38 protein-coding genes, 3 pseudogenes and 2 riboswitches are annotated in these 47,658 nt (G+C 38.2%); of the genes and pseudogenes, 32 read left to right on the forward strand and 9 right to left on the reverse strand.

The genetic code is table 11. The features are described from left to right. Window positions 1–136: 136 nt before the first annotated feature. Entirely contained in the window at window positions 137–424 is a 288-nt protein-coding gene (locus JCM9140_RS11850; protein ID WP_235715331.1) for a hypothetical protein, read from the reverse strand. A gap of 187 nt (window positions 425–611) precedes the next feature. Here JCM9140_RS11850 and JCM9140_RS11855 point away from each other — a divergent pair, with 187 nt between their 5' ends. The 5 genes from JCM9140_RS11855 (at window position 612) to betA (ending at window position 7,065) form a co-directional block, all read left to right on the forward strand. Beyond that, window positions 612–2,963: a TOTE conflict system archaeo-eukaryotic primase domain-containing protein gene (locus tag JCM9140_RS11855; RefSeq protein WP_034746529.1), complete on the forward strand. Its 2,352-nt coding sequence runs from the start codon at window positions 612–614 to the stop codon at window positions 2,961–2,963. A 168-nt stretch (window positions 2,964–3,131) separates the two neighbouring features. Next, complete coding sequence (locus tag JCM9140_RS24485) at window positions 3,132–3,329, forward strand: hypothetical protein (RefSeq protein WP_235715332.1); 198 nt, start codon at window positions 3,132–3,134, stop codon at window positions 3,327–3,329. A 67-nt stretch (window positions 3,330–3,396) separates the two neighbouring features. Beyond that, complete coding sequence (locus JCM9140_RS24490) at window positions 3,397–3,687, forward strand: DUF8451 domain-containing protein (protein WP_235715333.1); 291 nt, start codon at window positions 3,397–3,399, stop codon at window positions 3,685–3,687. A 78-nt stretch (window positions 3,688–3,765) separates the two neighbouring features. Beyond that, on the forward strand, window positions 3,766–4,632 hold the full coding sequence (locus JCM9140_RS24495; RefSeq protein WP_235715334.1) for an ATP-binding protein: 867 nt from the start codon (window positions 3,766–3,768) through the stop codon (window positions 4,630–4,632). Between the two features lie 735 nt (window positions 4,633–5,367). Next, entirely contained in the window at window positions 5,368–7,065 is a 1,698-nt protein-coding gene (gene betA, locus JCM9140_RS11865) for a choline dehydrogenase (protein ID WP_034746533.1), read from the forward strand. 346 nt (window positions 7,066–7,411) lie between these two features. On the opposite strand, the pseudogene JCM9140_RS11870 reads toward betA, so the two are convergent. Next, window positions 7,412–8,333 (reverse strand): annotated as a pseudogene (locus JCM9140_RS11870) (SDR family oxidoreductase). Between the two features lie 227 nt (window positions 8,334–8,560). On the opposite strand from JCM9140_RS11870, the gene JCM9140_RS23740 reads away from it, so the two are divergent. After that, window positions 8,561–8,725, forward strand: coding sequence for a hypothetical protein (locus JCM9140_RS23740; protein WP_166485462.1), 165 nt, complete (start codon window positions 8,561–8,563; stop codon window positions 8,723–8,725). 216 nt (window positions 8,726–8,941) lie between these two features. On the opposite strand, the gene JCM9140_RS11875 is transcribed toward JCM9140_RS23740, so the two are convergent. Next, a complete protein-coding gene (locus JCM9140_RS11875; RefSeq protein ID WP_034746536.1) occupies window positions 8,942–9,847 on the reverse strand; it encodes a glycine betaine ABC transporter substrate-binding protein in 906 nt (301 codons plus the stop codon). Between the two features lie 193 nt (window positions 9,848–10,040). Further along, a complete protein-coding gene (gene cudC, locus JCM9140_RS11880; protein ID WP_034746539.1) occupies window positions 10,041–10,589 on the reverse strand; it encodes a choline uptake/conversion transcriptional regulator CudC in 549 nt (182 codons plus the stop codon). A gap of 298 nt (window positions 10,590–10,887) precedes the next feature. Between cudC and JCM9140_RS11885 the strand changes: the two genes are divergently transcribed. The 10 genes and pseudogenes from JCM9140_RS11885 (at window position 10,888) to JCM9140_RS11930 (ending at window position 20,780) form a co-directional block, all read left to right on the forward strand. Then, window positions 10,888–11,886, forward strand: coding sequence for a sugar-binding protein (locus JCM9140_RS11885; RefSeq protein WP_034746542.1), 999 nt, complete (start codon window positions 10,888–10,890; stop codon window positions 11,884–11,886). Continuing rightward, the gene (locus JCM9140_RS11890) at window positions 11,883–13,307 is read left to right on the forward strand and encodes a sensor histidine kinase (RefSeq protein ID WP_034746545.1); all 1,425 of its coding nucleotides are present in this window, start codon (window positions 11,883–11,885) and stop codon (window positions 13,305–13,307) included. Before JCM9140_RS11885 ends, JCM9140_RS11890 begins: the two co-directional genes overlap by 4 nt. A gap of 11 nt (window positions 13,308–13,318) precedes the next feature. Beyond that, window positions 13,319–14,893 carry a response regulator gene (locus JCM9140_RS11895; protein ID WP_034746548.1) on the forward strand — a complete coding sequence of 525 codons (1,575 nt, stop codon included), beginning with the start codon at window positions 13,319–13,321 and terminating at the stop codon, window positions 14,891–14,893. A gap of 303 nt (window positions 14,894–15,196) precedes the next feature. After that, window positions 15,197–16,590: pseudogene (gene xylE / locus JCM9140_RS11900) on the forward strand (D-xylose transporter XylE). 210 nt (window positions 16,591–16,800) lie between these two features. Continuing rightward, entirely contained in the window at window positions 16,801–17,061 is a 261-nt protein-coding gene (locus JCM9140_RS11905; RefSeq protein WP_034746551.1) for a metal-sensitive transcriptional regulator, read from the forward strand. Between the two features lie 222 nt (window positions 17,062–17,283). Further along, a complete protein-coding gene (locus JCM9140_RS11910) occupies window positions 17,284–17,763 on the forward strand; it encodes a DsrE/DsrF/DrsH-like family protein (RefSeq protein WP_034746554.1) in 480 nt (159 codons plus the stop codon). 156 nt (window positions 17,764–17,919) lie between these two features. Beyond that, window positions 17,920–18,495 (forward strand): sulfurtransferase TusA family protein, encoded by a 576-nt coding sequence (locus tag JCM9140_RS11915; RefSeq protein WP_034746556.1) that lies wholly within the window; start codon window positions 17,920–17,922, stop codon window positions 18,493–18,495. A gap of 70 nt (window positions 18,496–18,565) precedes the next feature. Further along, window positions 18,566–19,693, forward strand: a complete 1,128-nt coding sequence (locus tag JCM9140_RS11920) for an MBL fold metallo-hydrolase (RefSeq protein ID WP_034746559.1) — start codon at window positions 18,566–18,568, stop codon at window positions 19,691–19,693. Window positions 19,694–19,719: 26 nt separating this feature from the next. Next, the gene (locus JCM9140_RS11925) at window positions 19,720–19,947 is read left to right on the forward strand and encodes a sulfurtransferase TusA family protein (RefSeq protein WP_034746562.1); all 228 of its coding nucleotides are present in this window, start codon (window positions 19,720–19,722) and stop codon (window positions 19,945–19,947) included. Between the two features lie 56 nt (window positions 19,948–20,003). Beyond that, window positions 20,004–20,780, forward strand: coding sequence for a sulfite exporter TauE/SafE family protein (locus tag JCM9140_RS11930; RefSeq protein WP_034746565.1), 777 nt, complete (start codon window positions 20,004–20,006; stop codon window positions 20,778–20,780). A gap of 51 nt (window positions 20,781–20,831) precedes the next feature. On the opposite strand, the gene gdhA is transcribed toward JCM9140_RS11930, so the two are convergent. Next, window positions 20,832–22,214 carry an NADP-specific glutamate dehydrogenase gene (gene gdhA, locus JCM9140_RS11935; RefSeq protein ID WP_052002231.1) on the reverse strand — a complete coding sequence of 461 codons (1,383 nt, stop codon included), beginning with the start codon at window positions 22,212–22,214 and terminating at the stop codon, window positions 20,832–20,834. Between the two features lie 184 nt (window positions 22,215–22,398). Here gdhA and gltC point away from each other — a divergent pair, with 184 nt between their 5' ends. The 8 genes and pseudogenes from gltC to JCM9140_RS11975 all read left to right on the forward strand — a co-directional run bounded on the left by gltC (window position 22,399) and on the right by JCM9140_RS11975 (window position 32,821). Beyond that, window positions 22,399–23,304 carry a glutamate biosynthesis transcriptional regulator GltC gene (gltC, locus tag JCM9140_RS11940; RefSeq protein ID WP_034746568.1) on the forward strand — a complete coding sequence of 302 codons (906 nt, stop codon included), beginning with the start codon at window positions 22,399–22,401 and terminating at the stop codon, window positions 23,302–23,304. 369 nt (window positions 23,305–23,673) lie between these two features. Next, complete coding sequence (locus JCM9140_RS23745) at window positions 23,674–23,841, forward strand: hypothetical protein (RefSeq protein ID WP_156314863.1); 168 nt, start codon at window positions 23,674–23,676, stop codon at window positions 23,839–23,841. 399 nt (window positions 23,842–24,240) lie between these two features. Then, on the forward strand, window positions 24,241–25,323 hold the full coding sequence (locus JCM9140_RS11945; RefSeq protein ID WP_034746571.1) for a D-alanine--D-alanine ligase: 1,083 nt from the start codon (window positions 24,241–24,243) through the stop codon (window positions 25,321–25,323). Window positions 25,324–25,429: 106 nt separating this feature from the next. Beyond that, window positions 25,430–26,800, forward strand: coding sequence for a UDP-N-acetylmuramoyl-tripeptide--D-alanyl-D-alanine ligase (locus JCM9140_RS11950; protein WP_034746574.1), 1,371 nt, complete (start codon window positions 25,430–25,432; stop codon window positions 26,798–26,800). A gap of 177 nt (window positions 26,801–26,977) precedes the next feature. Then, on the forward strand, window positions 26,978–28,612 hold the full coding sequence (locus tag JCM9140_RS11955) for an ATP-binding protein (RefSeq protein WP_034746577.1): 1,635 nt from the start codon (window positions 26,978–26,980) through the stop codon (window positions 28,610–28,612). 18 nt (window positions 28,613–28,630) lie between these two features. Next, a complete protein-coding gene (locus tag JCM9140_RS11960; RefSeq protein WP_034746580.1) occupies window positions 28,631–29,341 on the forward strand; it encodes a response regulator in 711 nt (236 codons plus the stop codon). A gap of 292 nt (window positions 29,342–29,633) precedes the next feature. Then, window positions 29,634–30,952 (forward strand): annotated as a pseudogene (locus JCM9140_RS11970) (CitMHS family transporter). A gap of 159 nt (window positions 30,953–31,111) precedes the next feature. Then, window positions 31,112–32,821, forward strand: a complete 1,710-nt coding sequence (locus tag JCM9140_RS11975; protein WP_034746586.1) for an ABC transporter ATP-binding protein — start codon at window positions 31,112–31,114, stop codon at window positions 32,819–32,821. A 102-nt stretch (window positions 32,822–32,923) separates the two neighbouring features. Here the strand turns inward: JCM9140_RS11975 and JCM9140_RS11980 are convergent, their stop codons facing one another. Next, window positions 32,924–33,802: an SMP-30/gluconolactonase/LRE family protein gene (locus JCM9140_RS11980; protein WP_034746589.1), complete on the reverse strand. Its 879-nt coding sequence runs from the start codon at window positions 33,800–33,802 to the stop codon at window positions 32,924–32,926. A gap of 154 nt (window positions 33,803–33,956) precedes the next feature. Here JCM9140_RS11980 and mqnB point away from each other — a divergent pair, with 154 nt between their 5' ends. Genes mqnB through JCM9140_RS11990 form a run of 3 tightly spaced genes read left to right on the forward strand, consistent with a single transcriptional unit; the run spans window position 33,957 to window position 35,463 of the window. Beyond that, complete coding sequence (gene mqnB, locus JCM9140_RS11985; RefSeq protein ID WP_369384417.1) at window positions 33,957–34,481, forward strand: futalosine hydrolase; 525 nt, start codon at window positions 33,957–33,959, stop codon at window positions 34,479–34,481. Beyond that, window positions 34,463–34,639 (forward strand): nucleoside phosphorylase-I family protein, encoded by a 177-nt coding sequence (locus tag JCM9140_RS25195; protein WP_369384418.1) that lies wholly within the window; start codon window positions 34,463–34,465, stop codon window positions 34,637–34,639. Before mqnB ends, JCM9140_RS25195 begins: the two co-directional genes overlap by 19 nt. Beyond that, entirely contained in the window at window positions 34,630–35,463 is an 834-nt protein-coding gene (locus JCM9140_RS11990) for a 1,4-dihydroxy-6-naphtoate synthase (RefSeq protein ID WP_034746592.1), read from the forward strand. Before JCM9140_RS25195 ends, JCM9140_RS11990 begins: the two co-directional genes overlap by 10 nt. Window positions 35,464–35,485: 22 nt before the next feature. Here JCM9140_RS11990 and JCM9140_RS11995 read toward each other — a convergent pair whose 3' ends face one another. Both JCM9140_RS11995 and JCM9140_RS23750 read right to left on the reverse strand, forming a co-directional pair. After that, a complete protein-coding gene (locus JCM9140_RS11995; RefSeq protein WP_034746595.1) occupies window positions 35,486–36,685 on the reverse strand; it encodes a DHH family phosphoesterase in 1,200 nt (399 codons plus the stop codon). A gap of 85 nt (window positions 36,686–36,770) precedes the next feature. Beyond that, window positions 36,771–36,947, reverse strand: a complete 177-nt coding sequence (locus JCM9140_RS23750) for a hypothetical protein (protein WP_156314864.1) — start codon at window positions 36,945–36,947, stop codon at window positions 36,771–36,773. A gap of 222 nt (window positions 36,948–37,169) precedes the next feature. Between JCM9140_RS23750 and JCM9140_RS12000 the strand changes: the two genes are divergently transcribed. The 5 genes from JCM9140_RS12000 to JCM9140_RS12020 all read left to right on the forward strand — a co-directional run bounded on the left by JCM9140_RS12000 (window position 37,170) and on the right by JCM9140_RS12020 (window position 44,871). Beyond that, the gene (locus JCM9140_RS12000) at window positions 37,170–38,129 is read left to right on the forward strand and encodes an AAA family ATPase (RefSeq protein ID WP_034746599.1); all 960 of its coding nucleotides are present in this window, start codon (window positions 37,170–37,172) and stop codon (window positions 38,127–38,129) included. Beyond that, a complete protein-coding gene (locus JCM9140_RS12005) occupies window positions 38,126–39,277 on the forward strand; it encodes a DUF58 domain-containing protein (protein WP_052002232.1) in 1,152 nt (383 codons plus the stop codon). Before JCM9140_RS12000 ends, JCM9140_RS12005 begins: the two co-directional genes overlap by 4 nt. 17 nt (window positions 39,278–39,294) lie before the next feature. Next, on the forward strand, window positions 39,295–41,475 hold the full coding sequence (locus JCM9140_RS12010) for a DUF4129 domain-containing transglutaminase family protein (protein WP_052002233.1): 2,181 nt from the start codon (window positions 39,295–39,297) through the stop codon (window positions 41,473–41,475). Between the two features lie 41 nt (window positions 41,476–41,516). Further along, window positions 41,517–41,618, forward strand: a riboswitch (purine riboswitch). A 103-nt stretch (window positions 41,619–41,721) separates the two neighbouring features. Next, on the forward strand, window positions 41,722–43,263 hold the full coding sequence (gene guaA, locus JCM9140_RS12015; protein WP_034746602.1) for a glutamine-hydrolyzing GMP synthase: 1,542 nt from the start codon (window positions 41,722–41,724) through the stop codon (window positions 43,261–43,263). Between the two features lie 92 nt (window positions 43,264–43,355). Then, window positions 43,356–43,457: riboswitch (purine riboswitch) on the forward strand. 112 nt (window positions 43,458–43,569) lie between these two features. Beyond that, window positions 43,570–44,871 (forward strand): NCS2 family permease, encoded by a 1,302-nt coding sequence (locus JCM9140_RS12020; RefSeq protein WP_034746605.1) that lies wholly within the window; start codon window positions 43,570–43,572, stop codon window positions 44,869–44,871. 45 nt (window positions 44,872–44,916) lie between these two features. On the opposite strand, the gene amt is transcribed toward JCM9140_RS12020, so the two are convergent. Next, complete coding sequence (amt, locus tag JCM9140_RS12025) at window positions 44,917–47,217, reverse strand: ammonium transporter (RefSeq protein WP_162232196.1); 2,301 nt, start codon at window positions 47,215–47,217, stop codon at window positions 44,917–44,919. Window positions 47,218–47,658 lie beyond the last annotated feature (441 nt).

Genomic DNA, 47,658 nt, shown 5'->3' on the forward strand with positions numbered 1-47,658 from the left:
TTTCAACTGGGATTTATAGAATGTTACTTGGATATCTTGACCAACTAAGTGAAAAGTTTAAGCTAATTGATGAATCATGTTGATGATGGTGATCCATATGGCTACATTTTTATACCAATTATTGTAGATGAACATTCTAAAAAGGAGACTCATTCTCTTCTATTGTTATATTTTGCTTTGGTTTTTTGGTGTCTGTTGTAAGATGAGGGTGGTCATCATTGGTACTATTTGAAATGAACTTATGACATTTAGGGCATTCAATCATTACATCATCTAGATGAAATCCTACATATCCATGAGTACATTCTTGTATTGTAAAAATTGTTTCCCAATCCATCTCAAATGTATAATTACAGTCATTACAATATAAAACACAAATGCCGAAGTTTTCTGTTTCCTCAATAATGCTCTTTTTCTTACCCACAATAAACATTCTCCCTTATAAAAATTTCAACTCTTTTAGTTTTAGTATACACTCGCTACTAAAATTACTCTATTGCTGCCTTTTGCACAAACTATACTTAGTAAAATTATTATGAAGGATTAGACTGTTAAATAAATGGTTTCTTGGCTAAACTAGAGTTAAAGATATTTACGATTGGAGTAGCCTTATGGATATGCACGAACAGCTCAGGTATGCTTTAAAAGAGATTGATAGACTTAAAAAAGAAAATATTCAATTAAAAAAGTATCTCTATAAAATACAAGATCGTAATACATTTTATAGCCTAACATCTAATATAAAGAAAACAGCGACGGATTTTACTCCTAAAGAAAAAGCAGCAATTTCACTATTTATGAACCTTTTTCGAGGAAGGTCTGATGTTTTTGCTCAAAGGTGGAAATCGAGTACTACAGGTAAATCTGGTTATTCACCTGCATGTAAAAATGAGTGGGATAAAGAGCTTTGTCGAAAACCTAAAATTAAATGTCAGGATTGTTCCCACCGCCTATTCAGTCCCTTAACTTCCCAAGTTATTTACGAACATTTAAGTGGCATAAAAACTATAGGAATTTATCCTTTACTAGAAAATAATACATGTCATTTTCTAGCTGTGGACTTTGATAAGAAGCAATGGAAAGATGATGTACGTGCATTTATTGAAACGTGTAAAAATTTAGGGTTACCATATCATATCGAACGTTCTCGCTCAGGAGAAGGCGCTCATATTTGGTTCTTTTTTGAAAAGGAAATAAGCGCTTCGTTAGCTAGAAAATTTGGAGTGATTCTATTATCAAAAACAAGTGAAAAGCGCTTTGAAGTTGGCATGGATTCCTTTGATAGAATGTTCCCTAACCAAGATCTATTACCTAAAGGTGGTTTTGGTAATTTGATAGCTCTCCCATTACAGAAGCAAGTAAAAATGAAAGGGAATAGTGTCTTTGTAAATGATTCATTTCAGGAATTTGAAGATCAATGGCAATATCTATCGTCGATAAAAAGGATATCTGAAAAAAATATTTTACAAATAGTAACAAACTTCTCCAAGGAAGAAAGCTCTATAAATGTAAATGAGAAAGTTGAGAATATTAACTTGCCAAAAGAAGTTACTATTGAACTAAATCATGGCATTCAAATTCTGAAGAATTTATTACCAAGTAAGATACTGAATGAATTACAAAAACTTGCGACATTCGGAAATCCAGAATTTTTCAAAGCACAAGCAAAGCGCTTTTCCACTCATCGAATTCCTAGAATGATTGATTGTACACAGATTGATGACAATATGCTCATATTACCAAGAGGTTTATTAGAAAAGGTGAAGGAAATCTTCTCTAAATATAAAATATCTCTAACAATACTAAACAATCAATTCGTAGGAAAGTCTATTGACGTTAAATTTTATGGTCAACTTACGATCCAACAAGAGGACGCTGTTACATCTATGGCTAATCATGACAATGGAGTATTAGCAGCAGATACTGGTTTTGGGAAAACAGTGACAGCTGCAGCGTTAATTAGTAGAAATGAAACAAATACACTCATAATTGTGCATCGAACACAACTAGTTGAACAATGGAAAGACAGATTATCATCTTTTTTAAACATCCCAGTAAAAGAGATTGGTCAAATTGGTGGTGGGAAAAATAAACCAACCTACAACATAGATATATCTACGATTCAATCGCTTAATCATAATGGTTTAATAAAACCTGAGTTACATCATTACGGGCAAATTATCGTAGATGAATGTCATCACATTTCTGCCGTAAGCTTTGAAAAGGTATTAAAAGCAGTCGCAGCGAAGAAAGTGTATGGTTTAACAGCAACCCCAGTTAGGAAAGATGGATTGCACCCAATTATATTTATGCAATGTGGGCCTATAAGATATAAAACCAATAATAAACAACAAGCCAATTTTCGACCGTTTAAACAAACCCTTGTTAAAAGAGAGACATTACTAAATACGAATGAAACTGATATACAAGCTATATATTCCTTGTTATCTACTAATAAAGAACGAAACGATATGATTTTTAACGATGTTCTACAAGCTCTAGATGAAAAACGCTCTCCTATAGTGTTAACGGAACGTTTAGACCATATAAATGAACTATATGAGCTTTTCAAGGGATTTGCTAAAAATATAATTATCCTATCAGGAGCTATGAAGAAGAAAGAACGGCAACAAGCGCTAGAAAAGTTAATTGAATTACCTGATAGTGAGGAGAGATTATTAATTGCAACAGGAAAATACGTGGGAGAAGGGTTTGATGATTCGAGATTAGATACCCTCTTTCTAACAATGCCAATCTCTTGGAAAGGTACATTGCAACAGTATGTAGGGCGGCTTCATCGTAATTATAGTAGCAAAAGTGAAGTGAAAGTGTTCGATTATGTAGATTCGAACGTTGATGTACTAGAGAAAATGTTTAAAAAACGATTAAAGGGATATAAAAATATAGGTTATAGTCTAGGTGAGAACAAAGAGAAAAGCCAACAAATTCAATTATTCCAGTAGTTTTAGAGAAATAAAAGATATAAATGATTTAACAGTAAATAATAATTCTAAATGATTACAAAGTGGAATGTTAATAGGTTCATATAAAATGTTAATGAAATAATAATGAGTTACTGTTTCTTTAAGTAATAGGAGTCAAATTTCATTTATTTATGGAGGTGAAGTTTTATGATATCTAAAGAAGAAGTACAGATACTGCTAGATAAGTTAGAAACAAGTATAGCTGATGAGCTTGAATCACAACAACTAGATTTTAAGCAATGGATAACAAGAAGTTTGATGACAACATTAAACGGTCCCAGAAGGCTCAACACGCTTACTGTTGATGAACGTATTTCCAGGTATGCCTCCTTACACTACCACTGATGGTTCTGCAACAATAAGACAGGGAAAGGATTGTATTCCTTATACAGGTTCTTTAAGGCGTAAAATGATGGATACTTCAACACAGATGGACTTTACTGATGAAATAATCCACGAGGACTGGCAAAGTCTATTTTCACATTCAGCAATGAAGCGCGTCCGGGAAATTATGTCTAGAGAAAGGGTTGATGAAAGCCTTTTGACGTTATCTGACGAAGATTTATTGAGGTCTATCGGAGCGTTAAAGGAAAACTTTCTTACTAAAGGCGCCCTACTACTTGTTGGAAAGCCTGAAGCTATTTTAAAATATATTCCACAATACAAATGGTCTTTTAGAAAGATGATTAGTGATACTGATTAATCTCATCGAGATGACGGAACTCATGCTATACCAGTAGCACTGTATGAATTGGAACGGTATATAGCTGTCGATAATCCAATGGTTACTGTAGAATCTGGACTTGTACATCCAGAGTTCAGTACATATCCAACAATTGCTTTAAGAGAAGCTTTGCTTAATGCGTTTGGTCATAGGGATTATCGAATGAATGGAACTATTATGTTAAAGCAATATAATGATAAGCTAATACTAACTAATCCAGGAGAGTTTGTTGGTGGTATTACACCTAAAAATATTCTCCACCATCCTCCAGTAGCGAGGAATAATCACTTAATGGATTTGTTAGATAGATTAAAATTAGTCAACCGTTCAAACCTTGGTGTTTCAAGGATATTCCGTTCGCTATTGATTGAGGGGAAAGAACCACCGATATATAGAGAAGTTGGTAGTAACATTGAGCTTACCTTTATATCTTCTCCATTAAACAAGGATTTTAAAAACTTAATTAATCATATGGCACAAGAAAAAAATCACATTGATGTTGACCATCTGCTTATATTGCAATATTTAATTAGACATGAAGAAATTGATACGTCAATAGCAGCAGAAGTTGCTCAAAGAAGTATGGAACAAGCACGTGAATTACTTAGTAAGATGCAAAATGATTTAAATTTATTAGAATCAATCGGACGTGGTAAAGGGAGGTACTTTACTCTTTCACGAAGTGCATATAAATTATTAAAAGGTGAATTGCAATATGAACGTCAGCAAATTTTGGATAAAGAAGCAGTCAAAATTCGCATATTATCTATACTAAAAACAGATCGAAGTTTAACTAATAAGGAAATAAGGCAATTAACGGGGATGAACCAAAAACAAGTACAACGTTTGGTAAAAGAAATGGAACCAGACGGTGTTAAGATTGTTGGAAAGGGAGCTGGAACCAAATATATTTATTCTCCTTAATAAAATAGGGACACAAAAGGGGACATTATTGGAGTTAACTCCTTAATGAACAAAGTACCATTAGGAAAAAAAAGGACAAAATAAGGACAAAATAAGGACAAAAAATTAATTACATAAAGAATATTAACATCTTTTACAGTTCTTTGACCAATAAGCGTTGCTAACATTTTGCTAACGCAATCCAGTGAAAAACAATATATCCCCGTTAAAAATGTTACATTAAGAATTTAACAAAGTCTTAATATACCGCACTTTTCGCAAACGATGTGCAAGATATTACACACTCTCACCTTAGGGCGGCATGATGTAATCTGCCCCTGAACCCCCTTGTTACAGGAGGTTTGTAGGAAAATAATTAATTGAGACTTCTCAAAGGTTTAATAATCTTTGAGGAGTCTCTTTTTTTGTACACCTTTGCATGCTGCAGCAATTTTTCTGAAGAAATTCCCTCCTTTCCTTTTAGGTATTGATGTACTTAGGAATAAAATTGATTGGATCAAAAACTTATAAAAGAAACCTGGTTTACAAAAAAAAATCACTGTGGTATATTAATTATATTAAGAATGTTAAATAAAAACTTAACAAAGTTAACAGTATTTAAATGCTCCTAAAGTAAATGAAAAAACTAGCAAACTTTTATACTTGTTTCATTTACTAAAGACGATCTTTTTATGAATGCTTTGCAAATAGCTTAATAACTAAATTCCATTTTCAACATCCAAGGAGGTCCGGAAGATGAAAGAAACATATGATATTGTAGTAGTAGGTGGAGGAAGTGCCGGTTCGGTACTCGGTGACCGTTTAAGTGCAGACGGAACACGTAGTGTACTTGTTTTAGAGGCAGGACGAAAGGATTTTGCATGGGACTTATTGATCCAAATGCCTGCAGCTTTGCCGTTTCCATCAGGAAACCCTTTATATGACTGGAGATACGAGTCTGACCCTGAACCACATATGAATGGACGTCGTATCAAGCATGCTCGTGGAAAGGTGCTTGGAGGTTCAGGTTCAATCAACGGTATGATTTATCAAAGAGGTAATCCGATGGATTATGAACGTTGGGGAGCAGACGAAGGTATGGAAACGTGGGATTTTGCACACTGTCTTCCGTATTTTAAACGCTTGGAAAGTGCGTTAGCTGCTGATCCAGATGACGTATATCGTGGCCATGATGGTCCTCTTAAACTAGAACGTGGTCCAGCTACGGGTCCACTATTTCAAGCCTTCTTTGACGCAGCGGTCGAGGCCGGGTACGCGAAGATTCCTGATGTGAACGGTTTTAGACAAGAGGGATTCGCTCCGTTTGATAAGCATGTGTACAAAGGACAACGTTTTTCACCTTCACGTGCCTATCTGCATCCAGCTATGGGGCGTGAGAACCTTACTGTGAAAACACGTGCGTTTGTGACAAGTATTGATTTTGAAGGTACTCGTGCAAAGGGTGTGACGTATCAAAGAGATGGGAAGACTCATCAGGTTATTGCAGGTGAAGTAGTACTTGCAGGTGGTGCAATCAATACACCGCAATTGCTTCAATTGTCAGGTGTGGGAAATGCTGAATACTTGCGCTCACTTGATATTGAACCGGTAGTTGATCTTCCTGGTGTTGGTGAAAACCTTCAGGATCATCTTGAAACCTACATTCAATACTCTTGTCCACAACCTGTTTCTGAACAGCCTAACTTAAATAAACTGAAAATGCCATGGATCGGTTTACAATGGTTAGTCGGACGTAAAGGTCCAGCAGCTACGAACCACTTCGAAGGTGGAGGTTTCGTTCGTTCCAATGAGGACGTTCAATATCCAAACTTGATGTTCCACTTCCTACCAGTCGCGGTTCGATACGATGGACAGAAAGCGGACACGGCTCACGGGTTCCAGGTACACGTCGGACCTATGTATTCTGATGCTAGGGGATCATTAAAGATTCGTTCTAAAAATCCTAAAGAGCATCCGAGCATGATTTACAACTATCTTTCAACTGAACAGGACCGCCGTGAGTGGATTGAAGCAGTAAGAATTTCACGTGAAATCCTAAACCAGCCAGCGATGGCACCTTATAATTCGGGTGAAATTTCACCAGGTCCTTCTGTTAGTACAGATGAGGAGATTTTGGAATGGGTGAGAAATGATGCAGAGACTGCCCTTCACCCAAGTTGTACCGCGAAGATGGGGCCCGCTTCAGATCCAATGGCCGTTGTAGACCCACTAACGATGAAGGTTCACGGTCTTGAAAATGTTCGAGTCGTTGATGCATCTGCTATGCCTTATGTAACAAATGGAAACATTCATGCGCCGGTATTGATGTTGGCGGAAAAAGCAGCAGATTTAATCCTTGACCGTAAACCTCTTGAGCCAATTCACCTTGACTTCTACCGTCATGGAGTGCACCCGCCTGAAGCAGGGACAATTAAAACACTAGTTAAATCATAATGAGTTTATAAGAAGGACTCTTTCAAAATGTATTGTGAGCCAAAGCATACATTTATGAGAGAGTCCTTCTTTTTTGATGTTTATTTTTTAATTGCTCCTTAGAGAGATATCCTGAAATGCTAGGTTTACATCACGAGATTGCTTAGTATGGATACAGAAGCGGGTTAGAATGGGTTTACACGTTATAGAAAGCAAATATCTATTTCGCAGCTTTCAATTAAGTAACTAATTCTCTTAATTTTCATTAATGTACTAGAGCCCGTGTGTGTAAAAAATAGAAAATATGAATATAGCAATCCAAATGTTCATTAGAAATAGTCTACCTTCGTCACCGAATTGCTATTATCTAACCGAACACTTCCCCACCATTCACATGATGAACCTGGCCTGTGATAAAGCGGGAATCATCGGAAGCCAAATGAACATAGGTTGGTGCTAATTCAAATGGTTGCGCAGGTCGTTTCATAGGATTGTCCGCGCCGAATACTGCGACGTCATCAGCTGTAAAACTAGCTGGGATGAGCGGGGTCCAAATTCTCCCTGGCGCGACCGCGTTGACACGAATGCCTTTATCGATCACATTGTTGGCAAGTGCCGTGTGAAGCCTATATTTGCAGCTTTTGTGGCAGTATAATCAATCATTTGTTCTTCGCCGGCAAAAGCAACGACGGAAGAAGTATTGATAATAGAGCTTCCTTCTTTCATGTGGGGAAGGGCTGCTCTTGTGGTGTAAAAGTGTGAATATATATTTACTTTAAACGTATCATCAAATTGCTCGTCGGTCACATCGGTTAAAGATAACTGTTGAAACTGGATTCCGACATGATTGCAAAGAACATCTAATTGTCCAAAAGTTTTGAGTGTCTTCTCGACAATTGCAATGCATTGATCCTTTTTGCGTAAGTCCCCTGGCATGAGTAAACAACGCTGGCCTAATTGTTCCACTCGCGTTTTCGTTCGATGGGCATCGTCATGCTCATCAAGGTAAGCGATGGCTACATCTGCTCCTTCTTTTGCAAAAGCAATCGCAATCGCAGCACCAATTCCACTATCTCCTCCTGTAATTAACGCCACTTTTCCTTTTAATTTTTCGCTTCCTTTATAATGGGGATTTTCTACGATTGGTTTCGGTACCATGAGTCTTCGACACCAGGATGACGCAATTGACGCTGTTCCGGAACATTGAGGGGAATCTCTTCATTGCGAACAATTTTCCCGTAGTTCGGATACAGAGGATACGGGTGCTCCTGTTTATTGTTCTCAAACATTTGTTGCACATGCTTAATTTGATCGAGTTTTTGATGATCATTTGACATATGTTGATGATGGGATTGGTGATCGTTATAGTTCGGCATAGGAACCTCCTAAGTAAGTAAATTCATCACACTCTATGCATAAACACCCAAAGAAGTGAATTGCCTTCCTACCCAAGGACATGCTCACATTCATAGTAAGCGAATACGATAAAAAGACAATAAGAAGGAGGGCTCAGGCAATGTTGTTTGAATATAATCCAGAAGCAACCGTTTTATTAAAGGACGCCTCAGATGAAAAGGTGAAAATGCAATACATGAATCACGCTTGGCCGATGCCTAAATCATCGGAACGACCGCCCTATTTCACGAATCCGAGATATGGATGGAATTACCCTGTTATTTAAAGAGATTTTAATGAACAGGAGACGAATAGAGTGCTAGAGAAGAGGCACTCTATTTTGTTTTGTGAATAAATGCGGCTCTAAGTCATTCGTCAAAAAAGAAGTACTTAAGCTTAGAAGAATTTTAAATGGATATAGAAAGAAAGTATCTCAATCTAAAAAAAGAAGTTAGTCCTAAAATATAAGGGACTAACTTCTCTCTTCAAGTCTACATATTACTTATTTTACCCATTGATCAATCAAATCTTGGTTCTCTTCAATCCATTTTTTAGCGCCATCAAGTGGATCTTCAGCACTTTCTACTTCATATATAAGGTCGCTTATTTGTTGGTCATCCATTTTCCAGTTGTTAAACCATTCAGTTACTTCTGGGTGGTCTTCTTCAAATCCATCTCTTGTAGCATGATGAATTTTTTCTACGCCACCAAATGTGTTTTGCGGGTCTTCTAAGAATTTCAAGTCATAGTTAGAAAATACCGAGTGTGGGCTCCAAAGTGGTGCCACAATTGGTGCTTCATTTCCTACAGCCGTTCCAATCTCAGCTAACATCGCTGGTTCAGAACTTGATAGTAAATTAAAATCGAGATTATAATCTTCAATTAGTTGCTGCGTCACTTCCATCGTACCTGCACCAGGATCAAATCCGACAATGACACCGTCAAACAGATCTTTATGTTCATTTAAATCTTCTACGCTATTGATGTCTTCTAAATAAGTTGGAACAACAAGTCCGACTTTTGCATTATCAAACCAAGTAGATTCTGAGAAATTAAAGGAATCTTGATATTCTTCTAGATAATGGGCATCTTGAACCGGTAACCATACTTCTAAACTAGCATCTAAATCACCACTTGCTAAAGCTCTCATCGTAACACCCATGTCCAATACAGGTAACTCGACTGTATAACCTTTTTCTTCTAAAATGGCTTTCCACATATTTGTGACGGCAATATTTTCGGCCCAGTTAATTTGACCAATAACTAAATGTTCATTACTTGTTTCTGTCTCTGTCTCTGTACCTGCTTCTTCACTGCTTGTTTCCTCGTTAGTGCTTCCGCATGCTGTCAGTAAAGCAACCATTAGCAGCAATAAGATAAAGCTAAGTTCTTTTTTCCAATTGTTCATGTAGAATAACACTCCTCTGTTTTTATATAATTAAGTTAAAAACATTCCGAACATTAACTGCGTTAAGAATATTTTTAACAAACATATTAGAATGAAACTTATCTCTTTGATTGTTGAGATAAGTAAAACATCTATAAGTTTGGTAGTTAGTAGCCTTTTTTCTATATTATATCAGATAAACTCTTTATTAATCTTATTCATTTTTCTTAGGGATCAACTCAAATATCTTGCCACTTCTTATGCTTTCAACTAAGTCATTTAACCAATGGTAATATGTTTTTGAATCCTCTAATTGCTCATAGTTTTCTTTGGCTTCAGCAACAATTTCTAATGTGCTTATAGGGTCTTCTATAATATCTAGTAAATCTTTTTGTGCTTCTTTAATGGCTTCCATGTTCATTTTTACTTCACGTTCCCACATCTGGCAATAAAACACCATAAATGAACGGAAGAAGTTTTTCTCAGCTTTATACGTGTGTTTTCTGGATCCACGCGTAAAAGTTTTTTTCACCATTTCTATTTCTTGGAGCTTACGGACACTAGTACTCATACTTGGTTTACTCATTCCGAGCTCGGTATGCATTTCATCAAGAGTCATCTGATTTTTAAAGTACATCGTCGCATATAAATTTGCGGCAGCTGGTGTTACGCCATATAGATCCATTGTTTCTGCAATAGATCCGATGACTTTCTCTTGAGCCTCTTCTATTTTACTTCTAGATTCTTTAATAGACGTACTCATAAAACTACTCCTTCGTCCAAAGTGAAGTTTGTAAAATTTTTTTAAAATATTCTTTATAAACTTAATGATAACGCGTTCGGCTCAAATGTCAAATGAAAAAAGCAATTTTTTTATATTGTGAAGTCCGTCCAGCTCAGTATTCATAGGCTTTTCGGCTAATTTGAATTATTTCTATTTATCTAAGTTTATGTGTTAAAACAGAAAAGTATATTTCTTAGCACTGAGTGATATTGGCTGTGTTAGAATTCTATAATATACATCCAATTTACACAGTTACTTCATCGTTTGGGGGAAAGGCATGAATCGAACTATTTTATATACAATATTGCTTTTAGCTTTTCTAACAGCTTCTGGATTCTCTCTATATTTTTATCATCAATCACAGGTAGACAATGAAAAAATTTCGGTCATGTTGACATCTCAGCAAGATCTTCCAAGATACCATTTTGTTTTAATTGGAGAGGAAATGAATCATGAATATTGGCGTTTAGTCGGACAAGGTGCGAAGGCAGCAGAGAAGGATTTTGATGTTTTTGTTGAATACGTTGGGCCTAAGCGTTCTAATCCTGATGAGCAACTTAAGCTGTTTGATATGGCGATCAAATCAAAGGTCGATGGAATTATTGTGCAAGCACTTAACGATCAATTTACTCCTTTAATTGATCAGGCGGTGGAACAGGGAATTCCGGTTATTACAATTGATACCGATTCTGAAGGTAGTATGCGTGGTGTCTATATTGGGACAGATAATTACGAAGCCGGTCAATTGGCAGGGAAATCATTGGTTGAGGATACAAAAGGCGAAGCAACGGTTGCAATCATTTCTGGCAGTTTCGATCATGATCTTCATCGACTGCGTGTAAAAGGATTTACAGATATTGTCGAGCAGATTAATGGAATAGAAATTGTGGCAATAGAAGAAGCGGCTATTTCAAGAGTTGATGCGGAGGAAAAGGCTTATAACATGTTAGCAGAGCATGATAACATTACTGCCTTTTACGGGACGAGTTCTTATAATGGCGTTGGAATTGTAGCTGCTGCAAAGTCTTTAAAAAAAGAAAGCGAGATGTATGTGATTACATTTGATGCGATTGATGAGAATCTACAATTGCTAAAAAATGGTGAGATCAATGCGATAGTTGAGCAACAGCCGTTTGAAATGGGTTATACAAGTGTTGAAAAGATGATTGATATGATTAAGGATAAACCGTTTGACGATGTTTATCATACAGAGTTATCGATTATCCGTGACGTAGATTTGCCGATTAGGAATCATCAAAAGGATGGGGATTCATGATTAAAATTCGTACAAAGTTACTCATTTATTTTGCTAGTATTCTGCTACTGCTAATTTTGTTATTTCTTGTTCGAGAACAGAGTAACGATAAAGTGATGGAGCTCTATAATGAAAATGTCGAATATTTCTTTCTCCTAAATGAGCTCACGAAAACAACAAATCAGACCTTTCAGTCCCTACAAATCTATGTTCATGAACCATTAATTGAAAACTTGCAACTCTATCAAGAAGAGAAAGAGCAACTGCTACAGCTCCAACAAGTCTTTAGTGAACAAGAAAAAGAAGGAATTTCTAAGAAAAACGTATTGAATATGATAACAAGTTTTCTTGAACAAACAGAACGGACTGTCGAAGGTGTAGCCAATAATGATATTCAAGCGTATTCCATATATGTACAAGAAGCTGAGAGAACATCCGGTTATATTCATGAGACAACACTGGACATCCTCAATATGGAGCTTGCCAATTATCAAGAAATTGCTGCTTTTATAGATAATAAGGTGATGAATACACAGAAGATGGGGTCAGCAATTATGATTGCCATCATCATTCTAAGTATTTTATTTGCTCTCTGGTTTTCAAATGGTATTACGAGAACGATTGAGCGATTAACAAAGGCCGCACAAGAAATATCATCGGGGCGTTACAATGGGAAAGATGTTGTTGTTTCACAGAAAGATGAGCTTTGGTTTTTGACAAAGACTTTTAATGAAATGAAAAGGAATATCTTACATTCGGTTAGTGAGATAGAGGAAAAGGCTAAGTTAGCGCAACTATTAAAAGAGATGGAATTGAAAAGCTTACAAAATCAAATCAATCCGCATTTTCTATTTAATACATTGAACACGATTTCAAAAACATCTTATATTGAAGGAGCGGAACGAACTAGTGACTTGATTTCCTCTGTTTCCACCTTACTTAGGTATAATATTGGTCATTTGGGTCGACAAACGACACTGAAAGATGAGGTCGAAATTATAAAAGAGTACTTTTTTATCCAAAAAGCGCGCTTTCGAGATCGTGTACAGTTTGTTGAAACCATAGATTCTAGTTGCCTATCAACTCCTATTCCATGTCTAACGCTTCAGCCAATTATTGAGAATGCATTTATACACGGAATTGAAAGCATGGCTGAGGGAGCTCAAATTGACATTCATATTTACCGTGAGGATGGAATGGTATGTATAGAGGTTATCGATAATGGGGCAGGGATGGATCAAGAGACGATTGATCGCTTGTTAAGCAAAGAGGAAGAATCTGAATTTTCTTTGTCGAAAAAAGGATCTGGTCATTCTACTGGGATCGGTATGAGAAATGTAATGGACCGGCTCGCATTGTTTGATAAAAATAGTTCTTTTTCAGTTTCTTCCTGTGTTGGAGAGGGGACAAAGGTTAGCATTCGGTTACAGCAATCAGGATAGGGGGATATGAATTGGTAAAAGTAATGCTTGTTGATGATGAACCGATTGAAAGAGAAGGGTTAAACTTAATTCTTAGTAGAAATCGCTCTAACTTTGAGGTGGTAGCTGAGGCTCAGAATGGTAAGGAAGCAGTGGAACGCGCTCTATCCTTTAAGCCTGATTTAATTTTCATGGATATCAAAATGCCTGAATTTGATGGGATTGAAGCAATAAGGAAAATTATACCTGAGCTTCCGGACACGAAATTTATTATGATCTCGGCTTTTGATACGTTTGAATATGCACGTGAGGCTATGAAGTTTGGAATAAAAGAGTATTTATTAAAACCTAGTAAAGTGATCGACGTATTAAAAGCCTTCGATCGTATGGTAGAAGAGATCAAGAATGAAAAAAAGCAAGTGACCGAAACCATGCAAATCAATCGACGGCTTGAAAGAGTCCACTCGTTAATAGAAAGAGATTTTATTGTTTCTCTGATTATGGAACATGTCCATGAGTTTGATCAGGGTGACTGGGATGAATGGTTTGGTTTGGAACTCGAACACAAGAAGGGATTTGCGACCGTATTTTCGTTTGAATCAGATAACCTTCATCCAGAACGTGAGGAGAAAAGTTGTTGGTATCGAATTCTAAAGCAAGTCTTACACGAACAAAGTCCATCTTGTTTTATCGGCCCGTTAACCGGGTTTCAGGTTGCTGTCTTGGTGTTAATTACAGATCATGAAAAAAGAGATGATGAGATAAAACAAAATTTTGTACGTACGATTCTTCATCAAGCTCAAAAACAGTTAAAGGGTTGCGAGCTTTATGCAGGAATTGGTATGAATGTGTCAAATGTGCATCATTTTTCTACCTCCTATAAAGAGGCCGTGTATGCCTTGGAATTAGTTCATAGTCATCCAAGCGCTAAGTATTTGGTTTATAACGAACGGTTAAAGCAAAGAAGAAAAGACCTCATCCCATTTGAAATAGAAAAAGAATTAGTAGAGGCAGTTAAAAAAGGGGATATACAAAAAGGACTACAAATGTTTGAATCTTATTTTCAATCCATTCAGCAAACAACTGACTTTCAAGTGAAACTTGTGCAAAAAGCGATTGAAGATTTCTTTATTGTATTAACTCGTTCAATGAAAGATCTAGGTTTTGATGGAGACATTCAAGTTGGATTAGGACAATTTGAAACAACAATGCAAATGAAAGAAGTTGCGAAATCTCAACTAATCAAAATTACTGAACAGTTAGGGGAGTGGCGAGCAAACGGCATGCGCGCCTTGCTTTTGCAAGCTAAGGAATATATTGACCACAATTATCAAAAATCCATTTCACTTGAAGAGGTTGCTGAAGAAATTGGAATTAGTTCCTATTATTTAAGTAAGCTGTTTAAAGATCGTTTTCAAGTTACATTTATGGAGTATTTGAAAAATGCGAGAATACAAAAAGCAGTGGAACTCCTTTTGGATGGAAATAAGCCATTAAAGGAAATAGCACTAAATGTTGGATACAAAGATCCGAATTACTTTAGTACGGCCTTTAAAAAGGAAATCGGTATGAGCCCACGTGAATATCGTCATAAATATCAACAGTAAAACAGCAATCAAGGATTGCTGTTTTTTTCTAATGTTTTCACAAGAATTTAGAGATATTAACAAAAAAGTAAAGACGAAAGCGCTATCTAGAATGCGTTTTCATGATATTTTAAATGTATTGAAAGGGTTTTAAAAGTTTAGTCATTCATGAAAGCGGGACCAAAAATGAAAAATTACTCGGTATGAGTAAAAAGCTTTCGTTCGGTCAATCCACAAGATTTTAATATGTAAGGGTTATCAAATGAGAATTGTGTAAGAGAGAGGAGGAAGAAAGAGAAAATTACATTTTCTCTTTTGCCGAGTATGAGACAGAAAAATAGTACGTTATACATTGTGTTAATCACACTTGTTGCTACACTTGGAGGACTTTTATTTGGATATGACACGGCTGTTATTTCAGGGGCAGAAGGGTCACTTCAAAGATATTTTGCTGATAGTTTAGGTCTTAGTTCCCTTGTACATGGGATTACTGTTTCAAGTGCTTTGATTGGTTGTATTATTGGAGGACTGCTGTCAGGGTATTTCGCCACTCGATTTGGAAGAAAAAATACGCTTATCTTAGCAGCATTTTTATTCTTAGTGTCAGCATTAGGATCTGCATTTCCCGAGTTTTTGTTTTTTACACAAGGGGAACCTTCTATTGCACTATTAATTACCTTTAATATTTACCGTATTATTGGAGGAATTGGTGTTGGGTTAGCATCGGCAGTCTCACCAATGTATATTGGTGAAATTGCACCAGCACGTATAAGAGGTACGCTCGTTTCGTTAAACCAATTTGCGATTATCTTTGGGATGTTAGTAGTTTATTTTGTTAACTGGGGGATTGGGCGAGGACAATCAATGGAATGGATTCATGACGTTGGTTGGCGCTATATGTTTTTATCAGAGGCCATTCCTGCATTGCTTTTCTTACTCTTGTTGTTTACCGTTCCAGAAACACCACGATATTTGATTTCCAAAAATCAGGATGAGAAGCAATGGCCGTTCTTTCTAAGATTTACGATCAAACAATGGCAAAGGCGACAATGTTTGAGATTAAAAAATCGTTTGATGTGAGCAAAGCAAAATTATTCTCATATGGGAAAGCGATTATTGTAATCGGGATTTTATTATCGGTATTCCAGCAATTTGTCGGGATCAATGTTGCGCTTTACTATGCTCCACGAATTTTTGAAAGCATGGGAGCGGCAAGAGATGCATCCATGTTCCAAACAATCGTAATGGGCTTGGTAAATGTATTGTTTACATTAATTGCAATTTTCACTGTTGATAAATTTGGTAGAAAGCCACTTTTGATTATTGGTTCAATTGGAATGACGATCGGTATGTTTGGGGTGGCTGGAATGGCATTCTCAAACATCATTGGAATCGGGACATTAATTTTCATTATTATCTACACAGCATCGTTCATGATGTCATGGGGTCCAGTTGTTTGGGTCTTGATCTCCGAAATCTTCCCTAATAAAATTAGAGGGCAAGCGGTGGCTATTGCTGTAGCAGCTCAATGGTCAGCTAACTATTTTATTTCGTCAACGTACCCAGCGATGATGGAGTTTAGCGGAGGCTTAACCTATTCATTCTATGGAGTTATGAGTCTGCTTTCAGCAATCTTCATCTGGAAGTTTGTACCTGAGACGAAGGGTAGATCATTGGAAGAGTTAGAAACAATTTTGGTTAATAAGAAGAGTGCATAGATAGAACTATTTAAGGATCTCACAACATAAGTGAGATCCTTATTATTGAGTTTAAGTGGGATAGTGATAAATTCCAGGCTTTTTATAAGAAGTACACCTCTGTCTCTTACAAAATATATAATGAAGTAAAAATTTAAGTTTGACAAAATACCTACATGGGTATATGTTGTGTATATAAACAACTTAAGCAAATTGAAAGGAGGCTACCCCATGGAGTACAATGACAAAATGAAAAACAGAGTGAAACGTGTTGAAGGACAGGTCAGAGCAATCCTTAGAATGATGGAAGAGGAGAAAGACTGTAAGGATCTTGTCGTTCAAATGTCAGCTGCAAGAAATGCATTGGACCGAACGATTGGTTTAATTGTTAGCACTAATTTAGAGCATTGTGTCCGTGAACAAATAGAAAAAGGAGAAGACACAGAATTGCTTATTCAAGAAGCTGTGAACTTATTAGTGAAGAGCAGATAATCATATATGGGGGTTCTTTTAAATGCAATACCCCTAAAGGTTTTAATAGAATGTTAGTAACTAATGTATTGACAATTTTTTATACTTCCTATAATACATATAGGGGTATATGTATTATTATTATTAAAAGTAACTATGATTTAAAAAAAGGCTAATAAATTATTTTTTTGAATTTTTAAATACCCTAACCGGTATAAAATACATGGAATTGGAGTGAACAACATGACAGAAAAAAAGAAGACAACAATCATATTGTTTAGTGGTGATTATGACAAAGCAATGGCAGCTTTTATTATTGCAAATGGTGCTGCAGCTTATGACCATGAAGTGACGATCTTCTCAACTTTTTGGGGGCTAAACGCTTTTAGAAAAGATCAGCACGTACAAGTGAAAAAGGGCTTCCTAGAAAAAATGTTTGCGAAAATGATGCCACGAGGTGTTGATAAAATGGGTCTTTCCAATATGAACTTTGCTGGTATGGGTCCGAAAATGATTAAGCATGTTATGAAGAAGCACAATGCGGTGCCATTACCTGATTTAGTAGAGATGGCACAAGAACAAGGGGTGAAGCTTGTTGCTTGTACAATGACAATGGATTTATTAGGACTACAAAAAGAAGAATTGATCGATGATTTAGAGTACGCTGGTGTTGGAGCTTATTTAGCTGATGCTGAAGAAGGAAATGTGAACTTATTTATTTAGTAGGCTTTATTAGTAGAAAATCTCATTAATCCCAATAGTAATAGTTTTCGTGATACGGAGGAGCTAAGCGAATTGATGAACTGGGAAGGCAACGTAAAATAAATTTTTTTGAAGATAAATATACCCATACAGGTACTAATATTAGGAGGAATCGTAATGGAAAGAATTAAATTTGACCAATTAGTGGATGCCAAAGGATTAGCATGTCCAATGCCAATTGTTCGTACAAAAAAAGCGATGAATGAGCTCGAACCAGGAAAAGTAGTAGAAATTCAAGCAACAGATAAAGGCTCAACTGCTGATATTAAAGCGTGGGCAAAGAGCACGGGACATCACTATTTAGGAACAGTTGAAGAAGGTGACGTGTTAAAGCATTACCTTCGTAAGGTGATGGGGGAAGAGAAAGAGGAGAAGAAGCACCCACATGTTGTAAACAACGAGGAACTTCAAGCAAAGTTAGCAAACAATGAAAATATTCTAGTGTTAGATGTTCGTGAATCAGCTGAATATGCCTTTAATCATATTCCTGGTGCAAAATCCATTCCACTTGGTGAGCTAGAGAGTCGTTTAAAAGAGGTAAGCTCAGATCAGGAAATCTATGTTGTATGTCGTACTGGAAATCGAAGTGATTTAGCTGCACAAAAATTAACAGAAGCTGGATTCAAACAAGTAATGAATGTCGTTCCTGGAATGAGTGAATGGAGTCACAAAACAGAAAGCCTAACTAAATAGGAGCAGACGTATCACTAACGTTTCACTTAAATTTTTTTAAAATTAAAGTATACTACGGGAGGTATATTCGATGTCAGTAAAAGCAATGAATTCAAAGGAAGTAGCTAGAAAAGTAATCAAAAAGAAGGAGTTATTTATTCTAGATGTTCGTAATGAAGGGGACTTCGCCGATTGGAAGATTGAAGGACACAACTTTGATTACGTTAATATTCCTTACTTTGAACTATTGGATGGCGTAGAAGAAATCATGGATAAAATCCCAACAGAAAAAGAAGTGTTGGTCGTGTGTGCAAAAGAAGGATCTTCTATGATGATAGCTGAGATGCTTTCTGATGAAGGTTTAGACGTAGCCTACCTAGAGGGAGGTATGAAGGCTTGGAGCGAATACTTGGAACCTGTGAAAGTAGGAGATTTAAAAGACGGTGGACAGTTGTATCAATTTGTCCGTCTAGGTAAAGGGTGTCTTTCTTACATGGTTGTTTCAAATGGAGAAGCGGCGATTATTGACGCAACACGGATGGCTGATGTGTTTGTGGATTTCGCAAAGGAAATTGGAGCAAACATTACACACGTATTTGATACACATTTGCATGCTGACCACATCTCAGGTGGAAGAAAAATTGCTGAACGGGCTGGTGCAACGTACTGGTTACCGCCAAAAGACGCAGGAGAAGTAGTGTTTGAATATGCGGCACTTGATGGTGGGAATGACGTACAAATCGGGAATTCAACGATCAACATTCATGCTCTTTACTCACCCGGTCACACAATCGGATCGACTTCATTTGTAATCGATGAAAAATATCTATTATCAGGAGACATTCTATTCATTGATTCAATTGGAAGACCTGACCTAGCAGGTCTTGCAGAAGATTGGGTAGGAGATTTACGTGAGTCCCTTTATAAACGTTATAGAGAACTATCAGAAGAGTTAGTTGTTTTACCGGCACACTTTATGATCATTGAAGAGCTAAATGAAGATGGAAGTGTTGCTCGAAAACTAGGGACACTGTTTGCTGAAAATCATGGACTCAATATTGAAGATGAAAATGCGTTTAGATCAATGGTAACAGAGAACCTACCGCCACAACCGAATGCGTATCAAGAAATTCGTGAAACCAATATGGGGAAAATTACGCCAGATGAAGAAAAGCAACGCGAAATGGAAATTGGACCAAATCGTTGTGCAGTAAGATAACAAATAAATAACTGGAGGTTTTATAAATGAAATCAGATGAAGTATTAGACGCAAAAGGATTAGCATGCCCAATGCCAATTGTAAGAACAAAGAAAGCTATGACTGAACTTGAGTCAGGTCAAATCTTAGAAATCCACGCAACAGATAAAGGGGCCAAAAATGACTTAGCAGCATGGGCAAAGTCTGGTGGGCATGAATTAGTAACAGATACAGAAGAAGATGGTGTATTTAAATTTTGGATTAAAAAAGGCTAATTGATAAGGGGAACCAGTGTGGTTCCCTCTTTTCCTTTATAAGGGAGGTAGTTTTTATGGATTTTGCTTTTATTAATACAATCTTTTTAATTGGATTCATAGGTTCATATATATCTGGAATGTTAGGAATTGGCGGATCAATTATTAAATATCCGATGCTTTTATATATTCCGCCATTGTTTGGGTTAGCTGCTTTTAGTGCTCATGAGGTTTCAGGTATTAGTGCCATTCAAGTGTTCTTTGCGACGATTGGTGGGGTATGGGCTTATCGCAAAGGTGGATACTTAAATAAGACGTTAATTATTTATATGGGACCATCGATTTTAATTGGTAGTTTTGTTGGTGGTTATGGATCAAAGCTGATGTCTGAAGGCGGAGTTAATCTTATTTACGGTATTTTAGCGTTAATTGCTGCTGTGATGATGTTTATTCCTAACAAGAAAATAGATAATATTCCACTTGAGCAAGTGACATTTAATAAATGGTTAGCGACTAGCTTTGCCTTAATCGTAGGAGTGGGCGCAGGGATTGTCGGTGCGGCAGGAGCGTTCTTATTGGTCCCAATCATGCTTGTTGTATTGAAAATTCCAACGCGCATGACGATCGCTTCTTCATTAGCGATTACCTTGATATCGTCCATTGGAGCAACCATAGGAAAGATTACAACAGGGCAAATTGATTACTACCCAGCTTTTATCATGATTGTGGCGAGTTTGATCGCTTCTCCGCTAGGTGCAATGGCAGGGAAGAAGATGAATACAAAGATTTTGCAAGTGATCTTAGCTGTATTAATAGCTGCAACAGCTCTGAAGATTTGGATGGATATCCTATAACTTTAAAAAAGTAGGGCTTACTATTAAAGTAAGCTCTACTTTTATTGAGAATTAAATTACTCCCTGCGAAATCATCGTGTCAGCAACTTTCTTGAATCCGGCTATATTTGCTCCGACTACAAGATTTCCAGGGGCATTATAGTCTTGCGCTGCTTGGATGCTATTTGTATAAATGTCTTTCATTATTTCTTGAAGTTTCAGATCGACTTCTTCAAGTGTCCACGAAAGCCTCATACTATTTTGAGCCATTTCTAGTGCAGAAACAGCGACTCCTCCGGCGTTAACCGCCTTAGCTGGACCAAAGAGCACTTTGTTTTCATGGAACACATTAACGGCTTCTAACGTTGAAGGCATGTTTGCTCCTTCTCCGATAGCAATGACACCATTCGATACTAGAAGCTTAGCGGCCGCGTCATCAATTTCATTTTGAGTTGCACAAGGTAATGCAATATCACAAGGAATGGACCAAATACCTGAGCAATCAGGATAATATTGAGCGTGTGGATGTTGGATTACATATTCACTAATTCTCTTACCCTCAACTTCTTTTAACCTTTTAACAGTATCAAGGTTAATACCTTGCTTATCATAAATGTAACCACTTGAATCACTACATGCGACAACCTTGGCGCCAAGTTGCTCAGCCTTTTCGATTGCATAGATCGAGACATTTCCAGAGCCAGAGACGACGACGGTGCTTCCTTTAAATCCAAGCCCTACGTCCTGTAACATTTCTTCAACGAAATAAACAGTACCATAGCCAGTAGCTTCTTTTCGTCCGAGGCTGCCTCCATAACTTAAGCCTTTACCTGTAAGCACACCGGCTTCGTATGCACCACGTATTTTTTTATATTGTCCAAACATATAACCAATTTCTCTTGCACCGACTCCAATATCTCCAGCAGGGACATCAATATCTGGACCAATATATTTTGAAAGTTCACTCATGAAACTTTGAGTAAAGCGCATAATTTCTGTGTCTGATTTCCCTTTTGGATCAAAGTCAGAGCCACCCTTGCCGCCACCAATTGGCTGCCCAGTTAATGAATTTTTGAAAATCTGTTCAAACCCAAGGAATTTAATAATGCTAGCATTTACGGAAGGATGAAAACGAAGTCCTCCTTTGTAAGGTCCAATAGCGGAGTTAAACTGAACACGAAATCCTCGGTTCACTTGAACTTTTCCATGGTCATCTATCCAAGGAACTTGAAAGCTTATGACTCGTTCAGGTTCAACCATTCTTTCAAGGATGCCATGTTTCATATAGTTTGGATTCGCTGCTAATACGGGAATGAGGGAATCAAAAACTTCCTTAACCGCTTGATGGAATTCACTTTCATTTGGATTACGTTTTTTTACTAATTCAAAAACCTCTGTAACGTAATTTTTTGCCGATCGTGTCTCCAAATCTTGATGTTGTAATAAAGTAGCCATGTTTACCTCCGTGCTTCCAAAAGTTAATTGAGAAAGAAGTGCGCTTTAATTTAATTGATCTAAATTTTCAGTCAATTGCTTTAGTTTTCTGTTATGGTATATCTTATTATTAATAATCTATCTGAACAATACAGAAAATAGATAAACATCATGCTGAATTGAGATGATTTTGAAGGGTGATCAAGTGGAATTAAGACAAATTAGATACTTTATGGAAGTTGCAAAAAGGGAGCATGTTACGGAGGCGGCTGATGCTCTTCATGTCGCCCAATCAGCGGTAAGTAGGCAAATTGCCAATTTGGAAGCAGAGTTAGGTGTTGATTTATTTATAAGAGAGGGCAGACGAGTCAAAGTAACACCAATAGGGAAAATGTTTCTGGAGCGGATGAAACAAGCAATGAATGTGATAGATAATGCACGTCTTGAAGTAGAGGAGTACTTAGATCCTGAGCAAGGAACGATTCGTATTGCTTTTCCAATCAGTATGGCGGCCTATACACTTCCGAGTGCAATTGTTGCCTTTCGCGCCAAGTACCCGAAGGCCAAGTTTCAACTTAAACAAGCGAAATATCAAGAACTAATTGATGGTGTGATTAATGGGGATTTCAATATGGCACTGATTGGTCCAGTACCAAAAGAGAGGAAAAAAGTCAAAAGTCAAAATCTGTTTACGGAAAATGTCGTTGCCTTATTGCCTTCCAATCATCCTTTAGCTGACAGAGAATCAATAACAATAAAAGAACTTGAAAATGAGCACTTTATTTTATTGCCCGACGGCTTTATTTTAAGAGACCTCATTGTTAAAGCTTGTCTTCAATCTGGATTCAAGCCAAAGGTTTCATTTGAAGGTGATGATATTGATGCGTTAAAGGGATTAGTATCAGCAGGACTTGGAATTACGTTAATACCTGAAATTACATTAGTTGAAAATCTTCCACATGCTACAGTCAAAATACCAGTGATCAGTCCAGCTGTAACTCGTACGGTAGGTGTTCTAATACCTAGTGAACGGCAATTACTTCCCACAGAAAAGTTATTTTATGATTTCCTAACAAGCTTTTACAAATATGGCAAATACAATTCACATTAGGGACCTAATTAACGATTAAAATAGAGCAAGGTCATCATCTGTTTATTCTAAACGGTACAAAAAAGCAAATATGAATAAGATCAAGCGTCTACAGAGATTCATCTTCGAGACGCTTTTTTGAATTCATTATGTGTGTGGAGCGTTATGAAACTAGCTTTGATACATCTATATCAAATTGATATGAATTCCATCTTTTATTCGTATTGATAAGATTGGTTATTGATCTTAGTATTACACATAGCAGCATAAGTTTTAAAAAAATAACTCTGATGTGAAACACAGTAAGGTTGTTAAAGAACCTTTTTATGTAAATGGAAGAAAGAATATTTAGAATAAATAATCTTTTAAATAATAGAGGTGACTGTAATCATGAATAACAAATGGACAGATTGGCAAAAGCAAGTAATCCAAGAGGAATATGTAGAGCCCGAACTAGATGAAGAAAAATTAAAGAAAAAAATGGATGAAATCAATAGGAAATATTATACTTTTCATAGCCATACGAACAGAAATACTAAAATGAAAATTCCAACCTAAAGTGGTTGATTGTGTAAATAAATAAATTAAAAAAGAAACAATCACATTATGAAACGTAGGGGACAAACAGCGCTAACCAAGATAAAGTCCTGTCTTAATCCACTTAATCTTACTATTGACGCTATGTCCCTAAAACTAACTAAAAATTTAAAGATGAAATAAAGCTGGTTAGTGTTGCCTTATTGTCCTTACTCACCTTCTCCCTTTAAACGTTTTATCTTCAAATCACCTTCTTACAAAAACTCTCAAAAAAACATGCCCAAAGATGAGACTCTCACATACAATGAAAAGAATTAGGCTTATGAGCCACTATAAGAGGTTAAACTAGTTAAAAATTCGTATTTGATTTAGGAGCGAAAGTGTTACAATAATAAGTGGAATTCGATTTGGAGGGTGACTATGAAGACTAAACTTGGATTATTGTATGGTGGAAAATCTGCTGAACATCAAGTATCACTGCAAACGGCAAAAGCTGTTATTAAAGCATTAGACTTAACAAAATATGAAATACATCCAATATATATATCAGAAAATGGTGAGTGGGTGAGGGGAGCACAGCTTCATGGCCCGGTGGAGGATGTGAAGGAGCTTCAACTAAAAGGCGGTGAAACGATCTCTCCTGTTGCATTAAACGGAGAAATCTTCCCGGCGACAAATCAAACGAATGCTGATAAAATTGATGTCGTTTTTCCATTGCTTCACGGCCCGAACGGTGAAGATGGAACGGTTCAAGGATTATTAGAACTTCTGAACATTCCTTATGTTGGGAATGGGGTATTGGCATCTTCTGCTGGTATGGATAAAGTGATGATGAAAAACATTTATGAGCAAGCTGGTATTAAGCAGGCTAACTATGTGTGGTATCTTCGTGGTGATTGGGAGAAGGATGCCGAAGCGGCATACACGAATGTGGAGGAAAAGCTTGGTTACCCTTGTTTTGTAAAACCGGCGAACTTAGGTTCAAGTGTTGGGATCAGCAAATGTAAGGACCGTGCTAGTTTAGAAAAAGCCTTTGAATTGGCTTTTGAGTATGACCGAAAAATCATTATCGAAGAAGGAATCGATGGTCGTGAAGTTGAAATTGGAGTGTTAGGAAACGATGACCCAGAATGTTCAGTTGTCGGTGAAATTGTTCCAGACACAGACTTTTATGATTATAAAGCAAAGTACGAGGATGGAAGTACAGGATTGGTTATTCCTGCTGAGATTACCAAAGAGGAATATGAAAACATTAAAACTGTAGCAATTCAATCGTTCAAAGCTCTTGATTGTTCTGGCTTAGTTCGTGCAGATTTCTTCTTAACAAAAGATGGAGAAGTTCTCATGAATGAGGTGAATACGATGCCAGGCTTCACTCCATTTAGTATGTTCCCAATGCTTTGGCAAGAATCAGGACTGTCGTATCCAGAGCTCATTGAAAAATTAGTGGACCTTGGAGTTGCGCGTCACGAGGAAAAACAAAAGATTAAACATACGTTTTAAGGTGAATAAATAGAATGAGGTTGGCTCTGTTGTGGGTCAGCCTCCTTTTACATAGACTAGAGTGAGTGAAAAGAATCAGGTTACGTTTTGAGAAGGAGTGATTGCAATGATCAAAAGAAAGTTGAACGATGTGGCTGCGTGGGTGAACGGGGAAGTTGTTGGGTTAGAAGGTGCTTCTATTAACGTAGCTGGCGTTTCTACAGATACGAGAACGATTCAAAATGGAAATCTCTATATACCGCTTGTGGGCGAGAATTTTAATGGGCATGATTTTGTAGGAGCTGCTATTGAAAATGGTGCTGTCGGAGCGCTATGGCAAAAAAATCAGCCGAATCCTCCATCTAACATTCCGCTTATTTATGTGGAGGATACATTATTGGCCTTGCAGGAGTTAGCAAAGAACTATTTAGGAAGTACTTCCGCAAAAGTTGTTGGTATTACTGGTAGCAACGGGAAAACAACGACAAAAGACATGGTAACGTCTGTCCTTGCAACAACGTATAAAGTTCAGAAAACAGAGGGTAATTATAATAATCACATTGGACTGCCGCTTACCATTCTTCGATTAGAAGAAGATACAGAGATAGCTGTGCTTGAAATGGGGATGAGTGGAAGGGGAGAAATTGAACTTCTGTCTACTATTGCCAAACCGGATGCTGCTATTATCACAAACATTGGCGAATCTCACTTGCAGGACTTGGGTTCGAGAGAGGGAATTTCCGAAGCCAAATTTGAGATCACGACAGGGTTACTTGAGGACGGGTCACTTGTCATTCACGGGGATGAGCCGCTCTTAACAGAAAAAGGTGGAAACGCCCCGTTTCGTGTAGTAACGTTTGGAAGCTCTACCGAAAATGATTACTACCCAGTGCAAATTGAGCAGAAGAGTGATGGCACATATTTTAAAATTAATGGAAAAGAAGATACAGAGTTTTTTATTCCTGTTTTAGGCAAACACAATATTAACAATGCTCTTTCCGCTGTTGCGATCGCTCAACTTTTTGATGTCTCGATTCCTAACATCAAAAAGGGATTAGAACAAATTAAACTGACTGGGATGAGAACAGAGTTAATTGAAGGAAAAGACGGAGTAGCCATTATTAATGATGCGTATAATGCGAGCCCAACTTCGATGCGAGCAGCGATTATATTGCTACAGGATTTGAAAGATTATAGTAGGAAAATGGTAGTCTTGGGGGATATGCTTGAGCTAGGTGAAAATGAAGAGACTTTTCATTATGAAGTTGGAAAAGGGATTGATAAAACCAAGATCGATTATGTGTTTACCTTTGGTGCGTTAGCGAAACAAATAGCAGAAGGGGCAAAGGTGAATTTTCCAGAAGATCAGGTTTTTGCTTTTGAAGATAAACAAGATTTAATCACGAAAGTAAAGGAAACCGTCCGGGGAGGCGACATTGTCTTAGTTAAAGGCTCGCGCGGGATGAAATTAGAAGAAGTCGTTACGGCTTTAACGTAATAGGAAGAGTTTACTTACTCGAAGTATGGATTTAGTCTTAGCTACCTACTTAGTTGTAATTGAATACTGAAAAAGCAGGGTTGTTCCAAAAGGTGAAAATCATACCTTTTGGAACAACCCCTTTTCAATTTACGTTATGTTAAACTAGTAAAGTCAAATGAGTAAGGAGAGTTAGCGATGATTTCATTTCAAAGTGGTGACAGTAAAAGGTATTTACAAAAGCCGAAAACGAAGCTTAACTTGAAATTGAAAATGACATTTTTGATGGCTTTGCTAATTATTGGAATGTTTTCGATTGTCGGAGTCTTTCTTCAGTATTTCCTTTCGGATACTGTGGAAACGCAACTAGGTGAAAGGGCGTTGAGTGTTGCTGAAAGTGTGGCCCAAATACCTGAGTTAAAGGATGCATTTCGTTTAGATGATCCTGCGGAAGTGATCCAACCCCTTATTCTTCCTATCAAGGAAGCATCTGGGGCGGAATTCATCGTTGTTGGAAATACTGATGAGATACGTTATGCCCATCCGAATCAAGAACAGATAGGAAAAAGGATGGTCGGAGAAGACAATGACCGTGCTCTTCTTTATGGTGAATCATACGTCTCAAAAGCTGTCGGTTCTTTAGGACAATCCATCCGAGGCAAAGTACCGGTACTTTCAGAGGATGGCGAAATCATTGGAGTAGTTTCAGTTGGGTTTTTAAATGAAGATGTTCAAAGTATTATAAGGAATTACAGTCAAGAACTGTGGTTTGTTCTTTTAATGATCGTTGGAGTAGGCATCATTGGTGCCGTATTGATAGCTAGATATATTAAAAAATTGCTATTTGGATTAGAGCCTGAAGAGATTTCGCACCTTCTCTTACAAAAAGAAACGATTTTGCAATCAACACACGAAGGAATTATTGCTGTCAACAAAGATGGTGCCATTACCATGCTAAATACGGCGGCAAAGCGCTTGTTATCGAGTGACGAAAATGAAACGTTTATTGGAAGGCCAATTTTGGAGGTTCTTCCCAATTCAAAACTGTATGAAGTCCTTGAACAAGGAAAGAGTCAGTACAACAAAGAATTGTTGATTGGAAATCATATTGTTCTTGTCAATCGTGTTCCTATTTTTTATGAAGGTACATTAATTGGAGCTGTGTCAACGTTTCGAAACAAAACAGAAATTGAGAAACTGACAAAAGAATTAACGAGGGTCAAGCAGTATGCCGATGCCTTGCGTGCACAAACGCATGAATTCTCTAACAAGATGTATACGATTCTGGGCCTCATTCAACTAGAGAGACACGAAGAAGCTGTTGATTTTATTCGTAGAGAAAGTAACATTCAACAAAAATGGATCCGCTTCTTAGTGGAAAAGGTACCAGATCCATTAATCAATGCGATTTTGTTAGGCAAGTTAAATCAAGCAAATGAGCAACGTGTTCAGCTTACAATTAATCCTGAAAGCAAAATGATGTGTCGCTTATCTGATCAGAAACGAGATGCGTTAGTAACGGTTCTTGGTAATCTTCTCAATAACGCAATCGAAGAAGTGAAGAGTCATCCTGAAACAGAGCGAGAAGTATCTCTTTTCTTCACTGATATTGGTGATGAAGTGTTATTTGAAATTGAAGATGCAGGTAAAGGAGTACCTAGAGAGCTTGAATTAGAAATTTTTAAAATGGGTTTCTCAACAAAAGAAGGCACACATCGTGGGGTCGGTTTGGCGTTAACAAAGCAAATCCTTGAGGAAATTGGGGGAGACATTTTCTTAGAAGAGAGTGAATTAGGCGGTGCTTGTTTTGTTGTAACCATTCCAAAAGAGTAGAAAAGGAGGATGAAAGAAATGGGGGAAGTTTTTCAAGTATTAATAGTAGAAGACGACTTTCGGGTTGCTGAAATTACGAGACAGTTTGTTGAGAAAGTCGATGGATTTAGAGTTATTGAAACAGTGAAAACAGGAGAAGAAGCACTTCAATCTTTGCATGACTCGAGGCGACTACCAGATCTTATCCTATTAGACGTATACATTCCTGATGTCCAAGGCTTAGAACTTTTTTGGAAGATTCGTCATGATTATCGAATGATTGACGTGATCATGATGACTGCGGCAAAAGAAGTTACAACGATTAAAGAAGCGCTAAGTGGTGGAATATTCGACTATATGGTAAAACCGGTAGACTTTTCACGTTTTAAACAAACGCTTGAACAATATTATGATCAGAGAATGATGACGCTAACTTCTAAGGAAACGATGGAACAGGAGGAAATTGACCTTCTAACAAGATTCTCCACTGAGCGTAGTCCTGCAGCTACAGTTGAATTACAACATGATTTGCCAAAAGGCATTGATCGTCTTACGTTAAATAAAATCAAAAATATTATGGGAAACCATCGTGAAGATGGGTTAACCGCTGTTCAGGTAGGAATCCAAATTGGAGCAAGCCGATCAACAGCAAGACGATATTTAGAGTACTTAGTCTCTGTTAAAGAATTACTAGCGGAGCAGAAATACGGAGACGTAGGACGGCCGGAGCGGCGTTACCTAGTAAAGTAACCTAGACAACCCTCTAGTGACCTCGTCACCTCCTGTTTGAAGATTCATAGCCCATTGGATACGAGGTTTTTAGGATAATGAAAAAATGAACAAAATGAACATAATTGATTTAATGATCATTATTTATATTATAATCAAAAACTTCATCTCTCTTTTCAAGCATGGTACATTTCTATTTATAGAAAAGTTTGAAAAGAGAGATATTTTAGTTTGCTTAGAATTAAAATGTATCCGCTTTCAAAAGGGCTATTTTTCAAGCAAACGTTTATTTAAAATGAAAGGGGAGATATAAATGCTGAGTATCATTGGTTTAGCTACGATTCTCACGATTGTCTTTTTATTATTAAGTGGAAGAATTACTCCGATTATCGGTCTTGTAATAGTCCCGATTATAGGAGCGTTATTAGCAGGATTTGGGTTTGCAGAAATTGGTGTGTTGTTTGGTGAAGGTATAGATCGAGTTATTAATGTTGTGATTATGTTCATCTTTGCGATTCTCTTCTTTGGAGTTATGCAAGATGCGGGATTGTTTGACCCTATTATTAATAAGATGATTGCCATTTCAAGAGGAGATGTTATTGCCGTTGCTGTTGGTACAGTGATTATTGGTGCGATCGCTCACCTTGATGGGTCTGGTGCATCGACATTTTTGATTACCATTCCTGCACTTCTACCGTTATATAAAAGGTTAAAAATGAATCCTTATTTGTTGCTTTTATTAGTCGGGTTGAGTGCAAGTATTATGAACATGGTTCCGTGGGGAGGTCCTCTTGGAAGAACGGCTGCCGTCCTTGGGGTTGATCCTACAGAGTTATGGAGACCACTTATTCCGGTACAAATTATCGCTCTTATTCTATTAGTTGCTTTGGCCGTGGTTTTAGGGATACGAGAAAAAAGAAAAATTGCAAAGCTGAATGAATCAGATCAGGCTAATCAAGAAGCGGCTGCCACTGTTGATATGGCTGAAAAAGATATGGGCAAGAGAGATGATTCACTTTTACGACCGAAGCTTTTATGGGCTAATTTATTGTTAACACTAGGTGTTATTACGATGTTAGTGTGGGGAATTATTCCTGCTGGTTTTGTTTTTATGATTAGTTTGAGCATTGCATTGATCATGAATTACCCTAAAGTAGATGAGCAGATGGAGCGCATCAAAGCACATGCACCTAATGCTCTGTTAATGGCTGCTATTATTCTAGCTGCTGGATCATTTCTAGGAATTTTGGACGGAACAGGAATGTTACAATCTCTGGCGACTGATCTTGTATTGTTTTTGCCAGCGTTTATTGTTCCTTACTTACATCTTGTTATAGGGTTCCTTGGTGTTCCTTTCGAGCTCGTTTTAAGTACGGATGCTTATTATTTTGCTCTTGTTCCTGTAGTCGAGCAAATCGTATCTGGTTACGGGGTGGAATCAACCTCTGCAGCTTATGCGATGGTCATTGGTAATATTATTGGGACGTTTATTAGCCGTTTTCACCTGCACTTTGGTTAGCATTGGGTCTTGCAGGGTTAGAAATGGGGAAACATATTCGCTACTCGTTTATGTGGGTGTGGGGCTTTAGTATTGTGCTCATTATAGCGGCTATGTTAATTGGAGTTATTTAAAGTAATTTAGTGGAAGGAGGTTGCTTAGGCAGCCTTCTTTTTTGTGTGGAGATGATCGCCGACATAGAGAGTATGATTCGAGGTTCAAAAACTTTAATTGAAAACAGGAAAGAACTGACATATAATGGGTTATCTTTATAGTGTGAAGGAGGTAATCGGTTGTTAGCCCGATTTTTTTCTTATTATAAACCTTATAAATTTTTATTTATATTAGACTTTTCTTGTGCTGTTTTAGTAGGTTTGTTAGAGCTGGCCTTTCCGCTCGCTGTCAATCAAGTCATTGACCGTCTATTACCGGAAGGGAACTGGACCGTTATTTTATGGGCTTGTATGGGCTTGTTAGCTATATATTTATTGAATACAGGATTGCACTATGTTGTGACGTATTGGGGGCATATGCTGGGGATTAACATTGAAACCGATATGCGCAGGAAGTTGTTTAAGCATATGCAGAAACTATCATTTGGCTATTATGATAACAACAAAACAGGGCATTCCATTTCAAGGTTGACGAAAGATTTAGAGGAGATTGGAGAAGTCGCTCACCACGGACCAGAGGATGTTTTCGTTGCGGTTATGACACTAGTAGGTTCGTTTGTCCTGATGCTGACAATCAACTGGAAGTTAGCGATTATATCGTTTATTGTTATCCCGCTTTTAACTTATCTAGCAATCTATTTTAATAAAAAAATGACAGGAACGTTTCGTAAGATGTTCAATGATGTTGCTGATATCAATGCAAGAGTGGAAGATAGCATTGGAGGCATTCGTGTTGTTCAAGCATTCGCCAATGAAAAACATGAGCAAAAACAGTTTGCGGTGAACAATGAACGTTATCGTACGACAAAATTGCAATCTTATAAGATTATGGCTCAAAATGTAACGGCAAACTATATGATGATGCGGATTATCACTTTATTTACTCTCCTTTTTGGGACGTTTTTTGTCATTCGAGGAGAGTTAACAAATGGGGAATTTGTAGCGTTTATTTTATTAGCAAATATTTTACTTGGTCCGATTCAAAAAATTAATGCTGTTATTGAAAGTTATCCAAAAGGGATAGCTGGATTTAAACGCTATTGTGAAATTTTGGATACCCATCCTGATATTACAGAATCATCTAATGCAAAACATGTAGAGTTATCCGGTGCCATCACGTACGACCATGTTTCGTTTGGATATGAAGGGCAGGAAAAGGTTTTAAACAATATTTCGTTATCGATTTGTGCGGGTGAAACGATCGCGTTTGTTGGTCCTTCTGGCGCTGGAAAAACTACGCTTTGTAGCTTGCTTCCTCGTTTCTATGAAGCAGATGAGGGGACCATAACAATCGATAGCGTTAATATACGAGATATGAAACTAGATTCGTTACGAAGTCAAATTGGGATCGTTCAACAAGATGTATTTCTTTTCTCTGGTACGATTCGAGAAAATATTATGTATGGAAAATTAGATGCAAGTGACGAGGAGATTTTGGATGCGGCTAAACGTGCACAACTTGAGGAGTTTATTCACACGCAGCCAGAGGGTCTAGACACCGTTATAGGGGAACGAGGGGTAAAGCTCTCCGGTGGGCAAAAGCAAAGGCTTGCGATTGCAAGAATGTTCTTGAAAAATCCGCCTATTCTTATTCTTGATGAAGCAACGTCTGCCCTTGATACAGAGACAGAAGTAGCGATTCAGCAGGCTTTAGCAGAACTATCTAAAGGGCGTACAACACTAGTGATTGCGCACAGGTTAGCAACGATTAAAAATGCAGACCGGATTATGGTTGTGACGAAAAAGGGAATTACCGAACAAGGAAAGCATGAAGAGTTAATTGAAGCAGGGGGCATTTACAGTAGATTGCATTATGCTCAGTTTGGATAAAAGAGACCTGTCTTTATATTGGTTAAAGAGGAACTCTTACATAAAAGTCGCAATGGTGTTGATACCATTGCGACTTTTCGTGGTAAACCTGGAAAGACTATTCTATGAATGAAACAAATATGGAGCAATCCCCTTAACGGGCAATTTACATTTAAAAAGACTGCCTGAAAGTGGGTATTCTTCAAGTTCGATCTCATTCATTCCAACTCTTGCCGTTGTAATATACAGTTCATCCAGATGCTTGCCGCCAAACGTACAAGACGTTACATTTTTCGCGGGAATTGGAATTTCGTCAAGCTGTTTCGCTGTCTGTGGATTCCAACGAGTGATTCGACTTCCGCCCCAATGGGCAATCCAAAGCATCCCTTCTTCATCAATCGTCATCCCATCAGGGTAGCCCATTTCTGGTGGGATTTTAATGACTTGATTCGTCGATGTAATATCGCCGGTTGTGGAATCGAAACGAAACACTTTTACTTCGCGTGTCGGTGTATCGATATAGTACATATATGTTTGATCAGGACTCCAAGCTAATCCGTTAGAGATGGTAACCGGGGATAGCATTTTTTTAATATTGCCCGTTGAATCAAGTCGGTACAAAGAACCTTGTTCTTTTTCTTCGTTAAGTGACATCGTACCTGCCCAAAAACGTCCTGCTGGATCACACTTTCCGTCATTAAAGCGATTGTTGGGGAGTGTATGCTCGGGATCGGCAAGTTTTGTTTTTTCTTCTGTAAGTAAGCTGTAATGGTATATACCATTTTTCATAGCGAGCAAAAGATTCCCTGATTCAGTGAGGACGCAGGCTCCAATATACTGGTCAAATACACGTGTAGTCATTTGATTGTCGTGGGGCTGATAAATATGTAATTGCTTCTCAAGAATATCCACCCAAAACAGCCGCTGATTTGCTTCATCCCAATGTGGCCCCTCACCTAAAGTCGCTTTCGCATCATATGCCACTTCTACCTTAAAAGACATTAAGACTCCTCCTTCACTTTCTTTATATTGATCTTATCATTTATTGATACGGTTATATATGTTTCCCCTTTGAGGCAGTCTGACTAGTAAAGAAAAAGAGAATTCGATACACTACATAGTAGGTGGAAAATGTTACAGATTGTGAGGAGAGATCATGAGCGAAACTATACAAGCTACACAGTCTAAAGAAGCAAAAGTGCTTATTGTCACTTCAGTTTCAGCAGAAAAAGAAGCTATTGAAAAAGGATTGAATGGAGCTTCTAGCTTTGATGTAGTCGTTTCAGGAGTAGGACAAGCTGCTGCGGCATCAGCAACCGCAACGGCACTTGCTACTAAAACGTATAAATATGTGATAAATGCGGGAATTGCTGGTGGTTTTGAAGGAAGGGCGGATCTTGGTGCAATCGTGCTTTCAAACAGGATTGTCGCGGCGGACTTAGGAGCAGAGTCTAAGGAAGGATTTCTTAGTATAGAAAGTTTGAAGCTAGGTGTATCCTCTATCGGTGCTGATCGTGATACTGTTCTTAACTTGGAAACAGCAGCTCAAAAGGTTGGATTATCTGTTAGCAAAGGGACTATTTTAACGTTATCAACTGTAACTGGAACAAGCGAGACCGCAGATGAGTTGCGAACAAGGATCCCTGATGCTATAGCTGAAGGATGGAGGGATTTGGTGTAGCAGAAGCGGCCAGACAGCACCAAGTACCAGTCATTGAAGTTCGTTCCATTTCGAATAAAGTTGGTCCGCGAGACCGTGATTCTTGGCGTATTAAAGAAGCGCTTGCAGCATTAGAAAGAATCAGTTCAATTTTTCCGGAGGTGTTTACATGGAAATAGCATTTTCTCCTTGTCCGAATGATACGTTTGTTTTTCATGCTTGGGTGCATGGGTTCGTCCCAGGAGCTCCGAAGCTTGATGTGACGTATGCAGATATTGATAAAACGAATAATTGGGCTGCAGATGGAAAGGGACCTCTTGTTCAAAAGATCTCTTATGCAGCACTTCCTTATGTATTATCTGATTATGCTTTAATCCCTTGTGGTGGAGCGCTTGGTAGAGGTTGTGGACCATTAGTTTTAACACAGCAAATAGAAGAAGGTCCGCAGGCGCTATCTGGGAAAAAGGTGGCTGTGCCGAGTGAACGTTCGACGGCTTATTTGTTGTTTCGGTTATGGGCAGCGCAAAATGTACCTGGAGGGGTTGGCGAAATTGTTGTAATGCCGTTTCATGAAATTATGCCAGCCGTTCAAGACGGGAAAATTGATGCTGGTTTGGTGATACATGAAGCTCGATTTACTTTTCAAAATTATGGACTTTCCCTGTTAACGGACTTAGGGGAATGGTGGGAGAAGGATACGGGTTTTCCGATTCCACTGGGAGCTATTATTGCTCATCGTTCTTTAGATAAGGAGGCCATTAGTAAATGGATTAGGGAGTCGGTTGACTATGCATGGTCAAATCCAGATGCTTCAAAGGCGTATATTATGGAACACGCCCAAGAGTTATCAAGTGATGTGGCAAAATCACATATTGAGCTTTATGTGAATCCATTTACGGCTAATCTTGGAGAAGAAGGGTTTGCCGCTGTTGAATCTCTTTTAGGGAGAGCGGCAAAGGAAGGACTCGTTCCACAATTTGACTTACGCATGCTAAGGGAATAGGGAATCCTTCCTTGCCTCCTATTTATTGTTCTGTTCCTTTTGACCGCTTTGCTGCTAGGACAGCTTGTGCCAAATATTGGACATACATCTCATCTCGAACGAGCCATGCGGCATATTGTCGCTTAATATGGCGTTCAGCTTCTTGGTAAGATGAAAAGTAACTTTCGGTTGATTGATTTTTTTCGAGAACCCACTTTTCGCTTTGTAGCAAATAAATGAAGAACCGGTTATCTTGGTGATCAACATACAAAGAGCCGGCTTCATTTGCTTTGTTGTTATGCTGGTTTCGAAAAGCATCCATTCGTAATGGTTCAATGGTAAATGGTTCGTCTATATATAATTTGTAAGCTTCTTCTGTTATTGTACAACCGGCTGCTTTCGCATGCCCGCCCCCGCCAAAATGATTGGCTACTTCGGAGACATCAATGTGATCATGAATCGTCCGAAAGCTTATTTTTTTACTTCCTAAATTTAGAATTGCAATATAATCAAGATGTGGACATTCTTTTCCTAATTCATTCCCTAATTCTGAATGATAGGATTCAGCATGGACAATTCCCGCGCAGTGCTCTCCGATAAATGTCTGAACAAGCTCACGTCGTTTTCGTCTAATGTAACGTTCAATTTTTGTTTCTTCCATATCAAGAATTTTTTCTTCGAATTCATCGAATGAAAATGATTCCTTTTCCTGAAGTCGTTTTACCATTCTCTCTTCAAATTCATCAATTGAAATCATAAAAAACAAATCGTTCAATCGTTTCGCTTTTAAGGCTTCGTTTTTCTCCCATTCCCATGTGTCCCATAGTCTAACTAACTCGACAAATTCATCAATGGGTTGCGTTCGTTCTAATTCATTATTTTGGAGCAAGTAGTCATACAAGAGAGAAGTGGCAGAGGCTAGGCGCCCGTCTTCGTATTTTACTGTAATAGTAGCCCAACTTGTTTCGTTAAGGTGAAGGGCTGTTTTATGGTGATCAAGTAAGGTCACGTTTCCACCTTTATCAACAAACTCGGTAAGCTTTTTCTCATTTTCACTATGTACGGATAGATCTGTAATGAGTAACACATCATCAAGCCTGTCTTTTTCTAAAAAGCGTTCAATTTGAAAGTCCAATCCTTGGACGGAATTATAGCGGACATCGACATTTGTTCCAAAAGCAAGCCGAGCTAAAATGCCACAGCCAACTCCATCTAAGTCATTATGAGAGTATAAACGATACATGGAAAATTCCCTCCTTTCTACGTAGTATGCCTCAGAAAGAAGGGAATATAGAGGAAAGATATGAAAAAGGAGAGTGTAACGATTATTAGAAACCTGCTAAATCTTCAGGCTCTTCCTCTTTTGGTTTCTGCTTGTGAAGAAAATGATTTACCATAGCACTCGCAATAAGGGCAACAATCAACCCAATTAACAGTCCGACATATTGGTACATTATAAAACCTAGAATGAGCCCGATTATTATAAGTGACAAACTAAGTCCCATATAATCCCTCCTTAGGTTTTTCTATCCTAACATATGTGAAAGATTTTTACATTTTTGTTGTTAGGTAATCTACAAGATAAAAATAGTTATAAGATCAGTCTATGCTAGAGACAAATCAGTTAGTACGTCTTATAAAATTGGTAATGCAATTGTAACGTTTTTTGTAGACTAAGATGTTATCATGGAAATACACTGGTTTTTTATTAGATTGGAGGCAGGTTCATGGTTGCAGCAGTTGAACGTATTGAGAAAGTAATAAATAATATCGAACGTGTCGTCGTAGGGAAGAGAAAAGAGGTGGAATTGAGTCTAGTTGCCTTATTTGCAGGGGGGCATGTTTTGCTTGAAGATGTACCTGGGGTAGGGAAAACCATGATGGTAAAAGCAATTGCTAGGTCTCTTGGTTCAGAGTTTAAACGGATTCAATTCACACCTGATCTTTTGCCTTCTGATGTAACGGGAGTTTCTATATACAATCAAAAAAATCAACAATTCGAATTTCGACCAGGACCCATAATGGCTAATATTGTGTTGGCGGATGAGATAAACCGAACGTCTCCTAAAACCCAATCGGCTTTGTTAGAGTCTTTGGAAGAGGGAAGTGTTACAGTTGATGGCCAAACACTGCAACTGGAAAAACCTTTTTATGTGATGGCGACACAAAATCCGATTGAATATGCGGGAACGTTTCCGTTACCAGAGGCTCAGCTTGATCGTTTTCTTATCAAGTTGAACTTAGGATATCCAACAGCGATGGAAGAACTAGAAGTATTAAATCGACTTCAGCATAAACATCCACTTGAAGAAATTAAGCCTATTATGACGACGGCTGAGGTCGTTGCGATCCAGAGAGAGATTATGAACGTGATTGTTAGTGAAGATGTGAAAATGTATATGATTCATTTGGTTCACGAAACCAGAAATCATCGTGCTGTCGAGCTAGGAGTCAGTCCGCGTGGGACAATTGCCTTAATGAGAGCATCACAAGCTTATGCATACATGCAAGGAAGAGACTATGTGTTGCCGGATGATGTAAAATATTTAGCTGTAAATGTATTGTCGCATCGATTAATTGTGACATCAGAAAGCAAAATGTCAAATAACAAAGCAGAAGATATTGTTTCGGACATTTTGGAGCATGTACAAATACCGATGAGTCAAAGAAGGCTGACACGCTCGTGAATAGGTACAAAGGAAAGATGCTTGCTATTTTGAAATATCTATTTCTCCTTTTCTTGGTACTTGTCGTTTTCTCCTATGCAATGTTCCAAGGTGGTTTCGTAAGTTGGTTTCTTTTTTATGGGGTTACCACGATTATCATCTCAACCGTACTCGTTGCGATGTACCCTTTTCGTATTGTTTCTGTTGAAAGAACTTTACAAAAAAATGTACTACAAGCAGGTGAATCCGTAGAGGTGACGGTCACCATCCATAAACGAGCTTTGCAGCCTTTCTTTTACGTTAAGATTCAAGATGTAGTACCGAAGGAAATCGGTACGCATGATGAGTCAGGCTCACTCTTTTTCTTCTCTTTTCAAAGTAAACTGGCTTTCTCCTATACAATTAGAGATGTAAAAAGAGGCAGTCATTCATTTGAGCATTTGACACTCGTTTTTGGCGATTTATTTGGAATCTTTGAAAGGAAGAAAACAATAGACTGTCAAACGGAGTTGGTTGTATTTCCTCCTTTTCAAAAGTTATCTGAGATTCCGCCTAATGGAAATCCAAAGCAACTTGATGGTCAAAAAATTCGTCGTTCATTTGAGGAAGATCGTTCTCTTGCGGGAGTTCGGCAATATGTACCTGGAGATCGTCTGACTTCAATTGATTGGAAACAATCGGCTAGATCTGCAAAGCTAATGACCAAAGAATTTGAGTCTTATCAAGGTGAAGGGATTTTGGTTGCGTTTGACTCAACAGTGGTAAGTCAAAACGACATATATTTTGAGAATTCTGTTGAGTTAGCGGCTTCACTCATGGTTACGTTTGCTGAGAAACAGCCTAGCCTCCAACTTGCTGTAAAGTTACATGATTGGATAGTTGTAGATGTCTCGCGGTTTGCTGTTTCAAAAGGGTTGACGGCATTAGCGAAAGTAAAGCCAAGTGACAAACTAACTCCAGTTGTGCATAAAGGCTATCAAGATTGGGTAGGCATGAATGTTTATTATGTATGTGTAGAACTGACAGAAAACCTTGTTTTGGTATGCAAAACGTTAGTAGAACAAAAGGTGAAGGTCACTCTATGTTTGGTTGCGATAACAGAAAAAGATCAACCTTTTATTTCTGAATTAGAGAAGGCTGGTATAACCATTTATGTTGAAAACAAGTAACAGAAAGGGAGGGAGTCATGTTGAATAAAAAGCAACTGGAGACAGGGAAAGACTTTTTGCTCTATGGTTTGAGCTTCATGCTCCTAATGGAATGGCTTTTACCGCTCCCGTACATTACAGATACTGGATATATCTTTGTCTTTGTCCTAATTACGGCTGTCTTCTTTTTCATTACTTTTTTACAATTACCCGTTATGGTTTCGATGTTGCTCAAGTCATTGCTCATTTGTTATGGCCTTTATCTAGTTTTCATAGAGGGTCCTTTTTTCTCGATGGAATGGGTGACAGTTTTACTCTCGGACTTATTCTTCAATGTTAGGTTAATGATAGCTGGTGAGTGGTACGCACTAACGGATATGTTTCGTAGTTTTTTGTTTTATGTATTGCTAGCTATTATGAGCTATCTACTATTCTATTGGACTGTTCATGCTAGGAGAGTTCTTTTTTTTCTAGTATTTACGGTTGCTTATATAACGGTTATAGATACGTTTACAATTTATGATGCTTCATTTGCGATTATCCGAATATTTATCATTGGTTTCTTGTTGTTAGGTTTGGTGACGATGTATCGGATGATTGAGCAACAGCCTATCTTTAAAGCACCTAAAATGTTGCCGGTTCGTTTGGCGACGTTGCTTGTCCTTTTGATTGGTGCGGGTGGTTTATTAGGTCTTCTTTCACCTAAGTTAGATCCACAATGGGAAGATCCTGTGCCTTTTGTTCGAGCGGCTGTTGGCATGGGGGAAAATGGAGCTGGAGAAGGTGTACAACGAATCGGTTATGGGGATCATGATGAACAGCTTGGTGGAGGGTTTATTGATGATGATACGCCGGTTTTTTATGCCACTTCGTCGAGAGAACATTACTGGCGTGGTGAAACAAAGGATTATTACACGGGCAAAGGTTGGGAAACGACAACACCCGTTGAGCGTAAAGAATTTTTGTATGCGGATCGAGCCAATGTGGCTGCGGACTATGAACAGTTGGAAGCTGTTATCGAACTAGCAGAACAGTCAAATGGGTTCAATCATTTGTTTTACCCAGGGGAGCTCGTTCTCGACCATCGAATTCAAGATTTTGAACTGTTTCAAGATGCTTATACAGGGAAAGCGAGTACGTATCAAGGAGCAAGGTCTATACGATTAGCCGAATACTATATCGAATATTTTTACCCTGTTTATCAAATAGATGGACTTAGGGCTATAAATAACGAAGATCCCGAGCCTATTCGAGATTATTATACGCAACTTCCCGATGAATTACCTGAACGTGTCAGAGATCTAGCGATAGAGATTACGGAAGAAGAAGATAATCGCTATGACAAGGCGAAAGCCATTGAACTGTATTTTGGTCGAGCAGACTTTCAGTATGAGACTCAAGACGTTCCTATACCAGGTGAAGGGGAAGACTATGTTGATCAATTTTTATTTGAGACAATGAGAGGCTATTGCGATAATTTTTCTACTGCGATGATTGTAATGCTTCGTTCGATTGATATTCCAGCTAGATGGGCGAAGGGATTTACCCAAGGGGAGCTAGTAGAGTCAGTTAGTGATACGCATAATTTGTATAAAGTCACAAATGGAAATGCTCACTCGTGGGTCGAGGTTTATTTTCCGGACGTTGGTTGGGTTGCGTTTGAACCAACACAAGGTTTTGACAACGCTTATGAATTCAATGAGCCAGAAGTGGAAGTTGATGAAACAGAAGAAGAAACAAGAATAGAAGAAGAGGAAGACACAGAAGAACAGGAAGTAGAAGATGTTTTTGCCGATTTAGAAGGAGATGATGAGGAAACTTCCGCAAGCTCGGGTGCTTTTCAAAATTGGACGATTCCTGGTGGTCCTTGGGTTCTAATGGTGTTGGTTGTTGCTGTTTTTGTTTTCGTTCTTTCAAAAAACAAGCGTCTAGTACAGTATTACTTGTTAAGAAAGTATGGAAGAAGACAAGATGAAGAGGCGTTCTTACAAGCGTATGATCGTTTGTTATGGTTGTTAAACTATTTTGGCTGGAAAAGAGAAAATGGTGAAACACTTAGAGAATATGCCATTCGACTTGATCAGGAGTTTGAAACGGTTGAAATGATGAGCTTGACGATGGAATACGAACGTATTATGTATGGTGGTCAATCACTAGAGACAAGTTGGCTAAATCAAAAGTCTAATTGGCTCTCCTTTGTTCGTAAAATCGAATCTTGACCGTCTCAGAACTCATTGATAAAATGAATCAGTGTTTAAAAAGTGTATAAAGAAAGAACCTTCGTATATCCTTAGGAATATGGCCTAAGAGTTTCTACCGGATTACCGTAAAAAATCTGACTATGAAGGCAGAAGAACTAACTAGAATTCTGCCTTCATTGTTCACGTTTTCTTGGACAAGCAGGTGAGTTCTAGTTTTTTTATTTGGTAGATGTACGAATGAAATCATAAAAAGGGTGGGAAAGCATGACTGAATTAAACCAAGAAATGATTGTTGTACTTGATTTTGGTGGACAATACAATCAACTTATTGCAAGACGTATTCGTGATTTAGGTGTGTACAGTGAATTGCATTCGAATAAGTTAACGGCGGAAGAAATTAAAGCAATGAACCCAAAAGGAATTATTTTCTCTGGTGGTCCTAACAGTGCTTATGTGGAAGGTGCTCCTAAATGTGATCCGGCCATTTATGACTTAGGTGTGCCGATTTTAGGGATTTGTTACGGAATGCAGTTAATGACGCAGCACTTCGGAGGAAAAGTCGATGCTGCTGACCACCGTGAATACGGAAAAGCTGTGATCAAAGTTGAAAACCAATCAAAGATTTTTAAAGGATTACCAATTGAACAATCTACTTGGATGAGTCATGGTGATTTAATTACTGCTCCTCCAGAAGGGTTTGTTGTTGATGCATTCAATCCTTCTACTCCTGTAGCAGCTATGAGTAACGAAGAGCGTAATTTATACGGTGTGCAATTCCACCCTGAGGTACGTCATTCTGAATTTGGTAATGACATGCTGAAAAATTTTGCCTTTGAAGTATGTGGTTGCGAAGGCGATTGGTCAATGGAAAATTTCGTTGAAGTTGAAATTGAAAAAATTCGTGAACAAGTTGGCGATAAGCAAGTTCTTTGTGCGTTAAGTGGTGGGGTTGACTCATCTGTTGTAGCTGTCTTAATTCATAAAGCAATTGGTGATCAACTGACGTGTATGTTTATTGATCATGGTCTCCTTCGTAAAGGAGAAGCGGAGAGCGTAATGGAGACATTTAGCGAAGGCTTCAACATGAAGGTGATTAAAATTGATGCGCAAGACCGTTTCCTAGGAAAATTAAAAGGTGTTACGGACCCTGAACAAAAACGCAAAATTATCGGAAATGAATTTATTTACGTCTTTGATGAGGAAGCAGCTAAATTAACAGATATGGATTTCCTTGCACAAGGGACTTTATATACAGATATCATTGAGAGTGGTACAGATACTGCGCAAACAATTAAGTCGCATCACAATGTAGGTGGTCTTCCAGAAGATATGCGTTTTGAATTAATTGAGCCACTTAATACATTGTTTAAAGATGAGGTTCGTAAACTTGGTTCAGAGTTAGGGATTTCGGATGAGATCGTTTGGCGTCAACCTTTCCCTGGCCCTGGTCTTGGAATTCGTGTCCTTGGAGAAATTACAGACGAGAAATTAGAGATTGTTCGTGAATCGGATGCGATTTTACGTGAGGAGATAAAAAAAGCAGGTCTTGAACGCGAAATTTGGCAATATTTCACTGCTCTGCCGGGCATGCGTAGTGTTGGTGTCATGGGTGATGCGAGAACGTATGATTATACAGTTGGAATTCGAGCAGTTACTTCCATTGACGGAATGACTTCTGATTGGGCACGTATCCCGTGGGATGTTCTTGAAATCATCTCAACCAGAATAGTGAATGAAGTTAAGCACGTGAACCGTGTTGTGTATGATATCACTTCCAAACCACCAGCGACGATCGAGTGGGAATAATTAGGTAAAACCGAATTATTTTTAATAAATAAGATAAAAACGTTCGTATTTTTATTGACAAGGCAAAGTGTGATTGGTACAATTCTCTGGTGAAGAGTTGTTCTAATTCTTTTCGTATAATTGCAGGGATATGGCCTGCGAGTCTCTACCAAGCTCCCGTAAATAGCTTGACTACGAAAAATCACTTGCAGCCTTGTTACATAAAGGTATACATGATTTTTTGTGAGTTAAGCTTCCATACGAGATGTATTGGAAGCTTTTTTTAGTTTATATTACGAGTAAGTCGAAAAAATGGAGGAATACAGAATGGATCGTTATTTTGGTTTTAAAGAACATGGTACGACATACAGAAAAGAAACAATTGCTGGGTTAACAACGTTCTTATCGATGGCTTATATTTTATTCGTTAATCCAATGATCTTAGCGGATGCTGGAATGGATGTTGGAGCTGTGTTTACAGCTACGGCTTTAGCTGCGGCTATTGGAACGTTAATTATGGGTGTGCTTGCGAAGTACCCGATTGCTTTAGCTCCAGGTATGGGACTTAATGCATTCTTTGCTTATTCCGTTGTTTTAGGGATGGGAATTGATTGGCAAGTTGCGTTGTTTGGTGTATTTCTCTCAGGTATCATTTTTATTCTTATTACGGTATTGAGAATTCGTGAAGTGATCATTAATGCCATTCCAGCTGAATTAAAGTATGCTGCTGGTGCTGGTATCGGGTTGTTTATTGCTTTTATTGGGTTAAAAGGGGCGGGGATTGTCGTTCCTTATGAAGCAACAGGGGTTACGCTTGGTAACTTGCATGCGCCACCGACCATTTTAGCTATATTTGGGGTTGTTGTTACAGTTATATTCATGGTTAAAGGCGTTAAAGGTGGAATCTTTTACGGGATGATCTTAACGGCAATCGCTGGGGTTATTACGGGAGTTATTGCGCCTCCAAATTCAATTGTTGGGGCTGTCCCAAGTTTGGCGCCTACTTTCGGTCAAGCATTTGCTCTTGATTGGTCTACTGTCTTTACGTGGCAATTGCTTGTTGTTGTATTAACGTTCTTGTTCGTAGACTTCTTTGATACAGCAGGTACACTTTATGCGGTTGCAAACCAAGCTGGATTTGTTAAAGATAATAAATTACCTCGTGCTGGAAAAGCGCTACTAGCGGATTCTAGTGCTACGTCGATCGGTGCCATCCTTGGTACGTCAACAACGACGGCGTACATTGAATCAGCTTCAGGTGTTGCGGCTGGAGGTCGTACAGGTTTCACATCTGTTGTAACGGCAGGTTTGTTCTTAGTAGCTCTATTTTTCTCTCCGTTATTAGCAGTTGTAACAGAGCAAGTAACGGCAGCGGCTTTAATCATTGTCGGTGTTCTAATGGCTTCTTCGCTAGGCTTAATTGATTGGAGAAAGTTTGAGATTGCGGTCCCTGCGTTCGTTACGGTTGTTGCGATGCCACTGACATATAGTATCGCGACTGGTATTGCGATGGGCTTTATTTTATACCCGATTACTATGGTGGCTAAAGGCAAAGCGAAAGAAATGCACCCGCTTATGTACGTGTTATTCTTTGTTTTCCTAGCTTACTTTATTTTCTTGTCAGAATAAAACAGCTTAAACAACAGCACCCCTTAGGTTGCTGTTGTTTTTTTGTTACAAAACAAGTGAAGGTTTTGTTTTGAATTGTTTAACGCTCTCTCTTAATTCTTTACTTTGGTTTCTCATATCAACGGAACTTTTTTGAATGCTTTGGGACAAAGCGTTTGTTTCGGCTGCGATTGAGTGTATTTCATCAATTGTGCTTACTAACTCATTGAGTTCTTCTTGTTGACGTAAACGGTTTTCTCCCATTTGAGAAGTTTCTTTGCTAATACGATCTAGTTTACTAATGAATGTGTTCGATTCTTTATTGACACTATCGATACTATCGTCAATGATCCTGAAACTTTCTGGCATTGTTTCTAATTGGTCTTGTAAAAAACCAAACTTCGTCATAAATTCATTTAAATGTTCCTGTCCGCTATTAATAATGTCGGCATTGTCTTGTAGGATCTGAGATATTTTATGTGTAGATTCTTTTGATTGATCGGCTAAGTGTCGAATTTCCTCTGCGACAACAGAAAACCCTTTTCCGTGAGCGCCAGCACGTGCTGCTTCGATGCGAGCGTTTAATGAGAGTAAGTTGATCTTCTCGGTAATCGAACCAATAGTTGAAATGATATCCTTGATCTCTATAGAAAATGTTGAGATTTGGTCCATTTGAGAATACATATTGCTCATTGACTTGCTCGTTTCTTTTGTTGAAGAAGTAACTCTGTTTAGTAAAGTAGACATTTGTTTGATTTCTCTTTGAATGAGATCAAATTTGTTGCCTAACTGTTCCATATTACTGAACGATTCTTGGATGGTGGCAAGAACTTGTTCATCTGTTTCGCTATCTTTTATCGATCGTTCCTGGCTCGCTTTAAAGATTTCTTGGGATCTTTGGATGAAATCTTGTTGTTTATTCGAACTAGTTGCCAATTGTTCGCTGAGAGAGATCATGTTGTTAGAAGTGCTATAGACAAAATTTGATTCTTCTTTTACTTCTTCTATTAGCGTGTTTAATTTGGTTAGTAACGTATTAAAAGCCAGGTGCAATTCAGCGGTGTCTTCTCCTGGTTCAACTGGGAGGACTGTAGTGAGATCACCTTTTGCTGCAGCGATTTCCCTCATTGCTTGAATCGACTCTACCATGGCGATGTGTTCTCCGTGTTCAGAAACGTTTAATCCTGCTCGTTCATCTTCTTCGCTTACACGTAATGGTGTAATTTTGTTGATTGTCCAATAGAGAACATAGCCTAATCCAAAAGCCCAAACGAAGGCAACGGCAACACCGAGGCTTTGGATGAGGATTTGAGATAGACGACTGCCGGCTACTAATAATTCTGCTTGTCCGAATAGACCAATTGCGATCGTTCCCCAAGCGCCAGATACTCCGTGGACCGACACAGCACCTATGGCATCGTCCACTTTTAGCTTTCTTTCGATGATCAAGTGTGCAAAAACGACGATCGCTCCTCCGACTGCTCCTACCATTAAAGAATTAAGAGGAGTCATAACATCTACTCCGGCTGTTATCGCAACAAGTCCCCCTAATATTCCGTTTAAAATACTTTCAACTTTAGGTTGCTTATGTACGAGCCATGAACGGACTAGAGCGAAAGTCCCACCGGCGACAGCTGCTAATTGTGTGTTAAGGGCGATTAAGGCAATGTCTGTATCGGCAAATGTAGTTGAACCAGCATTAAAGCCGAACCAGCCAAACCATAGCAAAAACAATCCGAGTGTTGCTAATACAGCATTACTGCCAGTGAATGTGTTGACGTCTCCGTTAGATGAATATTTTCCGAGTCGGGGACCGATGACGATGGCGGCAGCAAGTGCAACCCAAGCGCCAATAGAGTGTACAACAGTCGACCCGGCAAAATCCATGAAACCTAAAGCTTCAAGCCAGCCTGATTGTTCTTCAATCCAAAGACTTCCCCAAGCCCAATGTCCAAAAATAGGATAGATGATTAAAACGATTAGCACTGTTCCGATTATGTATCCGGAAAATTTCATTCGTTCAGCGACGGCTCCAGAAACTATGGTTGCAGCTGTACCGGCGAAAACAATTTGAAAGAGGAGGAAAGCCCAGTTCCATGGATCCTCATCTAAACCGTTAAAGAAGAAAGAGTCAAATCCGATATAACCTCCGATGCTTGAACCGAACATTAAAGGGAAACCAATTAAACTGAAAATAAGGGTTGCGATTAATATGTCAACAATGTTCTTCATGGCCACATTAATAGAGTTTTTGGACCGTGTCATTCCCGCTTCTAAAGCCGTAAAACCCGCTTGCATAATGAATACGAGAATTGTGGCTAAGAAAATCCATACGAAATTCATGTTTATTTGTAGTGCTTCCATCATACTCAACTCCCATTCTTTCTTTAGTTGATTGATTTTAGCACCTATTGTTGGATAAGTCTGTTTCATTGTCTGAAAATTCGACATACTTTTTTGGGGTTGGGGTGAGTGAATCTCTAAAGTGAGGGACTCGTCCTGAAGTATTGTTTTAAATAACAGAAAAAAGTTGTTGACTATTATGTTTTCCCGTGGTAAATTTATTTTCGTTGTCGAAAAAGAAAAGAAATTGTTTATTACTTGCCAATTTAAATTCTTTAAAAAAGTTGTTGACTTTGTTGTTGGTGTTTGTTATGATATTAAAGTCGCTAACAACGACAAACGAGTTCTTTGAAAACTGAACAAAAGCCAAGCGAAATAGAGATACATGATATCTCGTCAATGGTTTTCGTGATTTTAGAAAAAATCACAACGTATCGTTAGCGATACATTTTGAGCTAATCAAAA

It is taken from the genome of Halalkalibacter wakoensis JCM 9140 (genome assembly GCF_000513095.1).
In the GTDB taxonomy this organism is placed as follows: Bacteria; Bacillota; Bacilli; order Bacillales; family Bacillaceae_D; genus Halalkalibacter; species Halalkalibacter wakoensis.

Coding starts and splice junctions, on each gene's coding strand:
- JCM9140_RS11950 (WP_034746574.1), top strand. CDS start 25,430: ATGATCAAAAGAAAGTTGAACGATGTGGCTGCGTGGGTGAACGGGGAA.
- JCM9140_RS11995 (WP_034746595.1), bottom strand. CDS start 36,685: ATGTATCGTTTATACTCTCATAATGACTTAGATGGAGTTGGCTGTGGC.
- JCM9140_RS23745 (WP_156314863.1), top strand. CDS start 23,674: ATGAATAACAAATGGACAGATTGGCAAAAGCAAGTAATCCAAGAGGAA.
- JCM9140_RS11925 (WP_034746562.1), top strand. CDS start 19,720: ATGAAATCAGATGAAGTATTAGACGCAAAAGGATTAGCATGCCCAATG.
- JCM9140_RS23750 (WP_156314864.1), bottom strand. CDS start 36,947: ATGGGACTTAGTTTGTCACTTATAATAATCGGGCTCATTCTAGGTTTT.
- guaA (WP_034746602.1), top strand. CDS start 41,722: ATGACTGAATTAAACCAAGAAATGATTGTTGTACTTGATTTTGGTGGA.
- JCM9140_RS12020 (WP_034746605.1), top strand. CDS start 43,570: ATGGATCGTTATTTTGGTTTTAAAGAACATGGTACGACATACAGAAAA.
- gdhA (WP_052002231.1), bottom strand. CDS start 22,214: ATGGCTACTTTATTACAACATCAAGATTTGGAGACACGATCGGCAAAA.
- mqnB (WP_369384417.1), top strand. CDS start 33,957: ATGAGCGAAACTATACAAGCTACACAGTCTAAAGAAGCAAAAGTGCTT.
- JCM9140_RS25195 (WP_369384418.1), top strand. CDS start 34,463: ATGGAGGGATTTGGTGTAGCAGAAGCGGCCAGACAGCACCAAGTACCA.
- JCM9140_RS11980 (WP_034746589.1), bottom strand. CDS start 33,802: ATGTCTTTTAAGGTAGAAGTGGCATATGATGCGAAAGCGACTTTAGGT.
- JCM9140_RS11915 (WP_034746556.1), top strand. CDS start 17,920: ATGGAAAGAATTAAATTTGACCAATTAGTGGATGCCAAAGGATTAGCA.
- JCM9140_RS11960 (WP_034746580.1), top strand. CDS start 28,631: ATGGGGGAAGTTTTTCAAGTATTAATAGTAGAAGACGACTTTCGGGTT.
- JCM9140_RS11990 (WP_034746592.1), top strand. CDS start 34,630: ATGGAAATAGCATTTTCTCCTTGTCCGAATGATACGTTTGTTTTTCAT.
- JCM9140_RS11910 (WP_034746554.1), top strand. CDS start 17,284: ATGACAGAAAAAAAGAAGACAACAATCATATTGTTTAGTGGTGATTAT.
- betA (WP_034746533.1), top strand. CDS start 5,368: ATGAAAGAAACATATGATATTGTAGTAGTAGGTGGAGGAAGTGCCGGT.
- JCM9140_RS11955 (WP_034746577.1), top strand. CDS start 26,978: ATGATTTCATTTCAAAGTGGTGACAGTAAAAGGTATTTACAAAAGCCG.
- JCM9140_RS23740 (WP_166485462.1), top strand. CDS start 8,561: ATGTTGTTTGAATATAATCCAGAAGCAACCGTTTTATTAAAGGACGCC.
- JCM9140_RS11945 (WP_034746571.1), top strand. CDS start 24,241: ATGAAGACTAAACTTGGATTATTGTATGGTGGAAAATCTGCTGAACAT.
- JCM9140_RS24495 (WP_235715334.1), top strand. CDS start 3,766: ATGGTTACTGTAGAATCTGGACTTGTACATCCAGAGTTCAGTACATAT.
- JCM9140_RS12000 (WP_034746599.1), top strand. CDS start 37,170: ATGGTTGCAGCAGTTGAACGTATTGAGAAAGTAATAAATAATATCGAA.
- JCM9140_RS12010 (WP_052002233.1), top strand. CDS start 39,295: ATGTTGAATAAAAAGCAACTGGAGACAGGGAAAGACTTTTTGCTCTAT.
- JCM9140_RS11890 (WP_034746545.1), top strand. CDS start 11,883: ATGATTAAAATTCGTACAAAGTTACTCATTTATTTTGCTAGTATTCTG.
- cudC (WP_034746539.1), bottom strand. CDS start 10,589: ATGAGTACGTCTATTAAAGAATCTAGAAGTAAAATAGAAGAGGCTCAA.
- JCM9140_RS11930 (WP_034746565.1), top strand. CDS start 20,004: ATGGATTTTGCTTTTATTAATACAATCTTTTTAATTGGATTCATAGGT.
- JCM9140_RS11885 (WP_034746542.1), top strand. CDS start 10,888: ATGAATCGAACTATTTTATATACAATATTGCTTTTAGCTTTTCTAACA.
- JCM9140_RS11875 (WP_034746536.1), bottom strand. CDS start 9,847: ATGAACAATTGGAAAAAAGAACTTAGCTTTATCTTATTGCTGCTAATG.
- amt (WP_162232196.1), bottom strand. CDS start 47,217: ATGATGGAAGCACTACAAATAAACATGAATTTCGTATGGATTTTCTTA.
- JCM9140_RS24485 (WP_235715332.1), top strand. CDS start 3,132: ATGATATCTAAAGAAGAAGTACAGATACTGCTAGATAAGTTAGAAACA.
- JCM9140_RS11920 (WP_034746559.1), top strand. CDS start 18,566: ATGTCAGTAAAAGCAATGAATTCAAAGGAAGTAGCTAGAAAAGTAATC.
- JCM9140_RS11855 (WP_034746529.1), top strand. CDS start 612: ATGGATATGCACGAACAGCTCAGGTATGCTTTAAAAGAGATTGATAGA.
- JCM9140_RS11905 (WP_034746551.1), top strand. CDS start 16,801: ATGGAGTACAATGACAAAATGAAAAACAGAGTGAAACGTGTTGAAGGA.
- JCM9140_RS24490 (WP_235715333.1), top strand. CDS start 3,397: ATGGATACTTCAACACAGATGGACTTTACTGATGAAATAATCCACGAG.